Origin of the sequence: Pseudomonas floridensis, assembly GCF_002087235.1 — a bacterium.
In the GTDB taxonomy this organism is placed as follows: Bacteria; Pseudomonadota; Gammaproteobacteria; order Pseudomonadales; family Pseudomonadaceae; genus Aquipseudomonas; species Aquipseudomonas floridensis.
Genome location: NZ_MUIO01000089.1, coordinates 1 through 46596, shown reverse-complemented (window position 1 = coordinate 46596; position 46596 = coordinate 1). Strand labels below are relative to the sequence as shown.

Here is a 46596-nt window from a genome sequence, read left to right as displayed (position 1 = left end):
ACTATTTTGAGGGTGATCTACATGATTTTCTAAAAAATGTTATATGTTTGCTAGATAAAGAAATGGAGGGCTGGAAGCGTCAGGTCTTTTCGAACCTGACTGGGCGTTAGTGTCGGCGCACGTTGATGCGTTTTCTGCATAGGTTTTTTGGTTTGGTCATGTTGTGGAGGTGAGATATTCAGATATTTCCAGCTTTCCGTTTTTGGGGCCACAGGGTGTGGCCTGTTTCTTCGTGATGAACAAAGGAAGGTTTTTATCGATGTTTGTCTGAGGCAATGAAAGCGTATGCGGGTGAGGGGGGTAAGCCTAATATATTGCATTCTTTTCAGGCGGGAAAAATAAAACACTTTATTCGTGCCCTATTACACCTGAAGGCTTGTAGTACGCAGATTCGCCTCTTGGCCAAGATACGTCTTTCGTCGAAGACTATCTTAGCGACGACTTTTATGTGTTCCTGACAACAGTGCCTGGATTGCTCGAACAAAATAGAATCGCCTGTGACGCAGGCTTTTCAGACTGTCCGGATTGGTAGGCCAGATGCGATCAGTATTCAGCACGCAAGTCTAAAAATCAGAATGGCATCGCAAGGATGCCGTCCCATCAAACCCCCGCCGCCAGATTCGGCCGCTTTCGCTGCCACTCGTCATTGGATGGCGCACCTGGCTGCCGAAGGGCAGCGCCATCTGTCATTGCAGCCAGAATCTTGATTGCGCTGTCGCCACGTTCGATGGCGATGCCGAACTGCACGCTTTCTATCAGGCGGCGCAGGCGTTCCGGGTCGTTACGTTGAGCGGCGCTGATCAGGCGCTTGGCGACGACGCCACGTTCGTTGGAGAGCGTCAGCATGATGCTGCCGTCCAGTCCTTGAATGCTCAGATTCACCCGATAGTCCGGATGGAAAGTGTCCGTGATCATCTGAAAAGGATTGTCCATATCATTTACCTGCTCAATGGTTCTGCATAAGTTGACCGGGTTTAAGTCCTTTTGGTTCTCAGCGGCCGATCAGTGGCTTGGCCGTGGCTTGGGTGTCGCCATCAGTGCGTTGCACGGTTCGGGCCATTTTTCAGGAGTGGCCTTTTGGCGTGCGCAGGACAGGTCGCCGCCAGCGCTGTATTTCGCAGGGAGTGGGTACGTGAACAGTTTGTCGATGGCCGTGGCGCAAAGCTCACGAGCGACGGCTTCAGGCCTGCCTCGCGCACTGACCGGCGGGTGATTTACATAGGACAGATTCCACGGATTGTCAGACATTCAGACGCTTTCCTTTTCCGGTCAGGCATTCGCATTTGCGGGATAAAAACCTCGTTTGGAGGTGTTCCGAAAATCACGATGTCAGGTGTCCTGTACGGCCGTTGAAGGAGGGTGGGATGCATGCTGTTCGAGTGATCATGCGATGTCGGAAGGCAGGTTAACGGCCTCCGTTTTTGCTCACAGAAGAAATGGACATGGCGCTCGATATTGGTTTGTCACTGGATGTTAAATTCGATGGACGGCACCGAGACGTCGAGCTGCAGCGTCGCAAAGCGTGTCCCGGGTGATACAAAGCTGTGCGCCGGGCATTTGTGGTGCGCACCGATCAGTCGCAGGGTGAATCACTTTTCAACGCTTTTGACTGACCTGCATGCGCATCACGAAGAAGGGCGAACCCTCGCAGGTTCGCCCTTTTTGTCTATTGTGAAACCTGTTCAAGCAGCGAGCCGAAATCAGCTCAAACGAGCGGCTTCCTTCTCCTGCTCTTTCTCCAGAAATTCCTCTTCAAGCAACGCGTCCGGGCTGACCGAATCGTCGTCCTGCTCGGTCAGGACCGGGGCCGCGCCGCGCTTGCCGCGCAGTTTGCCAAACAAGTGTTCAAGGGCATGGTCCAGTTTCACTGCCGCGCCATCCACCGCCTGATCTACCGTATCGGCCTTGTGGGAAACAGAAATGGGCTGGTGACCTTTTGGCCGGGCTTCCATCTGGCATTTGATGTCATGCGGGCCGGGCTTGTCGCCGTTTTCATCGCGGATATGGACTTCCACGCGAGTCAGGTATTCGTCGTAATGTTCGAGCGTGCTTTCAACGGTGGTACGAACCCACTCCTCCAGTCGGATACTGCTTTCGATGTGATTATCGCTATTGACCTGGATTTGCATAGTTAATCCTTATTAGGGCTTGCTCGTGTGAGCCTGGACTGTGCGATTCCTCGCGGAATTCGGTTTCGTTTGCGCTCATTCACAGTGTTGGCGGCAATGACCCGACAATTCAACCCCAATATGGAAGAAATATTTCGCAGTATAAAAAAACAAGAAATGTTTGAACGAAAGTTTCCCCCTTTTGCCCGGCTCATTTCCTACCCTATGCCAGATGCAACCCACGAGGCTCTGCAGGCTGCCCGGCCCAGGCACATCGATAGGCCGGTGCAAAACAAGGGAGGTAGAGCGACGTTCCCGTGCGGCGCATGGGAACGATCGATTACATCAGGAAAATTGCATCAAAACGCGACTGAGGTCTGGACGTAGACGGTGCGTGGTTCGCCGACGTATTTGCCGCGGTTGTTGTCGTCGAACGAGCGGGTGTAGTACTGGCGATTGAAGATGTTCTTCATGCCCACAGCCACGTTCAGGTCGGAGAGTTTCGGACCGAAGTCGTAACCGGCTCGGGTGCTGAACAGCATGTAGCCGGGGATGCGGCCATTGCTGCCGTCGGCAGTTTCGGTCGAGGTGTTGGCATTGTCGGCGAACTGATCACTCTGGAACGCGCTGTCCAGATTCAGCTTCCATGGACCTTCGGTGTAGCTGACGCCCAATGTGCCCTTGTGTCTGGACGAGAAGGGTACGCGGTTGCCTTTGTTCGGACCGTCCTCACGAATGGTAGCGTCCACGAACGCGTAGGTGGCGTAGACATCGTAGCCCGCCAGCGCCGGGTTCAAACCTTCCAGCGCATAGTTGACGCTGGTTTCGATGCCTTGATGGCGCGTTTCGCCTCGGGCAATGACGGTGTCGTTGGTCTGGTTGCTGTCGTACTGGTTGTCGAAGTTGATCAGGAAGGCCCCGATCTCGGCGCGCAGGTTGCCGTTGTCATAACGGGTGCCCAGTTCCCAGGTGCGCGCCTTTTCCGGCTTCACTTCACCGCCCGTCACGCGGTTGGGCATCTGGCTGTACTGCACGCTGCCGAACGAGCCTTCGGTGTTGGCGTACAGGTTCCAGGTGTCGGTCAGGTGATAGAGCACGTTCAGCGCAGGCAGCGCGGTGTTGTAGTCGCCTTGGTATTTGACGTTGGTCAGGTTGTTGTTCTGCGCGGTGTCGATCATTTCGTAGCGGATGCCAGGTGTGATGGTCCACTTGCCGATGTCGATGCGATCATCGATGTAGAACGCATGGGCTTGGGTCGAACCACGAGTGTCGCGGTCGTTGCGACTGGCGGTGGTCGGTAACTGGCCGGTCACCGGTTCGCGGTAGCGCAGCTCATGACCGGCCTCGTTGACGTAGCGGTAGCCGACGCCCACTTCATGCCAGGTTTCGCCCAGCGCAAAGCCTTGGGAGAAACGGGTTTCCAGACCGCGCACCCAATATTCGCGAGGCGACAGGGACACAAAGCTGCCCTGGTCCAGATAGCCGCTGCGTAGGGTCTTGGTGAAAAAGGTGTTGGCGGTGAACACCCGTGCGTCCTGCTCGTAGCGATAGCCGAAGTTGAACATCGTGCGACGTCCCCAGAACTTGTCCTTCAAACGAGTCGACTGGTACGGGTCGGCGTCGTAGTCGGCCACACTCAAGCCGCCCGGCATCTCGGCTTCGCCGTCGTAGTACTGAGCCATGGCGTTGAGGCTGTTGGCCTCGTCGATCTGGTATTTACCCTTGAGGATCAGATCGTCGATCTGCGTGTCGCTGTGTTCGCGCCAGTCGCCGCCGCGCACCCCGGAGTACAGAATCGCGCCGCCCAGGCCGTTGTCGTTGGTGCCGCCCGCCAACAGGTTGCCGGTGGTCTTGAAGCCGTCATGGCTGGAAGACGGGCTGGTTTCAGTCTGGATGCCGCCCTTGAGCGTCGGCTCATCGGGAATGGCGCGGGTCACGAAGTTGACGATACCGCCGACGTTCTGCGGGCCGTAACGCACCGCGCCGCCGCCGCGCACCACGTCAACGGCGTCCATGTTGCCCATGCTGACCGGCGCGAACGACAACTGCGGCTGGCCGTAAGGCGCGAACGGCACAGGTATACCGTCCATCAACACCGTGGAGCGCGAAGCCAGACGCGGATTGAGGCCGCGAATACCGAAGTTCAGCGCCATGTCGTGGCTGCCGGTGCCATTGTTTTCCGGGGCGTTGACGCCGGGAATACGGTTGAGCACGTCACGTGCCGAGGTCGCGCCGACCCGCTCGAATTCTTCGCGGCGTATCACGTCACGTGCGCCGGGATGTTCGAAAACATTGGTCTGCTGCGCCTCGCCCAGCCAGTCGCCGACCACTGTCGAAACGCCGAGCTCGATCGGTGCGCCGACGACGCTGGCCGACTGCACGGTGAAGCCATTGTTGCCATCGGCCACGGCTTGCAGCCCGGTGCCTTCGAGCAGGGCGTTGAGGCCTTGCTCGGGCGTGTACTGACCTTCCAGGCCGCGGCTCTTCAGCCCGCTGGTGACTTGCGAGCCATAGGAAATCAGCACGCCCGCTTCCCGGCCAAACTGGTTCAACGCTGTTTCAAGTTCGCTTGGCGCGATGTGGTAGACCTTGGGCGCTACATCGGCGGCCTGAGCCATCGACAGGCTGCCCACCGAAAGGCTGGCGCCGAAGATGACATGGCGCAGCGTGCGAACCATCGGGGAAAGTTGGGTAGGGCGGGCTGACATGCAGGAGTCCTTTGACCGGAAGATTGAAGAGCTTTCCCTGTCTGTCACGCGAGTGGCTGAAAACGGCTCACGAATGTTCGACTATTTTTTGCTGCGCGATTAAACAGGCTCCGCGCGCAGGCCTGCGCAACGATCAGAAACCGGAGCGTTTCAAACCCGTGCCTGCACGTTCACCCAATATCGGGTAAAGCGCTGCACGCGAACCGGCAGGGCGATTTCCAGCATGTCGAGTATCCGTTCGCTGTCGGCCAGTGGATAACTGCCCGAGATCAACAGGCTGGCGACCTTGGCGTCGCAGTGCAGACGGCCGCGGCGATAGCGCCCCAGTTCCTCGAGAAAGTCGGACAGCTTCATGCGCGACGCCACCAGCATGCCGTCGGCCCATGCGCCGCTGCTGGCATCCACCGGGCGAACGCTGCCCCAGGCGTCGCGGTTGAAGCTGACTTGTTGCTGCGCCTGGACGGTCAGGCCCGAACCAGCCCGGTCAACCGGCAACAGGTTTACCGCTCCGGCGAACACTGCCAGCTGCGTGCGGCCGTTCAACTGCCGCAGATTGAAGCGGCTGTTGCCGGTCGCGGCGTTCACCGTCCCTTCGGCGGTCAAAAGGTTCAGCGGTCGTGCGTCCGCCGAGGCGGTCATCAGGATTTCACCGGACAACAGCTGAATCAGCCGCTGTTGCGTATCGAATTTCACGTCCACGGCGCTGGCGGTGTTCAACTGCACCTGACTGCCGTCGCTCAAAGCCACCTTGCGCTGCTCGCCCACGCCGCTGTTGTAGTCGGCGAGCAAGGGTTGCAGCGCGATCTGTTCACGCAGGCTCCAGCCCGCCACCGAACCTGCGCCCAGCAGCAACAACAACTTGAGGGCATGACGACGACCGGCGGATTTCGGCGCACCCAGCGCTGCATGGGCCAAGGGTGACGAGAGCCCGCTGAGGCGCTGGTTGACGCGCTGGATATGCGCCCATGCCCGCTGATGTTCGGCGTTGCCATTGAGCCAGAGTTGCCAGGCCTGCTGACGACCGGCGCTCAAGGCACCCTCCTGCATCTCCAGCAGCCAGCCGACCGCCTGCTGTGCAACCACAGGCGAGATGTCGGATTTGTTCAGCGATTCGCTGTTCAGGTTCATAAGGCGAAATAGCAGCGCAGCGCGGCCTTGTTGAGGTGACGCTTGACCGTCGCGATGGAGATGCCCAGCGCGGCAGCGATTTCACCATGACTCAGGCCATCGACCTGCGACATCAGAAAGGCGCGCTTCACCGCCAGGGGAAGGTCATCCAGCAACTGATCCAGCTCCACCAGGGTTTCGAGAATGATCGCCCGTTCTTCTTCCGACGGTGCCACGCATTCGGGCAATTCGGCCAGCGCCTGATAGTAGGCGCGCTCCAGATCCTGACGCCGGTAGTGATTGCACAGTACGCGCCGGGCAATGGTGGTCAGAAACGCGCGCGGTTCGACGATCTGTTGCGTGTCGCGGGCGCCCAGTACCTTGATGAACGTGTCCTGCGCCAGATCCGCCGCGCTGTGCGGGCAGCCGAGCCTGCGTCGCAACCAGCCCGTCAGCCAGGCATTGTGCGCCCGGAACAGGCCATCGACGGTGTGATTGAGAGCAGGGTGGGCGGTGGGCATCACGGAGAACAATCCACGAGGACTCATTGATGGCGTGGATTCTGTCAGACTCTTTTGCGTATGAGAATATTTATCATTAATATTGCGCTTCATTCGTCCGTTTGATGACGAATCGAGACTGGCTGGCGATTTCACCAACCCCTTGCGGATGCGTGCTCCGGCTTTCCACCGTTTTTTGTACCGACGAAGACGCTCCGATGGATCGCCCCTCTGCCGTAACCGCCCCAGCGGTCAAGACACACACCCCCAAAGCCAAGAGGGTGACTGTCGCCTATCGACTGGCGGTAACCTCGCGCGCGCTCGCCGCAATCTTTGCCGGCTACCTGTTGGCGTCGATCACCAGCGTCTGTATCACGCAATGGCTGCCAATGCCCCGCGCCGAGGCAGTGGTGACCGGCATGATGCTGTCGTTTCTCGCGTATCTGGTGGCGGTGCTCTGGTGCTTCGCCTGCCGTACCGCATTGCAGGCCTGGGTCGGCGTATTGCTGCCCTGCGTCGTACTCGGTGCCGCGTATGCCATCAGTCGGTGGTTGTCATGAAAGAGGGCTTCCGTCAGTCCATGGCCTGGCTGCACACCTGGATCGGCCTGCTGTTCGGCTGGCTGCTGTTCGCGATATTTCTGACCGGAACGCTTTCCTACTTCAAGGACGAGATCACCCAGTGGATGCAGCCGGAGATTCCAGCACGCCCGCTCGATGCCGGCGCGAGCGTGCAGATGGCCCAGACCTATCTGCAGAGCCACGCGGCAGGCGCCACTCGCTGGTTCATCAACCTGCCCGACGAGCGTACGCCAGGGTTGTCGGTGGGCTGGTTGCCGCAAGGCCAGCCCGGCCAGCGCAACAACTTCGTGCGCAAGTTGCTCGATCCGCAGACCGGCAGCGAAGTGCAGGCACGTGAGACACGAGGCGGGGAGTTCTTCTACCGTTTCCATTATCAGTTGCAGATGCCTTACCCGTGGGGTCGCTGGCTGGCAACCACGGCGGCCATGGTCATGTTCGTCGCACTGATCACCGGCATCATCATTCACAAGAAGCTCTTCAAGGAGTTCTTCACGTTCCGGCCGCGCAAGGGCCAGCGTTCCTGGCTGGACGGGCACAACGCGCTGGGCGTGCTGGTCCTGCCGTTTCACCTGATGATCACCTACAGCAGTCTGGTGATCTTCATGTCGATGGTGATGCCGGCGAGCATCCTGACTGCGTATGGCTCGGCCCAGGCGTTTTACAGTGAAGTATTTCCGCCGCCGGGCGCGGTCAAGGCCGAGGGCACGCCTGCGCCGCTGATCGCGTTGGCGCCTCTGGTCTATACGGCAGAGTCGCGTTGGGACAGCGGGCGGGTCGGGCGTGTCATCGTCAATCATCCCGGCGATGCCGCTGCATCGGTGCTGCTTACCCGCGATGACAAAGGCAGCATTGTGATGGAGCGTGGCGGTGCGCTGACCTTCAGCGGCGTCAGCGGCCAGTTGCACAATGAAGTGCCGGAGCGGCCGATGGCGTTGCAGGTGTCTGGCGCGATGTACGGTTTGCATGTCGGTCACTTCGCCCAGCCGCTGCTGCGCTGGTTGTACTTTGCATTCGGCGTCGCGGGCACCGCCATGATTGGCACCGGACTGGTGATGTGGCTCGGCAAGCGGCAGCTCAAGCACGCGAAAAGTGGTGTGCTGCCGCTTGAGCTGCGTTTGGTCGAAGTGCTGAACATCGCCAGCATGGGCGGCTTGATGGTCGCGGTAGCGGCGTTCTTCTGGGCCAACCGCCTGATACCGGCCGGTTTGAGCGGGCGCGCCGATTGGGAGGTAAGCGTTTTCTTCACGGCATGGGGTGTATCGCTGTTGCATGCAGCGGTGCGTCGTGGTCGCCGCGCCTGGCGTGAACAGCTTTGGCTGGGCGCGTTGCTGTTCAGCGCATTGCCGGTGCTGGATTTGCTGACCGGTGCTCGCTACCTGCTGAACTCGCTGGCGGCGGACAGTTGGGTCATCGCCGCCGTTGACTTGACTGCGCTTGCGACCGGTCTGTTTCTCGGCTGGACGGCAACGAAGTTCAAGGCTTCGCCTGCCAGCAAGGCGCTGCGCCCGGATAGCCAGTCGCTGCAAGCCAGCCCGCAGGAAGCAAGCTGATGCTGCTCGCGGTGTCGTTGTGCTACCTGGGATTTGTCGCGCTGTGTCTGTCGATGCCGCGCCATTACGGCGAACTGTGCACGGGGACGCTGACCCGGCGTCGTCGTTTGACGCTCAAGCTGATCGGCTGGAGTGCGCTGCTGCTGTCGCCCTGGCCCGCAGTGGCCATCGATGGCTGGGCCATCGGTCTGGTGCAATGGTTCGCGTTGTTGATGGGCAGTGCGGTGCTGCTGGTCTCGCTGCTACCGTTTCGCCCGCGCTGGGTGTTGTTGCTGGCTGGTTGCGCGTTGCTGTTCAGCCCTCTGGTTGCAGTGAACCCACTGCTTTAGGCCGTTGCGAGCGCCAGTCGGTATTCGCCCGGCGTCGCGCCCACGGCCTGGCGAAACCGGTTGCTGAAATGGCTGGCGCTGGCAAATCCGCAGGCCAGCGCAATGTCGCCCAACGGCTTGTCGGTGGTTCGCAGCAGGCGTCGAGCCTGTCCCAGCCGACGCGCCAACAAGTACTGATGAGGCGGCAGGCCGAAGCTTTCGCGAAACATGCGCGCGAAATGGTATTCCGACAGTGCGCAGAGACCGGCCAGTTGGCCGAGGCTCAGCGGGTCGGCCAGATGCGTCTCGATGAAATCCACCAGAAGCCGCCGCAAATGGGGCGCCAGACCACCTTTCAAGCGCAGGCCGTCGCGCTGCCCGGTCTGGCTCAACAGTGCATGGCCGATCATCTCGTGGGCCAGACTGCTGGTCAGCAGACGTTCGCCCGGTTCGGCCCAGTTCAGGCGGATCAACTGCTGAAAACGTAGCGTCTGGACGGGATCGTCGAGAAAAGTGTTTTCCCGCAACTGCATTTCCCGAGGCTCGCGATCCAGCAGGGTGACACAGCTCAGCGCAAACTGTTCGGCGCTGAAATACAGGTGCGCCAGACGGATTTCACCGTTCACGATCCACGCTGATTCATGTCCGGCGGGCAGGATGCAGAGTTTGCCTGGCGCGCCTTTCTGGTCCGGGCGGTCGCGGCGGAATGTGCCGGTGCCGTCTTCGATGTAGCACGACAGCGTGTGATGGGTCGGGGCGTGATATTCCTGCGAGTCATGGCGGTTGTTCCACAGGGCTGCGACCAGACCGTCGCCCAGCGTCGCACTCTGTTCGAGACAGGAGTGGGGCGAGCTATTCAAGGCCTGGAAGACCTGGATGGATTCAATGGATGACATGACGGTTCCTCTGTGCCGCTTATCCTACCCCCGAGCGGTGCGGCTGCCATCATCGCGTCGATCAAATGCGCAAGATTGTGCAAGCGTGCCTGACGGAGCACGCCGCAGACTGGTGGCTCATCAAGGAGCCTGCGTCATGAATATTTCGCTTTATCTGCTGACCGTGCTGATCTGGGGCACGACCTGGATCGCGTTGAAACTCCAGCTCGGCGAGGTCGCGATTCCGGTGTCGATCGTCTACCGCTTCGCACTGGCGGCGCTGGTGCTGTTCGCGATCCTGCTGATTACCCGACGACTGCAACCGGTCAATCGTCGTGGTCAGTTGATTTGTCTGGCGCAGGGCGTGTGCCTGTTCTGCGTCAACTTCATGTGCTTCTACACCGCCAGTCAATGGATCCCCAGCGGCCTGATCGCCGTGGTGTTCTCGACCGCGACATTATGGAATGCGCTGAATGCACGGGTGTTCTTCCGGCAGAAGATCGCGGGCAATGTACTGGCCGGTGGCGCATTGGGGCTGCTGGGTCTGGGTTGCCTGTTCTGGCCTGAGTTGTCCGGACATGGTGCCAGCCACCAGACCCTGATGGGGCTTGGTTTGGCGCTGCTGGGCACGTTGTGTTTCTCGGCAGGCAACCTGCTGTCGAGCATGCAACAGAAAGCCGGTCTGCGTCCGCTGACCACCAATGCCTGGGGCATGTTTTATGGCGCGACGATTCTGGGGATGTACTGCCTGCTCAGCGGTACGCCGTTCACCTTCGAGTGGGACACCCGATACGTAGGCTCGCTGTTGTACCTGGTCATTCCAGGGTCGGTGATCGGTTTCACTGCTTATCTGACGCTGGTCGGCCGCATGGGCCCGGAACGCGCAGCCTACTGCACGGTGCTGTTCCCGGTGGTGGCGCTGAACATTTCGGCGTGGGTCGAGGGTTATCAGTGGACGTCGGCAGCGCTGGTCGGGTTGGCGCTGGTGATGGTGGGCAATGTGCTGGTGTTCAGGAAGGTGAAGCCTGTGATCGGACCGGTTGGTGCAAAGCTGGCTTGAGGATGGCCTGCCGACGCAGAACGTCGGCAGGCCCGCAGATGAGCGCGAATCCAGTCAACCCTTCCACACTTGCGGATTGACCAGGTCCTGCGGCCGTTCACCCAGCAGTGCACTGCGCAGGTTGTGGTAGGCACGGTCGGCCATCGCCTGGCGGGTTTCGGTGGTGGCTGAACCGATGTGGGGCAGGGTGACGGCGTTCTTGAGCTGGAACAGTGGCGATTCGCTCAGCGGTTCCTTTTCATAGACGTCCAGACCTGCGCCGCGAATGATGCCGTTCTGCAAGGCTTCGATCAGCGCCGGTTCGTCGACAATCGGGCCACGGGCGATATTGACCAGAATGGCGCTCGGCTTCATCAGGCTCAGTTCGCGGCGAGAGATCAGGTGGCGTGTCTTGTCGCTCAGCGGCACCACCAGGCAGACGAAATCGGACTCGGCCAGCAACTGATCCAGGCTGCGGAATTGCGCGCCCAGCTCCTGCTCAAGTTCCGTCTTGCGGCTGTTGCCGCTGTACAGGATCGGCATGTTGAAGCCCAGACGGCCGCGCCGCGCAATGGCCGCGCCGATGTTGCCCATGCCGACGATACCCAGCGTCTTGCCGTGCACGTCGGTGCCGAAATGCGGTGCTTCGATGCTGCGTGTCCACTGGCCGGCCTTGGTCCAGGCGTCCAGTTCCGCGACGCGGCGGGCGCTGCTCATGATCAGCGAGAAGCCCAGATCCGCCGTGCTTTCAGTCAGCACGTCCGGTGTGTTGGTCAGCATGATGCCGCGCTCGCTCAGGTAGCCAACATCGTAGTTGTCGTACCCCACGGAAATGCTCGAAACCACTTCCAGGCGGCTGGCATTGGCCAGTTGTTCACGGCCCAGCTTGCGGCCTGCGCCAATCAGTCCATGAGATTCGGGCAGGGCTTCGTCGAACTGGGCATTGATGTCGCCCAGCTTGGGATTGGGCACGACCACGTTGAAGTCCTGCGACAGGCGTTCGGCCATTTCAGGGGAAACACGGCTGAAGGCGAGTACGGTTTTTTTCATTGGGCAGTCACTCTCGAGCGGGTTGAATGAGTAGCACGCTAACATTCCTGCCCGCTGTTTGGCAGCCGGTTTTTGCGGTTGTACGACGTCAGGACATGCTCTTCAGTGCCTGTACGTGCAGATCGGCTTCATCGGCCGCGAGAATTTCCGGCAGCGAACCGCGCAGGTACTCGACCCAGGTCTTGATCTTGGCATCTAGGTACTGGCGCGACGGGTAGATGGCGTACAGATTGAGTTCCTGCGAGCGATAGTCGGACATGACGCGTACCAGCGTGCCGTTGCGCAGGCCCTCGATGGCCGAATAAATCGGCAGGATCCCGACTCCCATGCCGGCGCAGATCGCGGTTTTCATCGCATCGGCCGAGTTGACCAGCAACGGCGAGGTGGTGATGGTGACCATTTCCTGGCCGTCCGGACCGTCGAATAGCCATTTCTCCAGCGGGAACACCGGACTTACCAGACGCAGGCACGCGTGGTTCAGCAGGTCCGCCGGTTTCTGCGCCGTGCCGAAGGTCTTGATGTACTCCGGCGAGGCGCAGACGATGCTGTAGGTTATGCCCAGACGCTGCGACACGAACCCCGAATCCGGCAATTCGCTGGCCAGCACGATGGACACGTCATAACCGTCCTCCAGCAGGTCTGGCACGCGACTGGTCAGGGTCAGGTCGAAGGACACGTCTGGATGACTGCGCCGGTAACGGGCTATCGCATCGACCACGTAATGCTGACCGACCCCGGGCATCGAATGCATCTTGAGCTGACCGGCAGGGCGGGCATGGGCGTCGCTGGCTTCGGCTTCCGCCTCTTCGACGGACATCAGGATCTGCTCGCAGCGCAACAGGTAACGCTTGCCCGCTTCGGTCAGTGCGATGCGCCGCGTGGTGCGGTTGAGCAGGCGCGTCTGCAGGTGCGCCTCAAGGTTGGAGACCGCGCGCGATACATTGGCGGTGGTGGTGTCGAGCAAGGCGGCTGCCGCAGTAAAGCTGCCCGCTTGCGCCACGCAACTGAAGGCGCGCATGTTTTGCAGGGTGTCCATGAAGGCTTCTCTGAGTAGATGGCAAATTGTGACATGAAGTAACTGCGGCGTGTCAGCCCTACCAACGGATTATCACCGTTTCGGTAATAAAGATTCACATATCTCCCCGCTTATCGCCATGCCGGGCGCCCCCTAGAATCGCCGCCATTCAAGGCGTTTCATCACCGGTCGGGAACTCGCAGCTGTGCCGCGTCGCATCATCAGAGGGCTCAAGCCCCTCGGTCTTCTGGCTTTATCGTTCGTCATCAGCGGCTGTATCGGAACCGGCGGCATCGGACCCAAGGGCCAAGCGTTGTCTGCCGACAGCCTGGCCACCGACACGGCAATCCAGCGCGCCGCGCTCAGTGCACACTGGCCCGCCGAGCACTGGTGGCGTGTGTATAACGATCCGCAACTGGATCACTGGATCGAACTGGCGCTGCTTGGCAGTCCCAGCCTGGCCATGGCCGCAGCGCGTGTGCGGGAAGCCAGAGCGATGGCGGGCCTGGCCGAATCCGCCGAGTCGTTGCAGGCACAAGGCACAGCCAGTCTGGCGCGTCACGACTGGCCGAACGATCAGTTCTACGGCCCCGGTGCCCTCGCCGATACTCGCACCTGGGACAACAATGCCTCGCTGGGTCTGAGCTATCCGTTGGATATCTGGGGACGTGAGCTTAACGCCAGCGAACAGGCGCTGGATATCGCTCACATGAGTGCAGCTGAACAGCGTCAGGCCCAGCTCGAATTGCAGGAAAACATCGTTCGCGCTTATATCCGGCTATCCCTCGATTTCGCGCGTCTGGATATCGCCGAGGCGACCCTGGCCCAACAGCAGCAGATGCTGGATCTGGCGCAGCGTCGACTCAAGGGGGGCCTCGGCACACACTTTGAGGTCAGTCAGGCCCAAGCGCCGTTGCCGGAAAGCCATCGGCAGATCGATGAGCTGGAAGAAGCCATTGCGCTGGGCCGAAATCAGTTGGCAGCGCTGGCGGGCAAGGGGCCGGGCGAAGGCGCGACCTTGCAGCGCCCCAGCCTGACATTGAATACCGAACTGAAGCTGCCGTCGGTGTTGCCTGCGCAACTGCTGGGGCAGCGTCCTGATGTGGTCGCCAGTCAATGGCGGGTAGCCGCGCAGGCGCGAGGCATCGACGTCGCGCACGCCAATTTCTACCCCAACGTGGATCTGGTCGCCAGCCTCGGCTACATGGCCACGGGCGGCGGCATGCTGGAGTTTTTGACCGGCAGCAAGCTCAGCTACAAGGCAGGCCCTGCTATAAGTCTGCCGATCTTCGATGGCGGACGTCTGCGCGCCGAGCTGGGCAAGGCCGCGGCCGGATATGACCAGGCCGTCGCGCATTACAACCAGACCCTGGTCATGGCACTCAAAAGTGTTTCGGATCAGTTGATTCGTCGCGCTTCTCTGGACAAACAGCAGGTGTACGCTGCCGAGTCAGTGGCCTCGGCGCGCAAGACTTACGACATTGCCCTGATTGCTTATCAGCGCGGGCTGACCGATTACCTCAACGTGCTCAACGCCCAGACGCTGCTGTTTCGTCAGCAGCAGGTTCAACAGCAGGTCGAGGCCGCACGCCTGACCGCCTACGCCGGGCTGGTCGTGGCGCTGGGTGGCGGACTGTCGGCGGATGGGGCTGTGCCGGCCACGCTTGCACGGGCCGGCCACTGACATGATCACCTTTGCTCAGCGTTTCATCGCATTGCCCTGGCGTCGGGAGTTCAACAACTGGGCGCGCAGCGACGGCGTGACGTGGATCTATATCGGCAAGGTGCTGATCGCCGCCTTCCTGACCTACTGGCTGGCGTTGCGGCTTGAGCTGCCACAGCCGCGCACGGCGATGATCACCGTGTTCATCGTCATGCAGCCGCAGAGCGGCCAAGTGTTCGCCAAGAGTTTCTATCGGCTGCTGGGTACGTTGGCGGGTTCGGTGATGATGGTAGTGCTGATGGCGCTGTTCGCGCAGAATCCGGTGCCGTTTCTGGGCTGTCTGGCGCTGTGGGTCGGGCTGTGTTCGGCGGGCACGGCGCGTTATCGCAACTTTCGTGCGTACGGATTCGTGCTGGCGGGCTACACCGCTGCGATGGTCGGTCTGCCGGCGCTGGCGCATCCGCAAGGCTCGTTCATGGCTGCGGTGTGGCGGGTGCTGGAAATCTCGCTGGGCATTCTTTGTTCCACGGCTGTCAGCGCGACGATCCTGCCGCAGAGTTCCAGCGCGGCCATGCGAAACGCCCTCTACCAGCGCTTCGGCGTGTTCGCGCGGTTTGTCGTTGACGGTTTGCGCGGCACCCAGGAGCAGGACGCTTTCGAAACCGGCAATGTGCGGTTCGTGGCCGAGGCCATCGGGCTGGAAGGGCTGCGCAGCGTCACGGTCTTCGAAGACCCGCACATGCGGCGGCGCAATGGACGGCTCAACCGCTTGAACAGCGAGTTCATGGCCATCACCACACGTTTCAATGCGCTGCACCAGTTGCTCGACAGGCTGCGCAGCGAACGGGCAGATGCGGTGATCGAGCGTCTCGAACCGGGGCTCGCCAGCCTGGCGTCAGTGCTTGAGGTGTTCGCCGATCAGGCGCTGACCAGCCCCGATGCCGCCAGGCTGGCGACCCACCTGGAGCGGTTCAAAACGCAGTGGCCCGAGACGGTGAGAGGCCTGCGCGCCGAGTTCGAATGCATCGACCCGAACGACGCCCAATGGCTGGATTTCCATACCGCTTTCGAGCTGCTGTATCGATTGGTCGACGAACTGCTCAATTACGCCCAGACTCACGCATCACTTGCCGATCACAGGCACGAACGTGAACAGTGGCGCGAGTCGTTCGTGCCGCGCACCCACTGGATGGCGGCAGCGGCGGCCGGGCTTCGGGCCAGCTGTGTGGTGGCGTTGATGAGTGCTTATTGGGTGCTGACCGCCTGGCCGAGCGGGGCCTTCATGACGCTGGCGTCCGCTGCGACCGTCGCGCTGTCATCGACCACTCACAACCCCAGGCGCATGTCGTTCCAGATGGCCAGCGGTACGCTGCTGGGCGCGGTCCTGGGCTTTGTCGAAACCTTCTTTCTGTTTCCGCAGGTCGATGGCTTTCCCTTGCTGTGCTGCTTGTTGGCTCCGGTGTTCGTGCTCGGTGCGTTTCTCGGGTCTCGGCCGCAGTGGACGGGTTACGGGCTGGGGCTGTTGATCTTTTTCAGTATCGGTTCGGTGCCGGATAACCTGACGGTCTATGACCCGTACACCTTCATCAACGATTACCTCGCCATGGTTCTCGGCATGTTGGTCTGTGCAGCGGCAGGCGCAATCATCCTGCCGCCCAACAGCCGCTGGATGTGGCAACGGCTGGAGCAGGCGTTGCGCGATCAGGTGGTGTTCGCGATCAGTGCACCGTTGCAGCGGCTGAGTTCCAGTTTCGAAAGCCAGACCCGCGATCTCATGCATCAGGCGTACGGCCTGGCCATCGGCAGACCTGTCGTGCAGCGTGAGCTGTTGCGCTGGATGTTCGTGGTGCTGCAGATCGGCCACGCGGTCATCGAGCTGCGTCGCGAACAGGCCGTGCTGCCGATTCACCCCAGCTACGCGCAGTATCAGCCTTGGCGCATCGCGTTGCGGGTCATGGGACGCGCGTTGGTCCGCCTGTTCATTCAGCCAGACGAGGGCAATCTGCAACGCTGTCTGCGGGCAGTCGATCATGCGTTGGCGCGGGTCCGGGAAGCCGATGAGCCGTTCGCTTCGCATTTCGACACCTCGGTGCTGCGGCGGGTAAAAAGCTACCTGCACTTCATCCGCACCTCGCTGCTGGATCCCCAGTCGCCCTTGGCCGCTTACGGCCAGCCACCTCGTTCAGCCAGAGTGCCGCATGCCGCGTGAAATCGCCTTTCATGGTCTGTACCTGCCGACCATTACCCTGATGTTCCTGATCGCAATGGTTCTTGCCTGGGGGCTGGATCGCCTGTTGTCGGGACTGGACCTGTACCGTCACTTCTGGCATCCGGCGTTGTTGCGCCTGAGCCTGTTTACCTGTTTGTTCGGCGCGCTGGCGCTGCCTTTCTATCGTTGATGCCGGATCGGGAATTGTGCATGAAAAAGCTTTTCAGTCTGACTGCCACGCTGCTGATCGTGGCCCTGGCGCTGTGGGTCGGCCGTACGCTGTGGGTGCATTATATGGATACGCCCTGGACCCGCGACGGTCGGGTGCGCGCCGATATCATCAACGTGGCGGCCGATGTTTCCGGCACGGTGGTGGACGTGTCGGTGCACGACAATCAACAGGTGAAACGCGGAGACCTGCTGATGCAGATCGACCCGGAGCATTACCGGATTGCCGTCAGACAGGCCCAGGCACTGCTCGCCTCGCGCAAGGCCACCTGGGAGATGCGCAAGCTCAACGCCAAGCGACGCACCGACATGGACGAGCTGGTGATTTCAGCGGAGAACCGCGATGACGCCAGCACCTTGGCCAGCGCCGCGCTGGCCGACTATCAGGCAGCGCAGGCGCAGCTCGAAGCGGCCGAACTGAACCTGTCGCGCACCCGCGTGCTGGCCTCGGTGGATGGCTACGTCACCAACCTGAATGTGCATCGCGGTGACTACGCGCGAGTCGGTGAGGCAAAGATGGCAGTGGTCGACATGAACTCGTTCTGGGTCTACGGCTTCTTCGAAGAAACCAAATTGCCGCACCTGAAGATCGGCGATCCGGCGGACATGCAACTGATGAGTGGCGAGGTCATTAAAGGGCATGTCGAAAGCGTCGCCCGCGGCATCTACGACCGCGACAACCCGCAAAGCCGCGAGCTGGTGGCCGACGTCAACCCGACCTTCAACTGGGTCCGCCTGGCCCAGCGTGTACCGGTGCGTATCCATCTGGATCATGTGCCGGAAGGCGTGTTGCTGTCGGCGGGCATGACCTGCACGGTGATCGTTACGCCGGGGTGAAAGCGTTCGAAGTCGTTCGGGCAGGCAGTGTTCGTTCATACCAATGTGTAAGTCTTCGATTCCGGTACTACCAAGTCGCTGCCCAACAAATCACCTGTGATTTTCGCTTTCTGGCCACTCTTGAAATTCATCGTGTCATCAGGGTGGTCGTTGGAGATCGTCACGAGCGTTGCCTGGCCGGAGATGAACGGTGAATTGCCGCTGGCCAGAGGTCGGAGGCTGCCGTCCGCATTGGCCAGATTCAGCAAGACCAGCGTACAGGACGTGTCTTCGAACGCTGGCAGTTCAATCGTGATCTTATTGTTGAGGTTAACTTCCAGAATTTCTTCCGTGCCGACTTTTTTGAGCGTTGCCTCTTTGACGAACGGCGCGAGCAGAGACGGTTTGGATGAAGTACTCATGTTCGATACCTGCAAGAAAATGACGGATGAGTCGAGAAATGGCTGACTCCCTGACAAATTAGGTTGGGTGTGCTTCGCCGTCTACTGACAGAAATGACAGTAACAAGAGAAACGAAGCAACCCTTTATCCGGAGCCGATCGTTTCTCGCGCCGGATGCAGGACGGCCTCAGGGAACCTGACATTACAACGAAGCATTCAATCCGAACCGTTTGCGCAGACCGCTTTCCAGTAATCCTTTGGGCAGCAGCCATGACATCAGCGGCAGCACTCGCGAGCCGTTGCCCAGGCGCAACAGGCGTGGCGGGTTGGCTTGCTGGACGGCTTTGAGCAGGTCGTGTGCGAAATCGGTGGCCGGGGTGGGGTTGTCTTGCGAGGCCTTGGCGCGTGCGCGGATGCCCTCGCGAATCGGCCACCAAGGCGATTGCTCGCTGATCAGCTGTTCCGCTTCGTGGCTGGCGTTCTTCGCGAAGCTTGAGGCGATGGCGCCGGGCTGGACTTCCATCACCTGCACGCCGAAAGGCGCCAGTTCCAGACGCAGCGCGTCGCTCAGTGCGTGCACGGCGGCCTTGGAGGCGCAGTAGGCACCGGCGAACGGCGTGACCAGCACGCCCGATACACTGCCGATATTGACCACCAGTCCTTTGTTGCGGCGTAACGCCGGGAACAGCGCTCGCGTGACGCCAACTACCGAAAACACGTTGGTTTCGAACTGCCGCTGCAAGGCCTCCACGCCGCCATCGAGCAACGGGCCCATCGCGCCATAGCCAGCGTTATTGATCAGCACGTCCAGCCCGCTGTGTTCCAGCCCGGCGGCGAGTTGCTCCAAAGCCATGCCGTCGTTGACGTCCAGTTGCACGGCAATGAAACCGGCGGCACTCAGTGTTGCGACGTCTTCCGGTTTACGTGCCGTGGCCCAGACTTCGTAGCCGTTGGTTTTGAAGGCATCAGCCAGGGCGCGGCCTATTCCGCTGGAACAGCCGGTAATGAGAGCGATGGGCATGTCGAGGTCCTTGTGGGTCAGTCCGAGAAACTGCCTTGCAGATGTTCTGCGCGAAACTCCAGGGTTTGTGGGCGATAGCCGTTGCGCAGCGCGGGCAACGGCACGCAGTCCTGCCACTGTGCGCCCGCCTGCAACTCGCCCGGGCCGCGATAGCGTGCAGAGGTGTAAGTGTTGTCCGCCAGATTGACCGTATCACCCGGCGCATAGGCGGCTATCCGCCAGCGTAGCGCCAGCAGCGCGGCCTTGTTGTGATTGGTGACCGAGACTTGCAGCGGTCGATCCGTGGGGCATTGTTGCGGTGAATGAGTCAGACGGATATCCAGTTGCTCCAGCTGGCGGGTCTCGCGGCTGTCCTGCCAGATCACCACAGCCGCCACGATACCCAGACCAACGGCCGCCGCCAGCGACACAGGCAAGGCCTTGGCCGGATAGCGCAACAGCAGAATGAGCCAGGTCAGAATTAACAGAATGCCGATCAGCATGCAGCGGGTCTCCAGCGTGGGCAGTGCTGGACATCCTACAGAACTGCGGTGCCGGTTGACCAATGAGGCCGGACGAGGAGGGTGGGCTGAATCACGACTTTATCGCAGGTTACAAAAAAGCCCCCGACAGCTTCTTGCGGATGGGATACGCAAAAAGCTGTCGGGGGCCGGTGTTCTACCGCTTTTTCGCTAACCCGTGATCAACGCGCGATGGTCTGCGTTTTTACACCGGCTTCCAGCGCGCCCGAGCGGCCGTAGATATCTTCGAAACGCTCGATATCGTCTTCGCCCAGATAGCTGCCCGATTGTACTTCGATGATTTCCAACGGGATCTTGCCTGGGTTTTTCAGGCGATGGACCGAGGCGATCGGGATGTAGGTGGACTGGTTTTCGGTGAGCAGGAACACGTTCTCGTCACAGGTCACCTGCGCAGTGCCGGATACCACGATCCAGTGCTCGGCGCGGTGGTGGTGCATCTGTAGCGACAGGCATGCGCCCGGCTTGACCGAGATACGCTTGACCTGGAAGCGGCCGCCCATGTCCACGGAGTCATACGAACCCCACGGACGGTACACTTCAAGGTGGTTCTGGGTTTCGGTGCGGCCCTGTTCGTTCAAGGTGTTGACCATCTGCTTGACGCCCTGGACCTTGTCCTTGTGGGCAATCATCATCGCGTCCTTGGTTTCGACGACCACGATGTTGTCCAGACCGATCACCGACACCAGTTTGCCATTGCCATGGATCATGCAGTTGCGGCTGTCCTGAATCACAACGTCGCCCTTGGTGACGTTGCCATTGGCATCTTTGGCGTTCACTTCCCACAGCGACGACCAGCAGCCGACATCGCTCCAGCCGGCCGACAGCGGCACGACGCAGGCGCGCTGGGTTTTTTCCATGACCGCGTAGTCGATGGAGTTGTCCGGGCAGCACGCGAAGGTGGAAGCATCGATTTCAACGGCGTCACCGTCCTCGACACTGCGCTCAAGGGTCAGCAGGCAGGTGTCGTAGATGTCCGGATCGTGCTTTTTCAGCTCTTCCAGGAAGCGGCTGGCGCGGAACAGGAACATGCCGCTGTTCCAGTAGTAACCACCGGCTTCGACGAACTCGTTGGCACGCTTTTCGTCAGGCTTTTCGACGAATTGCGACACGCGGCTTACGCCTTCCGGCAGCAGCGCGTCGGCGGTGGATTTGATGTAGCCATAGCCGGTCTCCGGTTTGTTGGCCGGCACGCCGAAGAGCACCATTTCACCACGCTCGGCGGCGACGGTCGCCAGTGCCAGAGCGCGTTGCAGGGCTTTCTGATCTTCGATCACATGGTCGGCCGGCAGCACCAGCATCAAGCCGTCATTACCTTCATTGACCAGTTTCATGGCGGTCAGGGCCACGGCCGGCGCAGTGTTGCGGCCGAACGGCTCCATGAGAATCGCCTGGGTTTTCAGATTCAGCGCCGCGAGTTGCTCGTTGACGATGAAACGGTGTTCCTTGTTGCAGACCACGATGGGCTCTTGCATGCCGTCGAACACCAGACGTCCCAGCGTTTGCTGAAACAGGGTGTGCTCACCGGTCAGTGCCAGGAACTGCTTGGGGAACTGTTTGCGCGAAAGCGGCCAGAGTCGTGAACCGCTACCACCTGACAAGATCACTGGAATCATTTTGTTTCTCCAATAGCATTCAATATGGGCTGTACGTACTGACTGTCGTTTCTGTCTTTTTCTTGTTCCGCACCGGCCGGTTCAAGGCATTGCCAGGAACCGGCCAGCTTTATCCTTTAGCGGGTTGCTACCGGTGGCTTGACCCACACTGGCGAGAGGCTGCTGCCACTGCCGGTGATGTACAGAACGGCGGCTTCGCCGCGCTCCAGGGCCACAGGTTTCACATCGGTGACTTTCTTGTCGCCGTCATACAGCGCCAGACTGACTTTTACCGGGTTGATTTCACGCTCGCCGGTGCCCTTGGCTGCGACGGTCTTGACCACATCGGTCTTGCCGTCGGCGGTTTTCAGAGTCAGTGCCTTGTCGCTGAGGTTCTGCACGCGAACCAGGGATTTCTGCTTGTTCTTGAACGGTGGTTCTTCGATCAGTTGAGGTTTGCCGCTGGCGTTATTGACCAGGGTGTAATAGTGATCGCCCGCCAGTTTCACCGGCACGCTCTGGCTGCCCAGTTTGGCGGTGTAGTCGCCTTGTGGCATGAAGCTGAACGCGGTGCTGCCCAGTGGCGCGACTTCGTTCAGGTTAGTGTTGCCGACGCTGGCGCTGATTTCTGCGTTGCTGGCGTTGTAGACACGTACGAAGGTCGAGCCTTTAGGCGCAGTCGGGCCGTACAGGGCGGAGTCACCGGCGAAGGCTTGCAGGGACATCAGGCCCAGACCTGCAGCCAGTGCGCAGGTTTTGAACAGGCGGTTCTTCGAACGGTTTGCAGTCGTGTGTTGGGTCATGAGTCAGTCCTCTCAGTTTTGCGCCCGGTTGGGCGACTCGGATGGGTTGGCGTTCAACGCCACGTTGTCTTGGGTATTCCGCGATTTTTTCAGCTCGGCGATCCACTGTTGATCGAACTCGCCAAGGTCGTTGTGAGCCGGCAGGTAGCGTTCCGGGAATTCCCAGATGACCACTTGCGGCGGGGTGTTCTTAAAGGCATCGGTCTGCAGGTACTTGAGCATCGGCAGGATTGGGCCGTGGCCGTCTTCGGCGTAGTTCACGACGTCGCTGCGCAGCGCTTCTTTCAAGGCGCCCACGAAGTTCCAGTTCGGGTTCGCGCTGTAGCTGGTGCCCACCAGGCCAACCGGAATGTCGCTGTCTGCGAAGAGTGCGTCATCGCCCGCCGGTTCGCCCTGGACCGGATCGGTGCTGCGCTGCTGCAGCTCGTCAGGCTTGGGCAGCATGTTGCTGAACAGCGGATCCAGCGGCAGGAAGGTGGTCAGGTCGCCTTTGTACGGCTCGCTGCTTTTGGCCTGGGTGACGAACTGTTCAGGTTCGCCTTCCAGCGGGGTCTTCTGGGCAATCGCTACGCCCAATTGCTGCGCGGCCACTTCGGCACCCATCGGCGTCCAGTGCGTGTCGGTGCGCAGAAACACCTGACCCTTCTGCTTGGCAGCCTGCAGCGGTGCCAGCAGGTCCGGCGCGAAAATCCCGGCCTTGGCGACCTGCGCGTGGAACTGCTGATACAGGTCGGCATGCAGGCTGGCCGGCTTGTTGTCACCGATGTGTTCCGGGTACAGACGAGTCTTGGCCGGAACGATGGCCAGAACCAGTTTGGTGCCCTGTTTTTCCAGCGCGTCACGTACGCCCTGGATCAACGCCAGGTTGTCCGCTTCGTTCTGCTCGCCGTTGGCAACGGCATCGAACTCTTCATCGGTATACAGCCACTGGTCCTTGCCGAGCACGACGCCGGGACGGCCTTCGTTGAACAGCTTGTAATCCAGCGCCGCCCAGAGGTTGGTGCCCAGGCGCTTGATCGGAAACTCATCGTCGTAATGGGTTTCCGCCGCCTTGGTCCATTTGCCGTTGAGCACGGTGGTCTCGGCCGAGGTCGAGAACGTGCTGAAGCTGCGCAGCGACCAGGCACCCAGAATCAACAGCAGACCCAGGAAGATGGCGATGTAGAGGATTCGTAATGAACGGGTCATGTCAGGCTCCTCAGAACTGGAAGTAAAGGAACGGCGAGAAGCTCTGCGCCGAAAGTTTGAGAATCGACGCCACGAACAGCAGCAGAATCAGTGCGCGCATGGCGTAGCGTGGCCAGTCGGCAACCCAGTACGCCGGTTGCACGTTGGCTTCGCTGCCCACGGTGTAGCCAGGCAGATGCAGGCTGCCCGGTGCGTCGCCGGGAACGGCCTTGATGGTGCCCGGTTGCGCGGTGGCAGGGCCGTCGGCCTTGGCGCTCTTGCCATCGTCGGCCTGACGGTTCTGGTAGAAGTCACGCAGACCGAAGAACGCCAGGGTTGCGTAGGCCAGCACCAGGGTCGCCACTTGCAGGCCGGTCAGGCTTGCGCGGTTGAGTTCGGACAGTTCCCACTCGCCGAAGCTGAACATTGCGCCATACATGCGGGCCGCGACGTGCAGGTTTTCTGCGCGGAAGATCACCCAGCCGATCACCACCAGCAGGAAGGTCAGCGCCCAGCGGATTACGTTGAAGTTGTACGGCTTGGTGTTGATGCCCAGCGCTTTTTCGATCGCCAGCCACATGCCGTGCCAGGCACCCCAGATGATGTAGGTGACGTTGGCACCGTGCCACAGACCGCCCAGCAGCATGGTCAGGAACAGGTTGCGGTAGGTCGCAAACTTGCCGCCACGGTTGCCGCCCAGGGTGATGTACAGGTAATCACGCAGCCAGGTGGACAGGCTGATGTGCCAGCGCCGCCAGAACTCGGTGATCGACTGGCTGATGTAGGGCTGCTTGAAGTTTTCCATGAAGCGGAAACCCATCATCAGACCCAGACCGATGGCCATGTCGCTGTAACCGGAGAAGTCGAAGTACAGCTGCGCGGTGTAGGCCAGTGCGCCCAGCCAGGCATCGCCCGTGGTCGGGTTCTGCAGCGCGAAGCAATGGTCGGCCACGACCGCCAGGGTGTCGGCGATGAACACTTTCTTGATGAAGCCCTGCATGAATCGCGTGGCGCCTTCGGAGAACTTGTCCAGCGTGTGCGTGCGGTTGTTGAACTGGTCGGCCAGGTCGCGAAAGCGCAGCACGGGACCTGCGATCAGGTGCGGGAAGATCGCCACGAACGCCGCGAAGTCGATCAGATTGCGCGTTGCCGGGGTGTCGCCACGGTACACGTCGATGATGTAGCTGATGGACTCGAAGACATAGAACGAGATACCGATCGGCAACAGCACGTGCGTCAGAATGAACGGTTCCAGACCCATGGAGGTCATGGCCGCGTTGATGCTGTCCACGCCGAAGTTCGCGTATTTGAAGTAGCCCAGAATACCCAGGTCCACCACCACGCCGAGCAGCAGCCAGCGCTGTGCCGGTTTGGTTCGCACGCCTGCTGCGCCCACCCTGAGACCGATCCAGTAGTTCCAGACAGTCACGCCGATGAACAGCGCCAGGAAGTCCACACGCCACCAGGCGTAGAAGATGTAGCTGGCGATCAGCAACAGCAGATTGCGATAGCGTTGCCCGCTCAGGTAGTACAAGCCGAGAAAGATCGGCAAGAACAGGAACAGGAACACGTTGGATGAGAAAACCATCCTTATCTCTCCGTTTGTCCAACATTCAAGGGCCCAAAGCCCCCCCAAACCCCCCATGAAAATATGGAGGTTGTCGCATCGTTACAGCTTCACTCGTAAGCGCGAACCTGCTGGCGAAGAGCACTGTCTTCGCGAGCACGCTCGCGCTCACAGGGGTCAACCCTTACTCAGGAACCCTTGTCACTCTTGTCGCCTTTCTCATGTTCCGGGTCGTAGACCTTGGTCAGGTCACCGCCCAGGCGGAAAGTCTTGAACGGCTGCTTTTCGTGTTTCTCTTCAAGCGTTTCGGCGTTGCAGGTGTAGAGCGCGCAGTAAGGTTCCAGCCAGGCGAATTTCGGGTCCTTTTTCAGGTCCGTCATGTCCTGCTTCTCGCCGTTGTGCTCGGCGAACATGGAAGGATCTTTCACGCCGGCCAGTACGCGGTCAGCCAGTCGTTTCAACGCACCGTTGTTTTCCGGACGCAGATCCACACCATTGGCCTGGGCGAAGCTGGCGATCATGGCCAGCGGCGGCAGGGCGTAGTTGTGATACGAGAGGGCGCGTTGGCGGCGCTTCATCTCGTTGGGCAGGAAACCGTCCTTGTCCACCTGATTGGCGGCAACCTTGAATTCCTTGATCGCCCAGTCGAACAGGTCCTGACGGTTGGTGGCGACGGCGGTTGCCATCACTGACCAGGCAGCCCAGTACGAGTGGTTGTTGATTTTTTCCAGTGGCAGGTTGCTCCAGTCGCTCACCACCTGATCGGCCAGCTTGCTGAACCAGGCTTCGATGATCTGCGCATCCTGCTGACGGTTGGCCAAGGGCTTGGAGTCGGAGAACTTCAGGCGCAGGTAAGCCGACGACATGCTGCCCAGCGCCCATTTGCGCATGGACTTGCCGGTGTGGTTGAACTCGCGGGATTCCAGCGCATCGGCCTTCGCCCAGGTGGTCATCATGTTCAGCGCACAATCGAGCTGCTCCGGACGACCGTCGCGCATGTACTGCATTACGACCTTGCTGACGCCGCGTTCAAGGGTCGTGATGTCCTTGGTCGCGTCGCGAAAGGCTTCTTCGGACTTCAGGTTCAACGTAGCGCGAGCCTTGTCCGAACCTTCGTACTTACTGCGAAACACCAGCTTGTCGGTGTATGGCGTCGGGATGGGATCACAGGTGAAATTGTGATCACCGGTTTTCATTTTTTCGATCGGTGCGTCGTAACCCTTCGGTGGAACCAGCGTCGCTGCTGCGGACGCACCCATCGCCCAGGCCATCGATGACAGGATTGCCATCGACAGCAGGGTAGGGCGTATCAGTTTCGGAGTCTGCATATGTCACCTCATAGTCCGGCTTGAGCGGTGTGTTTCGCAGCGCTCGGGAACACGTTGCGTTTGCATACTTTCGCTTCGACTTTCTGTGGTTCAGCGCCTGCTTCCGGTCCCTGGATCTCGAGGGCCAGCAACTGCTGATCAGCCCAGTCCTCGTCTTCGCGCAACTCAAAGGCGAAGCGTCCATCGGTGTCAGAGGTTTCCGGTTTTTCGATTTTCAGGTCTTCGTGACGGCCGTTCATGTACCAGAGTCTGGCCTGAAGGACTTTCACCGACGTGTCATCGAACCGGATGTCGATCTGGTTCTTGCTGTTGCTGATGTCTTTGATGCCGTTCTTGCCGTTGACCAGCACTTCGTTGGTGCCCGGCTTGAGCGTGGTGCTGGCACTCATGACCGCCGGTTTGCCTTCGCAACCGTTGTCCAGCAGCGCCATCATCTGGCGATAGATGGTTTCCTGATCCAGGCGATACAGCGGCGAGAATTCCCAGATGAGAATCTTCGGTGGACGCTTCTGGAAGTCTTCACTGCCCAGATACTGCAGCATCGAGCCTTCCAGACCACCGCCCGGGAAGGCGACGTTCAGCACGTCGGCGCCGAGGTATTCCTGCAGGAAACCGCCGAAGTTGTAGTTCTTGCCACTGTGACTGGTGCCGACCAGGGTGATTTCCGGGTTGCCGGAATCGCCGAACAGGTCGCCGTCACCGGCTTCGCCTTTCGGCTCGGTGGTGAACTGGTCCATGTACTGAATGGCGTAACTGGTGCCACACAACTGGCCCGCCATGTTGTGCAGGGTGCCGGTCTTGCCCATGCGTCCGGAGATGTGGCTTTCGAATTCACGCTTGGGAATGTCTGCATAGCCTGGGACTTTCTTAACGGTCTCGGCCACGATCTTCGCCGTGCGCTGCGCGCCATAAGGTGTCCAGTGCTGGTCGCCACGGAAGTAGAAATCGTGTGCCTGTTGCTCGTTGGTCAACGGCGACAGGTCTGGCACCCAGTAACCCATCTTGCTGAAGCGACCGAGCATGGCCTGATAGTTTTTCAGGGCCTTGTCGTAGTCGTACTTGTCGCGTTCAGCGGGGAACAGCTTGTTGCGATCCACCAGGCCGCGCGTTGGCTGATAGACCACCACCAGCTCGACACCCTTGCTTTTGAACGCATCGTGCAGTTCTTTCATGCGGCGATAGCCGGCAGGCGTGGTGTCGAACTCGGTACGCAGGTCTTCCTGGGTACGGAACAGCCAGTCGCCCTGGGCCTGAACCAGCGTGGTGAAGTTCTGCTGGTAGCGCGTGGTGTAGTTCTTCGCATCGTGTGCGGCCGGGCACAGGCTGCAGCAAGGTTCGGCCTTGAAGGTCGGCGCCTGCGAGTCGTCTGCGCGAGCGACACCGGCTGCGGCCATCAGGGCGGCGGTGAGGCTGGACAGGCTCAACAGCTTGATCAAATGTGCGTGCATAACAATACCCTTCCTCATTCCCGCAGCTCGGTCTGGCTTTCGACGGGGTCGATCAATACGGCTTTCTTCTGGCGTACCAGCAGGTCGAGGATCTCGTTCTGACGTTCACCCAGAATGCCGTTGAGGCTGATGCCGACTTCCTTGGTCGGGGCCAGCATCGAGACGCGATACAACTCGACACTCAATGGCGAGTCGATGGACAACGGGCCGGAGCCGTTGCTGGCCAGTTCGCCGCCGACCATGATCAGCGACACCTGGGCATCGAACGGGTCGAGTTCGATGTCGCGGTCGGTGTCGCTCAGGTCCTTGATGTGGCCGTAGACGCCCATCAGCCCGTTACCGGTGGCGATGTTTTCGTACAGTTTGATGTTCACGCTGTTGCGCACGCGGATACCGTGGCGGCGGTTGGCAATCACACGGTTGCCCCACAGCAGGTTGTTGCCGCTTTCGTACAGGGTGATGCCGTCGGTGTGGTTCTGATAGATCTCGTTATAGGCGACGATGTTGCCCACACTGTTCCTGTCCAGGACCACGCCGGACAACTTGTTGTCATGGCTCTTGTTGCGAAAGATGAAGCTGTTGTCGACTTCCCGGGAAATAATGATCCCGTGCTTCTTTTTGGTCCCGTAGACGTCGTTTTCGGCAATGATCAGACCGTGGGAACGGTCGTGCGGGTCGATGCCGTACACGATGTTGTCGCGGTAGGTGTTGCCCTTGACCACGAAGTCACGCGTCTCGTAGCAGTAGAAGCCGTACCACATGTCCGAGAATTCCGAGTCGATGATCCATCCGGTCGGCTCGGCGCGCTTGAGGATCTTCGCGGTGTTCGGCGTGTACTGCGAAATACTCACGCCATAGGACTTGCTCTGGTCGTAGCCCATGCTCGCCATTTTGGTATTGGCGATCCAGGTTTCCGAGCCGCCCCAGGTCAGCACGAACGGACGAAACTCGTCAGGCTTGCGATAGGTCGCCAGACTGTTGCGGCTTTCGCTCCAGGCATTGACCTGGGTGTGGGTGATCAGCATCTTGCCTTCGCTGACGATGAACGAACCCTTCTCCTGAGACAGACGCAATTCCTTGGTCTTGCTGTCAATCTCGAAGATGCCGGTCTGCTTGATCAGGATCGGCAGGCGCGCCACGTAGACACCCGGCGACACTTCGTCGAGAAACTGCCTGGGGACTTTCTTCACCAGGTCCTGAAGGTTGACGTAACCGTCGGAGATCATGATGGCTTGCGGAATACCCTTCTGACGGGCAACCCACTCGGCCATCTTGTTGTCGCCGCCGATGAATTCCTTCAGGCCGGTCTCTTCCATCATTCGCGAAACAGTGACCTTGCCCGGCTTGTTGCGCACGATCTTTTTCAGCGCCGCGTCCGCGGTGTAGCCGCTCAGGTCCGGCAGCACTGGCTTGGCCATTTCCAGCGGCGCGGTCGGCGGGCTGGTGATGGTGTAGGACTTGGCCTGTTGCAGCTCCTTGACCACCGCCTTCGGCGCCTCGGGTGTGACAGGCGCGTTGGCCAGTGCCGCGCCGCTGGCCATCAGCATCGCGCTGCTCAGCACGGCGCTTTCGAGCAGGGCGTGCGGCCAGGTGCGATTGCGCCCGTTGCTTGCTTGACTGTTCATCTGTGGCACTCCTTTGGCGGTTCGCATCAGAAGCGCCAGATGACGTCGACGATGGCGCGGTGCATGTATTCATCCACGCCGTTGTGGTACGCATCGCCTGGCTTGAAGACACCGGCGCGCAGACGCACCAGGGCCGACGGTTCGTCGAAGGACTGACTCAGCGAGGCTGGCAGCAGACCCTGTTTGAAGTACTTGGTCACGACCAGGTCCATTTCCTGACCCAGGTCCTTGCGACCATCTTCCAGCGGCAGCGAGCTGAAAGTATTGCTGTCGCCGTTCTCGCGAACCGCGTTGATACCCGAGCCACCAATGCCGGTGTTGCCGTCCACGCGGCGGAACTTGTGGTAGATCAGCGAGGCGTCGTATTCCTCGTTCATCTGCCAGGAGGCGAACAGCGAGCCGGTTTCCACGTTGGCCATTTCGCCCTGGAAGGCCTCACCGAAGCGATGGATTCGCGAGCGGGTGCCGGTCCAGTTCGAACGGTTGCTTTCCAGACCGTTCTGAACGTAGTCCTTGCTGGCGCGCGAGTAGGCCGCACCGACTTGCCACTGTGGATCCAGGCGCAGGCGCAGGCCCAGGTCGGTGGCCCAGCCGTTCATGTCGCGGCTGTTTTTCTCACCGGCGAAGTACTGGTCGTTCACACCGTTGACGCCGATTTCGTCACGGGTGCCGTTGAGCCAGGTCAGGCTGCCCCAGTAGTTGAGCTGATGGGTGTTGCGGTAGTTGTAAGCATCGCTGTCAGCCTGCAGACCCAGCCAGGTCAGGTTGCCGTTGGACGTCTTGTCGAGGTCGTCGAGCTCCTGGCCCTGATCTTTGAGCTTGCCGTCGTCGTGGCTGTAGTGCGCACGAACGCCTGCCCAGTGACCCGGTGTCCACTGGTAGCTGGCCGAGCCGAACAGATGCTGGCGGTCTTCGTCGTCCGGCGCCAGTTCGGTCAGGTCGGTGCGGTACTCGCTGAAACGTTGTGCAGCGCCCAGTTCGGCACGCAGCAGCGTGGTGTCGAAGGTCCAGTTGACGGCTTCGATGTTGGTGTCGTGCCATTGGCCGTCGTCATTGCGCAGACGCTGACGACCGACTTTCAGGATCTCGCCAGGGTAGGGCGTGAAACCGCTGTAGCCGATCCAGAATTCGCGCAGTGCTGCGTAGGTTTTGTCGACTTCGCGCTCGCTGGCGGTGCCGCGAGAGACCTGAGTCTGACCGTCGCCTGCGCCGGTGGACTGCTCCAGCGGGTCGGTCTGAATGGTGTCGGTGGCGGTGACCACCTGACCCATGGCGTAAGCACTCCAGTTGCCGCGCTCGCCGTAGACCCACGGACGCAGGTCCAGGCCCAGACCGCTGACATCGCCGCCCGAACGGGTGCCCAGATCGCGGTCGTCTTCAAGCTGGCCGGTAGCTTTCACTTCCAGACCGAAGTTCTGTTGTTCGGTCAGCGCTGCCAGCGTCGGGCAGGCCCAAAGCAGGCTGAAGCCAAGGCCCACGCCAGCGGCCATCAGGGGATTCAACTTCATAGTGCTTCCTCACCGTCTTTTTCTTCTTGCAGGGCCTGCATCGCCATCGCGTTCTGGTTGGCGGTTGCGCCCCGGACTTTTTGCTCACGTGCCAACAAATCCTTGGCGCCGGCGAGCTTTTCAGGCGGCAGTGTGGTGCTCAGTTGCTGGGCCAGTTCGGTGGCCTGCGGTGTTTCGGTGGTCAGTGCCAGCTGGGCGAAGACCCAGGCGTTGACCGGGTCGGGCAGGGTGCCCTTGCCTTGGGAGAACAGTTGCGCGAGGGCGAAGTCGGCGCTGTTCTGGCCGCCACGTGCGGCGATCAGCAATTCGTCCACGGCCTTTTGCGAGTAGACCTGGCCCAGGTAGCCACGGCGGTAGATCTGACCCAGGTAGTAATGGGCGGAAATTTCCGTCGCAGCGGCTTTCTTCAAGTGCTCTTCAGCCTTGAAAGCATCGGGCGTCACCCACTTGCCTTCGTAATACAGGCGACCCAGCAGCAGTTCGGCGCGTGGCTGGTCGGCCGCACGGCCGTTCTCCAGGTACTCCATCATCTTGTTGACGTCGCCGAGTTCGGGGAAGTCGTAAAGCAGCTTGGCCAGCGTGACCCACGACGCCGGGTAGCCCGGCGCGATGTTTTCCAGCAATTGCTGGGCAGTCTTTTCGTCCGGGGTGCCGATGGTGGAGTCGCCGAGTACGCGTGCCACGCTGTCCACGCGCTGGGCGCTGATGCGGCCCGCAGCGTATTCGCTTTTGAGGCGCTCGATCAGCGCTGCCTGAGGCTCGGCCTGGCCGCGTGTCTGATAGACAGTGGCCAGTTCGACGTAGCAGATGTCGGTGGTGTTCAGCGCCTGCTTGCAGATGCTTTCGACTTCATCCAGATGCTGGTCGTAAGTGCCTTGAGTGCGATACAGCAGCACTTGGGCCAGACCCGCTTCAGGGTAACCGGCGGCGCGCCACTGGCTGATCTTCTGCTGGGCATTCACTTCCGGGAAGGTATGCGGGTATTGCAGGTAGAGCATGGCCAGCGGAACCAGCGTGCCGGACTCGCCATTGGCGAAGGCTTTCTTCAGCAGCGCTTCGGCTTCGTGGCGCTCGGCATCGGTGGCATCCGGCTTGGCGGCGAGCAGACGGCCCAGACGCGATTGCGCCCGGGGCGAAGTCTCGGCGGCCGCGCGGTAGGTGGCCTCGGCCTGCTTGAGCAGCGCCGGGTCGCGGGTGTTGACCTGAATATCCGCCAGACCAACCTGTGCATCGCTGTAGCCCAGGTCCGCCAGCTGCCGATAGTTCTGCTCCGCCAATGCAGTGTCGCCGTTTTTCAGGGCTTCATTGGCAAGACGTTGATCGGGCAGGCCGGCACAGCCGCTCAGGCCGAGCGCGACGGCGAGGCTCAATAGCGTGGGGGTCGACAGGCGTCGTAGTGGGCTGTTCATGATTACAGACCCGCGGCCATGGCTTTGTCGAGCAGCCAGTTCACGGATGGACCGCGATCGCTGACGACTTCGACAGGACGACCGGCGAGCGAGCTGCTCAGGCTTTCGTCAGGCTTGATCTGGACACGAATGTCGGTGGACAGGTCGGTGTCACTCAGGTTGGCGCTGCTGACGATCTGGCCGGTACGCAGTTTGTCTTCGCCAGCGATCTGGAAGCTGACACGGGTGCCTGGCTTGACGTCGTTGAACTGGCGATAGGTGAAGCGTGCTTCAACGGTAGCGGGCGCGTTGCGTGGCACCAGTTGGAAGATCACCTGACCTTTGCTGGCGTACTGACCGTCGGCGACCAGTTGGCGGGCAACGACACAGTCACACGGGCTGGTCAGGGTGCCGCTCATCTGCTTGCCATACAGCTCTTCGATCTTGGCGGGCTGCAGGTCTTCACCGGTCAGGCTGCCTTTGAGCATTTCCAGCATGCTGGTGTTGAAGGTGGCCAGTGGCGCGCCTTTGGTGGTTTCGCCGTTGGGCTGAACCAGGCTCTGCACCGTGCCTTCACGTGGCATGGTGATGTCCATGCTCGGGATCGATACCAGGCCGGCCGACGCGTGGCTGACGAAATACAGGCCGTAAATGGTCTTGAAGATGAAGCCGAATGCAGCCAGACCGACAATGAAGATACCCAGGCTGAAGGTAACGGCACGCAGGCGACCCATCGCGCTCATGCCGCCGTCGTTGCCCTTGACCTTGCGCGCCTTGGTGAAATTGTCGCGCTGCAGGGTTGCCAGCACTTCGCCCAGGCTGACGATGTCGCCGGACAAGTGCGAGGTGATCAAATGGCGCAGCGTGGCGATGTCCTGGGCTTCCAGGTTCTGGAACTGGCAACCGACACGGCCGCTGGCGCTGTCCACCGAACGGACTTGCAGTTCAACGTCCATGGCCAGACCGAGGTTATCGATCAGGAACTGCAGACGGCCCTTGATCACTTCACCGGCAGTGTACTTGTGGCCTGCCGGGGCAATGAAGCTCAGGCCGCCGGCCGACAGGTCTTCGATACGCACCAGCGGCGCGTTAGGCTGATCGTTCAGCAGGCGCAGCTTGGCAGGGATCTTGACCCGGGCGTGTTGGCGCTGGGCTTCGGATTCATGTACGACGTTCGCATTCACGGCTGTATTCATGGCTATTTTTCCTACTTAAGCGATTAATCCGTTGGCCCGGTCAAACCATCGTCAACAGCACGGCGACGAAGATGGTGCCAGCCGAGAAAGTCATGGTTCGGGACGACCACGTGTTGAACCAGCCCTGGAAGCTGGCCATGTCGCGGCTGAGTTTGGTGTCCTGGCGCGTCCAGGACTGGCGGTCCAGGCGGAAGAAGACGTAAATCTTCATCAGGGCGCCGACGATCTGGTTGTAATAGAGAATCAGGGGGTAGGCGGGGCCGATCCTGTGTCCCGAGAAGGACAGCAGCAGCGTGAGGATCAGGCGGGTCATGCCGATCCACAGCAGGTACATCAGCAGGAACGCTCCGCCATACTTGAAGCTGGCGATGATGGCGACCGTCAGACCGAGGATGGAGGTCCACATCGATACACGCTGGTCGAACAGCACCACACTGGTGAACAGCCCCAGACGACGAATGCCCAGGCCCAGCGCACGCGAGTTCTGACGCAGGTTGTTGCCGTACCAGCGGTACATCAGCTTGCGGCTGGCCTTCAGGAAACTCTTCTCGGGCGGGTGCTCAACGGTGTTGATTGCGGCATCCGGCACGTAGAAGGTGTCGTAACCCAGGCGCATCAGGCTGAACCAGCTGGACTTGTCGTCGCCGGTCAGAAAGCGGAACGTGCCCAGACGCCAGTGCTTGAGCGAGTCGCTTTCCACGTCGGCGATGAACTCCGGGTCGGTGACTACGGTGGCACGGAAAACCGACATCCGTCCGGTCATGGTCAGCACGCGCTTGGACAGGGCCATCGAGCACATGTTGATGTGGCGTTGAGCGAAACGCAGCTTGTGCCACTCGCTCATGATGTAACCGCCGCGCACTTCACAGAACTCGTTGGTGGTCAGGCCGCCGACGTTTTCGAACAACTGGAACCACGGTACGGTCTTGGCCACGACGCCTTCGTTGAGAACGGTGTCGCCGTCAATCACGGCCACGACGGCGCGTTCATCGGGAAGGTGGCGCGAAATCGCACGGAAACCGTATGCCAGACCATCACGCTTGCCGGTGCCTGGAATACGCACGAAGTCCAGCTTCACACGCTCCGGCGGATTCAGCCGGGCCCACATTGCCTTGACCAGCAGTTCGTCGGACATTTCAACCAGCGAGCAGACGATGGTGGTCGGCAGGCCGCAGTTGATTGCTTCACGCATCACCGAGCTGTACACCTGAGCGGTGGTCAGCGCGTCGATACGAAAGCTGGTGACCATCAAAAACACATGGGAAGGATCCGCGGCTTTACCCAACTTGCGAACTTTGCGACGCAAGTGGGGATACACCACATATAAAAAGATCATTCCGCGCACAAAGTGCGTAATACCCATTGAATAACGCCAGATACCCACGGCGCCAATCAGGAATATAAAGTTCTTAGACTGGGAGTCGAAGATACTGGTGGGCAATGCCGTGGCAATGCCCATTAATAAACTGAGATAGAACAGCCAACCGGCGGCCTGTAGCAGGCCGTTTTTTAGCCTCTGCATAATCTGTATCCCTAAGTCAGTTGCAAGCCTCAAGCCCCAGGCCCAAGCAGTGCTTGAACGAGTGGCCTGGAGCTTGGCGCTTGTGGCTTGCGGCTGATTTACCAGCAGATACCTTCTGCACGGCCTTCTTCGCTGGTGGCCTTGGACATGAAGCCCACCAGGTCGATGACGCGCTTGCCTTCAGGGGTCTGGTTGGCGAGGGCGCGGAAACGCTCGTCGCGGTTGCCCAGGATGATGACGTCAGAGTCATTGATGACTTGGTCGAAGTCGGAATTCAGCAACGAGGAAACGTGCGGAATCTTCGATTCGATGTAGTCCTTGTTGGCGCCGTGGACGCGTGCGTATTCGACGTTGCTGTCGAAGATGCTCAGGTCGAAGCCTTTGCCGATCAGCATTTCGGCCAGCTCTACCAGCGGGCTTTCGCGCAGATCGTCGGTGCCGGCCTTGAAGCTCAGACCCAGCAGCGCAACTTTGCGGCTGTCGTAGCTGGCGACCATGTCGAAAGCGTTCTGCACCTGAGACACGTTGCTGCGCATCAGGGAGTTGAGCAGGGGAGCCTCAACGTCCAGGCTGCTGGCGCGGTAGGTGAGGGCACGGACGTCCTTCGGCAGGCAGGAACCGCCGAACGCGAAGCCTGGACGCATGTAGTACTGGGACAGGTTCAGCGCTTTGTCCTGGCAGACCACGTCCATTACTTCACGACCGTCGACGCCGACAGCCTTGGCGATGTTGCCGATTTCATTGGCGAACGTCACCTTGGTGGCGTGCCACACGTTGCAGGTGTACTTGATCATTTCGGCAACGGCGATGTCCTTGCGGATGATCGGTGCGTCCAGTTCTTCGTACAGCGATTGCAGGGCATCACCCGAGGCTTTGTCGAACTCGCCGATTACGGTCATTGGTGGCTGGTCGTAGTCCTTGATCGCGGTACTTTCACGCAGGAACTCAGGGTTTACGGCAACGCCGAAGTCCACGCCGGCTTTCTTGCCTGAGCAGTCTTCCAGGATCGGGATAACGACGTTGGCAACAGTGCCCGGAAGTACGGTGCTGCGCACGACGATGGTGTGACGAGAGGTCTTTTCACGCAGGACGTAACCGATTTCGCGGCACACGGATTCGATGAAGTCGAGTTCCAGATCGCCGTTCTTCTTACTCGGTGTACCCACGCAGATCATCGACAGATCGGTCGCGCGAATCGCTTCGGAGAAGTCCGTAGTACCACGCAGTTTGCCAGTACGAATACCTTGCGCCAGCAGGTCTTCCAGACCCGGTTCAACGATAGGTGATTTGCCGTTATTGATCAGGTCGATCTTGGTGCTGGAAATATCCACACCGACAACTTCATGACCCCGTGCAGACAGGCAACCGGCACAGACCGCACCGACGTAACCCAAACCAAAGATGCTGATACGCATCGTACTCTCCTCGATGTTCACGCCATAAGTTGGCTGGATATTAATTTTGGCCAGCAGATGTCACACGCGAGCCGTGACAGCGTGTAAGGCCATCTAACTAACGCAGGCATATTTAATGAGTGAGTGCCCAAACAAGCGTGGCGAACTCAAATGACACTAAGTGCAAGTGGCAAGTGACCTGTCCTTCTGGGCAGGGCCCTGCTCTCTTGGATGTAGTAAACCACTCCATGTATAGCGATCGACGGCGGATCAGGAGCTGAAAGCCGCTGGCCAGAGCCATGGCAGTCCTTGTCGAGTCCTGCGCGCCACACCGTGCCGGTGCTTCGCCTGTCTATCTACTTCAACTAGTGATGTGAGTTTTAATTTCAGTACCTGCAGTCGTGTCCGCCGGATCAGGACGGCTTGCTGGTAACTTCCCTTTATCCTCTTCGCTCTGTAGGTGATCTCCTACAGGGTGGCCGAGAATTGTTACGGGATGTAGGAGCGTAAGGTTTCCCATTTAGTTCCGGGCCGCTCGTCCTCTTTTGGAGATTTTGATGTATCGGTTTTGTGACATAAGCGGTTGCATACTGATGGCATACACTGGCAAAACCCTTAATAAACGGGGCGTTTGCGTAACTGGATATGAAAGTGCCACTAGTGCGAAAAGCTAAAGTGCCAGCACGTAAAAAATTTGTTTATTTTTTGAGAAAATTATCTTGTAGGACAAACGTTACGTTAGTTGACGTTTATCTGGCGTCATAAAGCCGTCGTGCGAGGCGTGAGATAGGCTGCCCATGTTGTACAGCGGGCGAGCGCTGCACAACTTTGACGCCATTAGTGGTCCGCGCTATCGCGCAAAAAGACCAACTTGGAAGGGGAAGATTGTTCTGCGTTATAACGATATCCCTGCGCGTCGAACGCTCTAAGCGCTTCCGGGCTTTCGATACGCTCCTCTATGACGAAGCGGCTCATCATGCCGCGTGCTTTCTTGGCATAGAAGCTGATGATCTTGTACTGGCCGTTCTTCAGGTCCTTGAATTCGGTATCGATGACGCGCGCCTTGAGAGCCGAGCGTTTGACCGCCGAGAAATACTCGGTGGACGCCAGGTTGAGCAGCAGGTCGTCACCCTGATCGGCCAATGCTTCGTTCAGCCACTCGCTGATGCGCGTACCCCAGAAGGCATAAAGGTCCTTGCCCCGGGCGTTGGGCAGACGCGTGCCCATTTCCAGCCGGTAAGGCTGCATCAGGTCCAACGGACGCAGCAGGCCGTAGAGTCCGGAGAGCATGCGCAGATGATCCTGCGCATAGCTGAGCTGATCGTCGCTCAGGGTTTCTGCCTGGAGTCCCGTGTACACATCACCCTTGAATGCGAGCAGTGCCTGCTTGGCATTGTCCGGCGTGAACGCAGGCGTCCAACTGCCGAAACGAGCGGCGTTTAGCCCGGCCAGTTTGTCGGACAGGTGCATCAACTCGGCAATCTGAGCGGGCGTCAGTTCGCGAAGCTGGCCGATCAGTTCCTGGGAGTGGTCCAGATACTGGGGCCGGGTGAAACGTTCGGTGGTGGGCGGTGTGTCGAAATCGAGGGTTTTCGCTGGGGAAATCACCATCAGCATGAAGTCGTCTCCTTTTATCGTCCGGGGATTCTAGGGGCTGACGGCGCGCGACTCCAGCTATGGTGGCGATAGAGACAGGTTTGGTCTGGGTGGCGGCCTGTGCCGGGATTTGTATGCATGCCGACATAAGAAGCGTGACCCATATCAGCTATAGTGGCGCGCTGGACATGGCGCGACAGTCGACAAAGAGGGTTTTGGTTTTGCGTATCGTTTTAGCAGTGTGCGCGTGTCTGTTATGGGGCCAGGCCCAGGCGGCCGCGCCGGTAATTGCCACCCTGGACCGCAGCGTCTGGCCCGAGCGCCTCGAGACGCCGGCCCTGTTCGATGTCGCGTCCCGTGCGGAGATCCTTGCCTTCGCCCATCAGCTGTATTTGAGTGAAACGCTTGATGAGGAGGGACTCAAACAGCGTCTTGGTCTGCGCTATGTGAACGTGTCGTCGCTGAATGTGGTGCGTCACCGGCTGTGGTCGCGGCTGCTGGAAAACTATCAAAGCGCCCAGAAAAGCTGCGAGCAGGACGCCAACTTCTGCGTGCTGGTCGAAGACATGGATCAGTTGCGTCAGCGGGCCGAGGAATATCAGGTCGCCGATGATTCGTTCTACGCGGCATGGGCAAAACCCAGTGCGATCTTTCATCAGCGTTACCTCAACGAGCTGCTGTTCATGGCTGCGTTGTTTCCGCAGACCAGCAGCGAGATCGAGCGTTACAACTCCGATGAAATGAGCGGCGACGAGATGCCCGACCGCACCTTCAAGCTCAATTTCGACAGTGGGCCGAGTGTTGCCGATGGCGCGACCGACTGGCTCGCCGACTTCATGCGCCAACAGAAAATGACAGCCACTTTCTATGTGTTGGGAAAAAGTCTTCAGGCTCGCCTGGACAGCACCTCGGCGGCTAGCCTGCAAGGACTCTATCGTCAGCAGTGTGTAGGTATTCAGGGTTGGGAATACCGTTCACACAGCCAGTGGGTTGACTGGCAGGATTCGATTCAACGCAGTTCAGCGCTGGTCCAGCAGATTCTCCCGGATAACTTCGTGCCGCTGTTCCGCCCGCCTTACGGGCATCGGCGTGCCGACAGCGGCGATTATTTCCGTGCTCAGCACCTGCGCGTGTCGCTGTGGAATATCGATGCGCAGGATGCCACCGGCCGACTGACGGCCGATCAGGTCGGGGATCGGGTGCTGACGCTGATGCTGCTCTGGCGGCGGGGTACCGTGGTGTTCCATGACTCGGCCAACAGGGCGCAGTCGGCACTGCCGTTATTGCTGGCCAATACCGCGCAGAGCGAACTGATCTGGGATGACTGTCGAAATCTGTATGAAACGCCCGAAGAACAGGGGCTTGAGGGCAGTGAGGATGAGGCACCCGAGGGGGAATAAACGCTAAATCGTCTGTAGCTGACTTCCGACTGTAAACGCGCTGAGAACGTCCGCCAAGCGCTATTCGTCATCCTGTGAAATAAACTTCAAAAAACTGTCAAAGAGCTTTTTTCTGTCATCCCTTTTGCTGTATTACGAATACAGACCGCCGAAACCTGCAACACAGGTGGCGTCTCCCAAGACCCACCTTGAGCGACACTTCTCCCCTGCCTGAAGGGAAGAAACCGGCGGCCTTTTCGTGGCGCAGTACTGTCGTGGTTCTGCGTCGCCTGGCTTCTACAAAGGTGAGCGAGTATGGATGATCACGGACGCACCCCTTCCACTAACCAGCCAATCCTTTACGTGCTCGATACCAATGTATTGATCCATGACCCCAACGCACTGCTGAATTTCGAAGAACACCACGTCGCCATCCCCATGACCGTTCTGGAGGAACTGGACAAGCTCAAGGCAGGTAAACATTCAGTGGCCGCCGAATGTCGGCAGGCCATTCGCCTGATCGACAAGACACTGGGTGAAGCGTCTCCCGAAGAAGTTGAAAAAGGCGTACCGATCGACCGTGGCACCGGTGTCTTCAAGGGCTTTCTGTCGATTCTGATGAGCAAGCGCGAGGAACCCAACAGCCTGCTGCCTGAGCACCTGAACGACAACATCATCATCAACCAATTGATCGACCTGCACGCGCGCAACAAGGACTTGAGCGTGGTGCTGGTGACCAAAGACATCAACATGCGCCTCAAGGCCCGTGCATGTGGCATCGCGGCGGAGGATTACAGCACCGACCAACTGGTGGACGACGTTTCGCTGTTGTCCCGTGGCTACCACGACATGACAGGCTCGTTCTGGGACCGCGTCAACAAAGTCGATACCCGTCAGGAGCGTGGGCGTACCTGGCACCGCGTACAGTTGAACGAAAGCCTGCCAGCGGTTCACATCAACGAGTTCATCGTGGATGAACAGGGTTTCGTCGGCTGGATCAAGGGCGTCAGAAATGACGAACTGCTGATTCTGGACATGCACCAGGAGCCGCTGCTGCATCAGGAGGCCTGGGGTCTGAAGCCGCGAGACATCTATCAGGGGCTGGCGCTGTTCGCGCTGCTCGATCCGGATATTCATCTGGTCAACCTGTCCGGTGCCGCCGGTTCCGGCAAGACCATTCTGGCCTTGGCAGCTGCCATCGAGCAGACCATGGTCACCAAACGCTATCGCCGCATCATCGCGACCCGCAGCGTTCAAGGGCTGGATCAGGAAATCGGCTTTCTGCCGGGGACTGAAGCGGAAAAGATGGAGCCATGGCTTGGTGCGATCACCGACAACCTCGAAGCCCTGCATATGGATGACGAGAGCACCCACGGCAGCGTCGACTACATCCTCAGTAAAGTGCCGCTGCAGTTTAAATCACTCAACTACATCCGGGGTCGCAGCTTTCAACAGAGTCTGATTCTGATCGATGAATGCCAGAACCTGACACCGCACCAGATGAAAACCATCATCACCCGTGCCGGCGCCGGTTCCAAAGTGGTCTGCCTGGGCAACCTGGCGCAGATCGATACCCCTTACCTGTCGGCCACCAGTTCCGGGCTGACCTACCTGACGGAGCGTTTCAAGGATTTCCCCAACGGCGTGCACATCACCCTTCAGGGCGTGCCACGCTCCATCCTGGCCGAATACGCAGAAAGCCATCTGTAATGCCGTCTCCCACTCCTGCAGCCTCTGGCTGCGGGAGTGGGGCGGTTCCTGATTCAGGTTCCTTCGCGGACAAGTCCCACGGTCGGTGGTGAGCATGCGGACCGCTCTTGTGGGAGCGGACTTGTCCGCGATAGCGTCGGCCCTATCCTTTGCGTTTAGGTTTACAATCGCCGCTCCTGTTCAGGAGTAGAACTGTGCTCACTCATCTCGATTCTCAAGGTCGCGCCAACATGGTCGATGTCACCGATAAAGCGGTGACGTCCCGTGAAGCCGTGGCCTGCGCCCTTGTGCGTATGCTGCCTGCTACGCTGCAAATGATCGTCAGCGGTGGTCACCCCAAAGGCGATGTGTTCGCCGTGGCCCGTATCGCAGGCATTCAGGCGGCGAAAAAGACCAGTGACCTGATCCCGCTCTGCCATCCGCTGATGCTGACCAGCGTCAAGGTCGAACTCGCGGCCGAAGGCAACGACGCGGTGCGCATCACGGCGCGCTGCAAGCTGGCCGGGCAGACCGGTGTGGAAATGGAAGCGTTGACAGCTGCCAGCGTTGCGGCGCTGACCATTTATGACATGTGCAAGGCGGTGGACCGCGGCATGGTCATTGAGTCGGTCCGCCTGCTGGAGAAGCTCGGTGGCAAGAGCGGTCACTTCATCGCCGGTGACGTGGAGGCGTCTCAATGAAGTTGCAGGTTCAATATTTTGCCCGCTATCGCGAAGCGCTGGGGCTGGACAGCGAGCGGGTCGAGGGGGATTTCGCGACGCTGGACGCCCTGCGCCAGCATCTTTTGCTGCGTGGCGACGCCTGGCAAGTGCTCGGCGAGCAGAACCTGATGTGCGCTCGCAATCAGGAGTTGTGCCCGCTGGACGAGCCTCTGCAGGACGGCGATGAGGTTGCGTTCTTTCCTACCGTGACCGGAGGCTGATCATGACGGTTCGCGTCCAATCGACAGCGTTCGACCCCGGCAATGAAGTCAATGCGCTGCACGCAGCCCATGTCGGCATCGGCGCGGTGGTGAGTTTTGTCGGCTACGTGCGCGACTTCAATGACGGTCGTGACGTGTCAGGGATGTTTCTGGAGCATTATCCGGGAATGACTGAAAAGGCTTTGGAGAAGATCGTCACCGAAGCCGGGCAGCGCTGGCCGCTGCTCAGGCTCGAAGTGTTGCATCGGGTCGGTGCGCTGGAGCCGGGCGAGCCGATCGTATTTGTTGGCGTTGCCAGCGCACATCGCCAGGCCGCGTTCGAGGCCTGTGACTTCGTCATGGATTACCTGAAAACCCGCGCCCCGTTCTGGAAGCGTGAAAACACCTCGGAAGGCCCGCGTTGGGTAGAGGGGCGAGCCAGCGATCACGCGGCGGCTGATCGCTGGAAATAGGTCGGCCTGTCAGGTCGTGCGGCGCACCACGGGGCGCAGCAGTTCAGTCGGCGGCGTTTCGCAGCTGATCTTGCGGCCCAGCTTTTCTTCGATGGCAGGCAACTGATACGAGTCGTCTTCACCGGCAAAGCTGATCGAAACACCCTCGGCGCCTGCGCGACCGGTACGACCGATGCGGTGCACGTAGTCATCCGGCACTTCCGGCAGGGTGAAGTTGATCACGTGGCTGATGCCGTCGATGTGGATGCCGCGACCGGCCACGTCGGTGGCGACCAGTACGCGAATCTTGCCTTCGCGGAAGCCTTCCAGTGTCTTGATCCGTTTGTGCTGCGGCACGTCGCCGGACAATTGCGCTGCGTTGACACCGTCGCGCACCAGGCGCTCTTCAATGCGTCGCACTTCGTCCTTGCGGTTGGCGAACACCATCACGCGTTCCCAGCCGTTATCGTTCACCAGGTTGTACAACAATTTGTACTTGTCGGCACCGGCCACGGCATAGATATGCTGTTCGACGTTGTCACTGGCAACGTTGACCGATTCGATCTCGACGATGGACGGATCCGTGGTCCATTGCTTGGCCAGGTTCATCACGTCTTCAGTGAAGGTGGCCGAGAACAGTAGCGTCTGGCGTTCACCTTTGTGCGGAGTCTGACGAATGATCTGACGCACCTGGGGAATGAAACCCATATCCAGCATGCGGTCGGCTTCGTCGAGCACCATGACTTCGACCATGTCCAGATGCACTTCGCCGCGCTGGTTGAAGTCCAGCAGGCGGCCCGGCGTGGCGACCAGGATGTCGCAATGGCGCGCTTCGAGCTGCTTGAGCTGCTTGTCGAAGTCCATGCCACCGACGAACGTCATGACGTTCAGGTTGGTGTACTTGGTCAGGTCGGCGGCATCCTTGGCGATCTGCACCACCAGTTCGCGGGTTGGCGCGATGATCAGGGCGCGTGGCTCACCCATGTAGCGCTCGGCGGGCGGCGGCGTCTGGGTCAGTTGCTCAATGATCGAGATCAGGAACGCGGCCGTCTTGCCGGTGCCGGTCTGGGCGCGGCCAATGGCGTCCTTGCCCTTGAGGGTGTAGCCCAGAACGCCTGCCTGGATCGGCGTGCAGTACGGGAAACCCAGATCCTGAATGGCGTGCATCAATTCCGGAGCGAGGTTGAAGTCATGAAAACGGGTCTTGCCTTCCTGCGGCTCGACGACGAAGTCTTCGAGTTTCCAGGCAGGGGCGGGCGGTTTAACCACGCGTTCGCGACGTGGGCGCTCGGTTTTCGCTTTGTCGGCGCGCGGCGTTCTGGCTCTGGAGGGCTCTGCAGTCGTGTTCTCGCCAGTCTTCTCGGTGGGTGTCTGGGCAGGACGCGCCTGACTCTGGCCTTTGACGGGCTCGGCAGGGGCGGATACTGGGGGTGTCGGAGCGGGCGCGAGTTGTCCGGCCTCGCTTTTACCGAACATCTTTTTGAGTGCTTTGAGCACGGTCATCTCGTCAATTGGTTAAGGAATGTACGCCGAGCAGTGTAAAGCAAGAACCGTGCTCGGCGTAGTGTCATGCACGATGCGCTACAAAAGGCTGCGGGCCAGAGCGCTGCGAAGCGACTGTCAGCGAAGCCTTTCAGCCAGCCAGACGCCGATGTCGTGAATTTCCTGCGGTAACACTTGGTGCCCCATTGGGTACTCCTGCCAGTGTGCGGTGACACCTTGCGCCTTTAGATGTTCGTAGGCGGTCCGGCCCATCACGTTGTGCACCACTTCGTCGTGTTGACCGTGCAGGCAGAGGGCGGGGATGCGCTGCTGGCTGGCAGAAAGCGTCATCTGATTATTGAAGGTCGGCGCATAAGTCGACAGCGCCAGCACCCCACCGAGCGGACCCTGCCAGCGCAGATAACCGGCGTGCAATACCACCGCGCCGCCCTGGGAAAAGCCTGCCAGAAAGATCCGCGCCGGATTGATGCCACTGTCGCGCTGTTGCTTGATCAGGTTCAACACCTGTTGCGCCGAGGCTTCCATCTCATCGTGATCGATGGCGCGGGCCTCGCTGCTCATGGCTTTGATGTCATACCAGCTCGGCATTTGGTAGCCGCCATTGACTGTCACTGCGCGCATTGGCGCCTGCGGCAGAACGAAGCGTGTGGTCAACAACGACTCCTGCAAGGCTTCGGCCACCGGCAGAAAATCGTAGCGGTCGGCACCCAGGCCGTGCAGCCAGATGACGCACGCATCGACGGTGCCGGAAGGTTCGAGGATCAAAGGGTCGCTCATGACTGCTCCATTTTTGTGCGCGGGCGCTTTTTGGGCGCATTAATAAAGTGCGCGACTTGTTTAAATATGAAAGAAGATGTCGCAAGGGTACAAGTTTTTGTCTTGACCTGTCTCTAATTCGACTTAGCCAGCATGCTGGTACGGGCTTTGCTACAGCACGACTGGAGGCTGACTGCTCTCATCGTTCGGTAACACTATAAAGCTATTACTTGTAACGGTCGAAAAGCAGCACGAGAGTCCAAGCGTCAGGATTCGCGGCACGATTCCACCTGCACCGTTAGGGTTCGGGAAAACACGGGGCTACAGTCTTAGGGACCGTTTCGAATGATGCAGCTCGAAGGGCAGAACGATCTTCCCCGAGGTGCATGATTCAGGTCCGGTGCGCATGACCCAAAAAAAAGCCAGCACGGGTCATTTATGCCTCACAAGGGTGCGATGCCACTGAAACTCCCACACAACAAAGAGCAAACTGGAGATTTTGAATGAAGATGTTGAAATCCACCCTGGCGGTCGTAACAGCAGTAGCAGCACTTGGTGTGGCCGGGGCTGCCAACGCAGGTGCCACACTCGATGCTATTCAGAAGAAAGGGTTTGTTCAGTGCGGCGTCAGCGATGGCCTGCCAGGTTTTTCCGTTCCTGATGCGACCGGCAAGATCACCGGTATCGACGCCGACGTATGCCGTGCCGTAGCTGCAGCCGTGTTTGGCGACGCGACCAAGGTCAAGTTCAGCCAGTTGAACGCCAAAGAGCGCTTCACCGCGCTGCAATCGGGCGAGATCGACATCCTGTCGCGTAACACCACCTGGACCAGCTCCCGCGACTCGGGCATGGGCCTGGTCTTCGCTGGCGTGACTTACTATGACGGCATCGGCTTTCTGGTAAACAACAAGCTTGGCGTCAAGAGCGCCAAGGAACTGGACGGCGCGACCGTGTGCATCCAGGCAGGGACCACCACCGAGCTGAACGTCTCCGACTACTTCCGCTCCAACGGCCTGAAATACACCCCGATCACGTTTGACACTTCCGACGAAAGCGCCAAGTCGCTGGAAGGCGGTCGTTGCGACGTACTGACATCCGACCAGTCGCAGCTGTACGCACAGCGCAGCAAGCTGGCCAAGCCGGATGACTACGTCGTTCTGCCGGAAGTGATCTCCAAGGAGCCGCTGGGCCCGGTCGTGCGTAAAGGCGACGAAGAGTGGTTCTCGATCGTCAAGTGGACCCTGTTCGCCATGCTGAACGCCGAAGAGGCCAAAGTGACCTCCAAGAACGTCGAAGCAGAAGCCAAGTCGACCAAGAACCCTGACGTTGCCCGTATGCTCGGCGCTGACGGTGCCTACGGTGCAGACCTGAAGCTGCCTAAAGACTGGGTTGTGCAGATCGTCAAGCAGGTCGGCAACTACGGCGAGATGTTCGAACGCAACCTGGGCGAGTCCACCCCGCTGAAAATCAAGCGTGGCCAGAATGCTCTTTGGAACGCTGGCGGCATCCAGTACGCACCACCTATTCGCTGATTGACCCGGCGCCCGGCAGGCTTTTGAGCCTGTCGGGCGTTGTTCTGTTGGATTTTTCCTGGGGCATTTCATGGAAAAGCAAATCGTCGCACCCAAGCAAAAGCTCACTCTGAGCGATCCGAAAGTGCGCGCGTGGTTATTTCAGATCATCACTGTCATTGCGGTGGTCTCGTTGGGCTGGTTCATGTTCGACAACACCCAGACCAACCTCCAGCACCGGGGTATCACCTCCGGTTTTGGCTTTCTCGAGCGCAGTGCCGGTTTCGGCATTGCCCAGCATCTGATCGACTACAGCGAAGCGGACAGCTATGCCCGCGTGTTTGTCATCGGCCTGCTGAACACATTGCTGGTCTCGGTCATCGGTATCATCCTGGCGACATTGCTGGGCTTCATCATCGGCGTTGCCCGCCTGTCTCCGAACTGGATGATCAGCAAGCTGGCAACGGTGTATGTCGAAGTCTTCCGCAACATTCCGCCCTTGCTGCAGATCCTGTTCTGGTACACCGCGGTCTTCCTGACGCTGCCCGG

Annotated in this window: 42 protein-coding genes; 15 read left to right on the top strand and 27 right to left on the bottom strand. The window is 59.8% G+C overall.

All coding sequences use genetic code 11. From position 1 onward, the window contains the following. Positions 1-600: 600 nt before the first annotated feature. The 6 genes from BZK31_RS21210 to BZK31_RS21185 form a co-directional block, all read right to left on the bottom strand. Positions 601-933, bottom strand: a complete 333-nt coding sequence (locus BZK31_RS21210) for a DUF3509 domain-containing protein (RefSeq protein WP_083185141.1) — start codon at positions 931-933, stop codon at positions 601-603. A gap of 69 nt (positions 934-1002) precedes the next feature. Further along, a complete protein-coding gene (locus BZK31_RS21205; RefSeq protein WP_083185139.1) occupies positions 1003-1248 on the bottom strand; it encodes a hypothetical protein in 246 nt (81 codons plus the stop codon). Positions 1249-1700: 452 nt separating this feature from the next. Continuing rightward, positions 1701-2129: an HPF/RaiA family ribosome-associated protein gene (locus BZK31_RS21200; RefSeq protein ID WP_083185137.1), complete on the bottom strand. Its 429-nt coding sequence runs from the start codon at positions 2127-2129 to the stop codon at positions 1701-1703. A 338-nt stretch (positions 2130-2467) separates the two neighbouring features. Next, positions 2468-4816 (bottom strand): TonB-dependent Fe(3+) dicitrate receptor FecA, encoded by a 2349-nt coding sequence (gene fecA, locus BZK31_RS21195; RefSeq protein ID WP_083185135.1) that lies wholly within the window; start codon positions 4814-4816, stop codon positions 2468-2470. 150 nt (positions 4817-4966) lie between these two features. Next, a complete protein-coding gene (locus BZK31_RS21190) occupies positions 4967-5944 on the bottom strand; it encodes a FecR domain-containing protein (RefSeq protein WP_083185134.1) in 978 nt (325 codons plus the stop codon). Further along, entirely contained in the window at positions 5941-6444 is a 504-nt protein-coding gene (locus tag BZK31_RS21185) for a sigma-70 family RNA polymerase sigma factor (protein ID WP_083185132.1), read from the bottom strand. Before BZK31_RS21185 ends, BZK31_RS21190 begins: the two co-directional genes overlap by 4 nt. Positions 6445-6641: 197 nt before the next feature. On the opposite strand from BZK31_RS21185, the gene BZK31_RS21180 reads away from it, so the two are divergent. From BZK31_RS21180 to BZK31_RS21170, 3 genes are read left to right on the top strand one after another with little or no spacing between them, the layout of a single operon-like run. Continuing rightward, positions 6642-6983 (top strand): DUF3649 domain-containing protein, encoded by a 342-nt coding sequence (locus tag BZK31_RS21180; protein ID WP_083185130.1) that lies wholly within the window; start codon positions 6642-6644, stop codon positions 6981-6983. Between the two features lie 20 nt (positions 6984-7003). Beyond that, positions 7004-8554 (top strand): PepSY domain-containing protein, encoded by a 1551-nt coding sequence (locus tag BZK31_RS21175; protein ID WP_167378072.1) that lies wholly within the window; start codon positions 7004-7006, stop codon positions 8552-8554. Beyond that, entirely contained in the window at positions 8554-8883 is a 330-nt protein-coding gene (locus tag BZK31_RS21170) for a DUF3325 domain-containing protein (RefSeq protein ID WP_083185128.1), read from the top strand. The genes BZK31_RS21175 and BZK31_RS21170 overlap by 1 nt, the downstream gene beginning before the upstream one ends. On the opposite strand, the gene BZK31_RS21165 is transcribed toward BZK31_RS21170, so the two are convergent. Further along, positions 8880-9758 (bottom strand): AraC family transcriptional regulator, encoded by an 879-nt coding sequence (locus tag BZK31_RS21165; protein ID WP_083185127.1) that lies wholly within the window; start codon positions 9756-9758, stop codon positions 8880-8882. The genes BZK31_RS21170 and BZK31_RS21165 overlap by 4 nt on opposite strands. Positions 9759-9894: 136 nt before the next feature. Between BZK31_RS21165 and BZK31_RS21160 the strand changes: the two genes are divergently transcribed. Continuing rightward, the gene (locus BZK31_RS21160) at positions 9895-10797 is read left to right on the top strand and encodes a DMT family transporter (protein ID WP_083185125.1); all 903 of its coding nucleotides are present in this window, start codon (positions 9895-9897) and stop codon (positions 10795-10797) included. Between the two features lie 54 nt (positions 10798-10851). Here the strand turns inward: BZK31_RS21160 and BZK31_RS21155 are convergent, their stop codons facing one another. Together BZK31_RS21155 and BZK31_RS21150 are read right to left on the bottom strand one after the other, a co-directional pair. After that, positions 10852-11826: a 2-hydroxyacid dehydrogenase gene (locus BZK31_RS21155; protein WP_083185123.1), complete on the bottom strand. Its 975-nt coding sequence runs from the start codon at positions 11824-11826 to the stop codon at positions 10852-10854. Between the two features lie 88 nt (positions 11827-11914). Then, positions 11915-12862 carry a LysR family transcriptional regulator gene (locus BZK31_RS21150; RefSeq protein WP_083185121.1) on the bottom strand — a complete coding sequence of 316 codons (948 nt, stop codon included), beginning with the start codon at positions 12860-12862 and terminating at the stop codon, positions 11915-11917. Positions 12863-13046: 184 nt separating this feature from the next. On the opposite strand from BZK31_RS21150, the gene BZK31_RS21145 reads away from it, so the two are divergent. From BZK31_RS21145 to BZK31_RS21130, 4 genes are read left to right on the top strand one after another with little or no spacing between them, the layout of a single operon-like run. Then, the gene (locus tag BZK31_RS21145; protein ID WP_083185120.1) at positions 13047-14525 is read left to right on the top strand and encodes an efflux transporter outer membrane subunit; all 1479 of its coding nucleotides are present in this window, start codon (positions 13047-13049) and stop codon (positions 14523-14525) included. Position 14526: 1 nt separating this feature from the next. After that, complete coding sequence (locus BZK31_RS21140; RefSeq protein WP_083185118.1) at positions 14527-16713, top strand: FUSC family protein; 2187 nt, start codon at positions 14527-14529, stop codon at positions 16711-16713. Beyond that, positions 16703-16903 (top strand): DUF1656 domain-containing protein, encoded by a 201-nt coding sequence (locus BZK31_RS21135; RefSeq protein ID WP_083185116.1) that lies wholly within the window; start codon positions 16703-16705, stop codon positions 16901-16903. Before BZK31_RS21140 ends, BZK31_RS21135 begins: the two co-directional genes overlap by 11 nt. A 20-nt stretch (positions 16904-16923) precedes the next feature. After that, a complete protein-coding gene (locus BZK31_RS21130) occupies positions 16924-17778 on the top strand; it encodes an efflux RND transporter periplasmic adaptor subunit (RefSeq protein ID WP_083185114.1) in 855 nt (284 codons plus the stop codon). Positions 17779-17813: 35 nt separating this feature from the next. Here BZK31_RS21130 and BZK31_RS21125 read toward each other — a convergent pair whose 3' ends face one another. From BZK31_RS21125 to yaaA, 16 genes are all read right to left on the bottom strand, one after another. Then, positions 17814-18179, bottom strand: a complete 366-nt coding sequence (locus tag BZK31_RS21125; RefSeq protein WP_083185112.1) for a hypothetical protein — start codon at positions 18177-18179, stop codon at positions 17814-17816. Between the two features lie 182 nt (positions 18180-18361). Then, positions 18362-19180, bottom strand: coding sequence for an SDR family oxidoreductase (locus tag BZK31_RS21120; protein WP_083185110.1), 819 nt, complete (start codon positions 19178-19180; stop codon positions 18362-18364). 17 nt (positions 19181-19197) lie between these two features. After that, positions 19198-19662 carry a multidrug transporter gene (locus BZK31_RS21115; protein ID WP_083185108.1) on the bottom strand — a complete coding sequence of 155 codons (465 nt, stop codon included), beginning with the start codon at positions 19660-19662 and terminating at the stop codon, positions 19198-19200. Positions 19663-19862: 200 nt separating this feature from the next. Next, the gene (locus BZK31_RS21110; protein WP_083185106.1) at positions 19863-21314 is read right to left on the bottom strand and encodes a mannose-1-phosphate guanylyltransferase/mannose-6-phosphate isomerase; all 1452 of its coding nucleotides are present in this window, start codon (positions 21312-21314) and stop codon (positions 19863-19865) included. A gap of 116 nt (positions 21315-21430) precedes the next feature. Further along, on the bottom strand, positions 21431-22096 hold the full coding sequence (locus tag BZK31_RS21105) for an alginate O-acetyltransferase AlgF (protein WP_083185104.1): 666 nt from the start codon (positions 22094-22096) through the stop codon (positions 21431-21433). Between the two features lie 12 nt (positions 22097-22108). Then, entirely contained in the window at positions 22109-23284 is a 1176-nt protein-coding gene (locus BZK31_RS21100; RefSeq protein ID WP_083185102.1) for an alginate O-acetyltransferase, read from the bottom strand. Positions 23285-23294: 10 nt separating this feature from the next. Further along, entirely contained in the window at positions 23295-24851 is a 1557-nt protein-coding gene (locus tag BZK31_RS21095; RefSeq protein ID WP_083185100.1) for an MBOAT family O-acyltransferase, read from the bottom strand. A 167-nt stretch (positions 24852-25018) separates the two neighbouring features. Continuing rightward, positions 25019-26158, bottom strand: a complete 1140-nt coding sequence (locus BZK31_RS21090) for a mannuronate-specific alginate lyase (RefSeq protein ID WP_083185098.1) — start codon at positions 26156-26158, stop codon at positions 25019-25021. A gap of 8 nt (positions 26159-26166) precedes the next feature. Further along, positions 26167-27606: an alginate O-acetyltransferase AlgX-related protein gene (locus BZK31_RS21085; RefSeq protein ID WP_083185096.1), complete on the bottom strand. Its 1440-nt coding sequence runs from the start codon at positions 27604-27606 to the stop codon at positions 26167-26169. 14 nt (positions 27607-27620) lie between these two features. After that, positions 27621-29231: a mannuronan 5-epimerase AlgG gene (gene algG / locus BZK31_RS21080; RefSeq protein ID WP_083185094.1), complete on the bottom strand. Its 1611-nt coding sequence runs from the start codon at positions 29229-29231 to the stop codon at positions 27621-27623. 26 nt (positions 29232-29257) lie between these two features. Beyond that, positions 29258-30739: an alginate export family protein gene (locus BZK31_RS21075; RefSeq protein WP_083185092.1), complete on the bottom strand. Its 1482-nt coding sequence runs from the start codon at positions 30737-30739 to the stop codon at positions 29258-29260. After that, entirely contained in the window at positions 30736-32148 is a 1413-nt protein-coding gene (algK, locus tag BZK31_RS21070) for an alginate biosynthesis TPR repeat lipoprotein AlgK (RefSeq protein WP_083185091.1), read from the bottom strand. The genes BZK31_RS21075 and algK overlap by 4 nt, the downstream gene beginning before the upstream one ends. Before the next feature lie 2 nt (positions 32149-32150). Further along, the gene (locus tag BZK31_RS21065) at positions 32151-33323 is read right to left on the bottom strand and encodes an alginate biosynthesis protein Alg44 (RefSeq protein WP_083185089.1); all 1173 of its coding nucleotides are present in this window, start codon (positions 33321-33323) and stop codon (positions 32151-32153) included. 40 nt (positions 33324-33363) lie between these two features. Continuing rightward, positions 33364-34845, bottom strand: a complete 1482-nt coding sequence (gene alg8 / locus BZK31_RS21060; protein WP_083185087.1) for a mannuronan synthase — start codon at positions 34843-34845, stop codon at positions 33364-33366. Between the two features lie 98 nt (positions 34846-34943). Beyond that, the gene (locus tag BZK31_RS21055) at positions 34944-36260 is read right to left on the bottom strand and encodes a nucleotide sugar dehydrogenase (protein WP_083185085.1); all 1317 of its coding nucleotides are present in this window, start codon (positions 36258-36260) and stop codon (positions 34944-34946) included. A gap of 816 nt (positions 36261-37076) precedes the next feature. Then, a complete protein-coding gene (yaaA, locus tag BZK31_RS21050; protein ID WP_083185083.1) occupies positions 37077-37856 on the bottom strand; it encodes a peroxide stress protein YaaA in 780 nt (259 codons plus the stop codon). Between the two features lie 200 nt (positions 37857-38056). Between yaaA and BZK31_RS21045 the strand changes: the two genes are divergently transcribed. From BZK31_RS21045 to moaE, 5 genes are all read left to right on the top strand, one after another. Next, complete coding sequence (locus BZK31_RS21045; protein WP_083185081.1) at positions 38057-39235, top strand: polysaccharide deacetylase family protein; 1179 nt, start codon at positions 38057-38059, stop codon at positions 39233-39235. Positions 39236-39529: 294 nt separating this feature from the next. Continuing rightward, the gene (locus tag BZK31_RS21040) at positions 39530-40924 is read left to right on the top strand and encodes a PhoH family protein (RefSeq protein WP_083185079.1); all 1395 of its coding nucleotides are present in this window, start codon (positions 39530-39532) and stop codon (positions 40922-40924) included. Positions 40925-41118: 194 nt separating this feature from the next. Further along, positions 41119-41604, top strand: a complete 486-nt coding sequence (gene moaC / locus BZK31_RS21035) for a cyclic pyranopterin monophosphate synthase MoaC (RefSeq protein WP_083185078.1) — start codon at positions 41119-41121, stop codon at positions 41602-41604. Further along, positions 41601-41846 carry a MoaD/ThiS family protein gene (locus BZK31_RS21030; protein WP_083185076.1) on the top strand — a complete coding sequence of 82 codons (246 nt, stop codon included), beginning with the start codon at positions 41601-41603 and terminating at the stop codon, positions 41844-41846. The genes moaC and BZK31_RS21030 overlap by 4 nt, the downstream gene beginning before the upstream one ends. A 2-nt stretch (positions 41847-41848) precedes the next feature. Continuing rightward, the gene (moaE, locus tag BZK31_RS21025; RefSeq protein ID WP_083185074.1) at positions 41849-42298 is read left to right on the top strand and encodes a molybdopterin synthase catalytic subunit MoaE; all 450 of its coding nucleotides are present in this window, start codon (positions 41849-41851) and stop codon (positions 42296-42298) included. A 9-nt stretch (positions 42299-42307) separates the two neighbouring features. Here the strand turns inward: moaE and rhlB are convergent, their stop codons facing one another. Further along, positions 42308-43780, bottom strand: coding sequence for an ATP-dependent RNA helicase RhlB (gene rhlB / locus BZK31_RS21020; protein ID WP_087881687.1), 1473 nt, complete (start codon positions 43778-43780; stop codon positions 42308-42310). Positions 43781-43897: 117 nt separating this feature from the next. Next, the gene (locus BZK31_RS21015) at positions 43898-44557 is read right to left on the bottom strand and encodes an alpha/beta hydrolase (protein WP_083185073.1); all 660 of its coding nucleotides are present in this window, start codon (positions 44555-44557) and stop codon (positions 43898-43900) included. 482 nt (positions 44558-45039) lie between these two features. Here BZK31_RS21015 and BZK31_RS21010 point away from each other — a divergent pair, with 482 nt between their 5' ends. Further along, positions 45040-46068, top strand: a complete 1029-nt coding sequence (locus tag BZK31_RS21010; protein WP_083185071.1) for an amino acid ABC transporter substrate-binding protein — start codon at positions 45040-45042, stop codon at positions 46066-46068. A 70-nt stretch (positions 46069-46138) separates the two neighbouring features. Then, on the top strand, positions 46139-46596 hold a 458-nt coding region (locus tag BZK31_RS21005), incomplete at its 3' end, for an ABC transporter permease subunit (protein WP_157900773.1).

Bases quoted from the DNA above. Each gene is read 5' to 3' on its own strand.
- BZK31_RS21140 (WP_083185118.1), top strand. From the start codon at position 14,527: ATGATCACCTTTGCTCAGCGTTTCATCGCATTGCCCTGGCGTCGGGAG.
- BZK31_RS21065 (WP_083185089.1), bottom strand. From the start codon at position 33,323: ATGAATACAGCCGTGAATGCGAACGTCGTACATGAATCCGAAGCCCAG.
- BZK31_RS21190 (WP_083185134.1), bottom strand. From the start codon at position 5,944: ATGAACCTGAACAGCGAATCGCTGAACAAATCCGACATCTCGCCTGTG.
- BZK31_RS21155 (WP_083185123.1), bottom strand. From the start codon at position 11,826: ATGAAAAAAACCGTACTCGCCTTCAGCCGTGTTTCCCCTGAAATGGCC.
- moaE (WP_083185074.1), top strand. From the start codon at position 41,849: ATGACGGTTCGCGTCCAATCGACAGCGTTCGACCCCGGCAATGAAGTC.
- BZK31_RS21095 (WP_083185100.1), bottom strand. From the start codon at position 24,851: ATGGTTTTCTCATCCAACGTGTTCCTGTTCCTGTTCTTGCCGATCTTT.
- BZK31_RS21120 (WP_083185110.1), bottom strand. From the start codon at position 19,180: ATGCCCATCGCTCTCATTACCGGCTGTTCCAGCGGAATAGGCCGCGCC.
- BZK31_RS21125 (WP_083185112.1), bottom strand. From the start codon at position 18,179: ATGAGTACTTCATCCAAACCGTCTCTGCTCGCGCCGTTCGTCAAAGAG.
- algK (WP_083185091.1), bottom strand. From the start codon at position 32,148: ATGAACAGCCCACTACGACGCCTGTCGACCCCCACGCTATTGAGCCTC.
- BZK31_RS21210 (WP_083185141.1), bottom strand. From the start codon at position 933: ATGGACAATCCTTTTCAGATGATCACGGACACTTTCCATCCGGACTAT.
- BZK31_RS21030 (WP_083185076.1), top strand. From the start codon at position 41,601: ATGAAGTTGCAGGTTCAATATTTTGCCCGCTATCGCGAAGCGCTGGGG.
- BZK31_RS21165 (WP_083185127.1), bottom strand. From the start codon at position 9,758: ATGTCATCCATTGAATCCATCCAGGTCTTCCAGGCCTTGAATAGCTCG.
- BZK31_RS21130 (WP_083185114.1), top strand. From the start codon at position 16,924: ATGAAAAAGCTTTTCAGTCTGACTGCCACGCTGCTGATCGTGGCCCTG.
- rhlB (WP_087881687.1), bottom strand. From the start codon at position 43,780: ATGACCGTGCTCAAAGCACTCAAAAAGATGTTCGGTAAAAGCGAGGCC.
- BZK31_RS21175 (WP_167378072.1), top strand. From the start codon at position 7,004: ATGGCCTGGCTGCACACCTGGATCGGCCTGCTGTTCGGCTGGCTGCTG.
- BZK31_RS21115 (WP_083185108.1), bottom strand. From the start codon at position 19,662: ATGCTGATCGGCATTCTGTTAATTCTGACCTGGCTCATTCTGCTGTTG.
- BZK31_RS21170 (WP_083185128.1), top strand. From the start codon at position 8,554: ATGCTGCTCGCGGTGTCGTTGTGCTACCTGGGATTTGTCGCGCTGTGT.
- BZK31_RS21150 (WP_083185121.1), bottom strand. From the start codon at position 12,862: ATGGACACCCTGCAAAACATGCGCGCCTTCAGTTGCGTGGCGCAAGCG.
- algG (WP_083185094.1), bottom strand. From the start codon at position 29,231: ATGAACAGTCAAGCAAGCAACGGGCGCAATCGCACCTGGCCGCACGCC.
- BZK31_RS21010 (WP_083185071.1), top strand. From the start codon at position 45,040: ATGAAGATGTTGAAATCCACCCTGGCGGTCGTAACAGCAGTAGCAGCA.
- BZK31_RS21135 (WP_083185116.1), top strand. From the start codon at position 16,703: ATGCCGCGTGAAATCGCCTTTCATGGTCTGTACCTGCCGACCATTACC.
- BZK31_RS21205 (WP_083185139.1), bottom strand. From the start codon at position 1,248: ATGTCTGACAATCCGTGGAATCTGTCCTATGTAAATCACCCGCCGGTC.
- BZK31_RS21085 (WP_083185096.1), bottom strand. From the start codon at position 27,606: ATGCACGCACATTTGATCAAGCTGTTGAGCCTGTCCAGCCTCACCGCC.
- BZK31_RS21040 (WP_083185079.1), top strand. From the start codon at position 39,530: ATGGATGATCACGGACGCACCCCTTCCACTAACCAGCCAATCCTTTAC.
- BZK31_RS21055 (WP_083185085.1), bottom strand. From the start codon at position 36,260: ATGCGTATCAGCATCTTTGGTTTGGGTTACGTCGGTGCGGTCTGTGCC.
- BZK31_RS21015 (WP_083185073.1), bottom strand. From the start codon at position 44,557: ATGAGCGACCCTTTGATCCTCGAACCTTCCGGCACCGTCGATGCGTGC.
- BZK31_RS21180 (WP_083185130.1), top strand. From the start codon at position 6,642: ATGGATCGCCCCTCTGCCGTAACCGCCCCAGCGGTCAAGACACACACC.
- BZK31_RS21110 (WP_083185106.1), bottom strand. From the start codon at position 21,314: ATGATTCCAGTGATCTTGTCAGGTGGTAGCGGTTCACGACTCTGGCCG.
- yaaA (WP_083185083.1), bottom strand. From the start codon at position 37,856: ATGCTGATGGTGATTTCCCCAGCGAAAACCCTCGATTTCGACACACCG.
- fecA (WP_083185135.1), bottom strand. From the start codon at position 4,816: ATGTCAGCCCGCCCTACCCAACTTTCCCCGATGGTTCGCACGCTGCGC.
- BZK31_RS21160 (WP_083185125.1), top strand. From the start codon at position 9,895: ATGAATATTTCGCTTTATCTGCTGACCGTGCTGATCTGGGGCACGACC.
- BZK31_RS21200 (WP_083185137.1), bottom strand. From the start codon at position 2,129: ATGCAAATCCAGGTCAATAGCGATAATCACATCGAAAGCAGTATCCGA.
- BZK31_RS21185 (WP_083185132.1), bottom strand. From the start codon at position 6,444: ATGCCCACCGCCCACCCTGCTCTCAATCACACCGTCGATGGCCTGTTC.
- alg8 (WP_083185087.1), bottom strand. From the start codon at position 34,845: ATGCAGAGGCTAAAAAACGGCCTGCTACAGGCCGCCGGTTGGCTGTTC.
- BZK31_RS21075 (WP_083185092.1), bottom strand. From the start codon at position 30,739: ATGAAGTTGAATCCCCTGATGGCCGCTGGCGTGGGCCTTGGCTTCAGC.
- BZK31_RS21090 (WP_083185098.1), bottom strand. From the start codon at position 26,158: ATGCAGACTCCGAAACTGATACGCCCTACCCTGCTGTCGATGGCAATC.
- BZK31_RS21105 (WP_083185104.1), bottom strand. From the start codon at position 22,096: ATGACCCAACACACGACTGCAAACCGTTCGAAGAACCGCCTGTTCAAA.
- BZK31_RS21100 (WP_083185102.1), bottom strand. From the start codon at position 23,284: ATGACCCGTTCATTACGAATCCTCTACATCGCCATCTTCCTGGGTCTG.